Raw genomic sequence first — 51,246 nt, forward strand, 5'->3', positions numbered from 1 at the left:
TGGGAGCCGGCTTGCCGGCGATGGGCTCGGAACATTCACCTACACTGTCCCTGATTGCCTCTGACCCAAGGAGCCAACCATGGACGATTCCAGCCAAGGCAAACCGCCCACCTTCTGGCAGATGCTGCAGAGCATCCTCGCCGCCGCCTTCGGCGTGCAAAGCGGCAAGAACCGCGCCCGCGACTTCACCTACGGCAAGGCCAGCCACTTCATCGTGATGGGCACGCTGTTCACCCTGGTCTTCATCTTCGTGCTGATCGGGCTGGTGCAACTGGCGATGCATCTGACTGCGCGCTAGACACACATGCAATCCCTGTAGGAGCGGCCTTGTGCCGCGAATGGGCTGCGCAGCGGCCCCGGCGATCTTTACTCCATTCACTATCGCCGGGGCTGCTTTGCAGCCCATCGCGACACAAGGCCGCTCCTACAAGAGCACGCAAGCTGTCAGGCCACGATGAAATGGATGCTGAACGCAAACCGCCCGCGGATATCCACTCCGCGGGCGGTTCAGGTTTGTTTCACGGTTTATGGCGGCCCGTTACTGGTGGCTGACCCAATACACGGCGGTGACCACCACCAGCACGATCAGGCACAGGATCGCCCAGGCGTCGACACTGCTGTCAGCTTTGCGGACCTTGGTTGAGTTTCCCATTGCATTGCCTCTTGTAGTGGTTATGGGAATGCACTTCACAAGCAGCAGTTAAGTCCAGCAATGTCCTTCGCTCAAGCAGGGACTTTCAATAGTCGACGGGCGACGTGAGAAACGGGTAGCGGTAGTTGGCCGGCCGCCCTTCGGCGCTGTAGTGATGAAAGTCGACGCCGTGGCCGCCCTGCTCCAGCAACTGCAGCCAACGCCGAGCCTTGGCCGAGTCGATCAGTTGCAAGACCGGCACCTGGTGCTCGCGCAATCCGTCGCGATTCACCGCCAGGCCCATGGCATCGTCGTGCAGCATGACCATGGCCCAGCCGCCCAGGGTGAAATGACCGCCCATCAACACACCCAGGCGCCCGTCGATCAGTGCGCGCAGGGCTTCTGGCGAGCTGTTCACCGCACTGAACACGGCATCGCGCCCCGGCACCTTGCCCGCCTGCTCGAAGGCCCGCATGGCGCCGAAGGCCATTTCATCGTTGGCCGACCACACCAGCCGGGTCTGGGGATAGCGCTCCAGCAGCACCTGCGCCTGTTCGAAGGCGCGCTGGCGGTTCCAGCCGCCATACACCACCTGGCGCAGGCGCACCTGCGGGAAGTCTGCCAGCGCGCGGCGCATACCCTGCTCGCGCAGTTGCGAGGCCGGGGTGGTCTTGACCCCGGCAAAGGCCAGCAGGTCGACCGGCTCGGACGAGGGCGGCAGTTTCGCCACCATCGCCTTGAGCATCTGGTAGCCGGCCGCTTCGTCGTTGTTGGTCAGGGTGCCGAGCACTTCGGGGTACTTGTCGGGCTGGGCCTGGATGCTGCGCGCCTGGCTGTCCGTCAGGCCGTTGTTGACCAGGAACAGCTTGACCCCGGTGCCGCGGGACAGGCGGATGATCTCGGGGGCGACGTACTGTTCGTTGACCAGCACCAGGTAGTCCGGGCGTTCTGGCCCCTGCAGCACGGCGCGGGCCTGGGTCAGGGCGAGGTCGGCCCGGCGTTCGCTGTACTGCACGCGCAGTTGCATGCCCAGGTCCGTGGCGGCGGCCTGCATGAAGCGTGAGTAGTCGACCCAGAACGTCTCGTTGGACAAGCCTGGGTTGAGAAATACCACCGAAGCGGCCTGTGCGCCCGCCGCCAGTGGCAGGCTCAGGCACAGGCCCTGGCACAAGGCCTTGAGCATGCGGTTACATCCCTGGGGAGCAAACGGCGGAGTATACGCGTAGCGCGGCGCAGAGCGGGCAAATGGCAGTCAGTCTCACTTAGTCCAAATGGTTCTTTTCATATGCAAAAACATCACTTTAGCGCATAAACCCACTCTGCTATCGTTCCCCCGCTCCGCTCCGGAGTGCGCGGCCGTGCGCGCGATTAGCTGCATGCAGCCTGAGACAGGACTTTTATGTACGTATACGACGAGTACGATCAGCGGATCATCGAGGACCGCGTCAAGCAGTTCCGTGATCAGACCCGCCGCTACCTGGCCGGTGAGCTGAGCGAAGAAGAATTCCGCCCGCTGCGCCTGCAGAACGGGCTCTATGTCCAACGCTTCGCCCCGATGCTGCGCGTCGCCGTGCCCTATGGCCAGCTGAACGCGACGCAGGCCCGTATGCTGGCGAAGATCGCCCGCGACTACGACAAGGGCTACGCGCATATCAGCACCCGCCAGAACGTGCAGTACAACTGGCCGGCGCTGGAAGACATCCCGGACATCCTGGCTGAGCTGGCCACCGTGCAGATGCACGCGATCCAGACCAGCGGCAACTGCCTGCGCAACGTCACCACCGACCAGTTCGCCGGTGTCGCCGCCGACGAACTGGTGGACCCGCGCCCATGGTGCGAGATCGTCCGCCAGTGGACCACCTTCCACCCGGAATTCGCCTACCTGCCGCGCAAGTTCAAGATTGCCGTCAACGGTTCGAGCGACGACCGCGCCGCCATCGAAGTGCACGACATCGGCCTTGAGCCGGTGCGTAACGCTGCCGGCGAGCTGGGCTTCCGCGTGCTGGTGGGCGGCGGCCTGGGCCGTACCCCGGTGATCGGCGCTTTCATCAACGAGTTCCTGCCGTGGCAGGAGCTGCTCAGCTACCTGGACGCGATCCTGCGCGTGTACAACCGTTACGGCCGCCGTGACAACAAGTACAAGGCGCGGATCAAGATCCTGGTCAAGGCCCTCACCCCGGAAGTGTTCGCCGAGAAGGTCGAGGCCGAAATGGCCCACCTGCGCGGTGGCGACACCACCCTGACCGAGGCCGAAGTGCAGCGCGTGGCGCGCCACTTCATCGACCCTGAGTACCTGGCGCTCGACAACCAGGACTACAGCGCACTGGATGCCGAGCACCCAGGCTTTGCCCGCTGGCGTTCGCGCAACACCCGCGCGCACAAGAAGCCGGGCTACGTCGCCGTCACCCTGTCGCTCAAGCCCACCGGCGTCGCCCCGGGCGACCTGACCGACAAGCAGCTGGACGCCGTCGCCGACTTCGCCGAGCGCTACAGCTTCGGCTACCTGCGCACCTCGCACGAGCAGAACATCATCCTCGCCGACGTCGAGCAGCGCCAGCTGCACGCCCTGTGGCTGGAACTGCGCGAGCAAGGCTTCGCCACGCCGAACATCGGCCTGCTGACCGACATCATCTGCTGCCCGGGCGGTGATTTCTGCTCGCTGGCCAACGCCAAGTCGATCCCGATCGCCGAATCCATCCAGCGTCGCTTCGACGACCTGGACTACCTGTTCGACATCGGCGAGCTCGACCTGAACATCTCCGGCTGCATGAACGCCTGCGGCCACCACCACGTCGGCCACATCGGCATCCTCGGGGTGGACAAGAAAGGCGAGGAGTTCTACCAGGTTTCGCTGGGCGGCAACGCCGCGCGCGACGCCAGCCTGGGCAAGATCCTCGGCCCTTCGTTCGCCCAGGATGACATGGCCGACGTGATCGAGAAGCTGATCAACGTGTATGTCGAGCAACGCACCGAAGACGAGCGCTTCATCGACACCTACCAGCGGATCGGCATCGACCCCTTCAAGGAACGCGTCTATGCAGCGAATCATTAAGAACAACCAGATCGTCGACGAAACCTGGCACCTGCTGCCCAAGGACGTCTCGATCGACGAGCTGACCAACTGCGACGACTACATCGTGCCGCTGCAACTGTGGCGTGACCATCCGAGCATGCTCAAGGCCCGCGACGGCGGCCTGGGCATCTGGCTGGACAGCGACGAGGAAGCGGAAGAGATCGGCGCTGACGTCCAGCACTTCCAGGTCATCGCCCTGAACTTCCCGGCCTTCACCGACGGGCGCAACTATTCCAATGCGCGCCTGCTGCGTGACCGTTACAAGTTCAAGGGTGAGCTGCGCGCCATCGGCGACGTGCTGCGCGACCAGCTGTTCTACATGGCCCGCTGTGGCTTCGATGCGTTCGCCATCCGTGCCGACAAGGACCCGGAAGACGCGCTGCAGAGCCTGAAGGACTTCTCGGTGACCTACCAGGGCGCCACCGACGAGCCGCTGCCGCTGTTCCGCCGCCGCTGATCGTCACCTGCTGCATCGACCGGCCCGCCTCATGGCGGGCTGGTTCGTTTCTAGCCCAGGATCAACCGCCGGTGCCCTGCCCCACCAGCACCCCATCGACCTTCTGCCCGTACAGGTTGACCCCGTCGTTGGCATGGAACTTCAATCGCGTCTTCTCGATCGAGCCCTCCACCAACCGTGGATCCTGCGGCCGCTCGTGGCGGTTGATCCACGCTGCCACATCCCAGGCCTGCTGGTCGCTCAGGCTGCCAGGCTTGCCCAGCGGCATGTTGTACTTGATGAACGACGCCGCGGTGTTGATGCGGTGCATGCCCGCCCCCCAGTTGTACGAGTCCTTGCCCCACAACGGCGGCATCACGTATTCCCCGGCGACCTTCTGCCCTTCACCGTTGTCACCGTGGCAGATCGCGCATTGCTCGCGGTACACCTGCTGGCCACGCTTGAAGTCGTAGCCGCCCGCGGGCTGCGCAACGTCGGGGTAGCCACGGCCGGCGATCTCGACGCCGGTCGGCGCCTGGGTCGAAAGCCAGTAGGCATACACACTCAGCGCAGTCATCTGCGGGCTGTCGGCCGCCGGTGGCTTGCCATTCATGCTGAACTGGAAACAACCCTGGATGCGCTCGGCGAAGGTGTTGACCTTGTCGTTTTTCTTGCGATAGGCCGGGTACATCGGATAAGCGCCCCACAACGGCGCCGAGTGGGCCATGCGGCCCTGGTCAAGGTGGCAATTGCTGCAGTTCAGGCCATTGCCCACGGCGTCGGGCATCAAGCGGCGGGTATCGACGAACAATGCATGGCCTTGGCGGACCATCTTGCCAAAGGCGTTGTCGGGGATGGCGCTTTCGGCGGGCGCCACGAACTGCGGCGCGGCCTGCACGCCCGGCACCTTGAGCTGCGATTGATCTTCCATGGCAATCGGCGCGGCCTGGGCACTGCCCATGGCCAGCAACAGCACAGCGGGGATCATGGTTTTCATGGCTTGACCTCCTGGCTGGGGGACGGGCTTGCTGCGTTGGCGAAATACTCGGCTATCGCCTTGACCTCGGCATCGGTCATGGCCTTGGCCACGTTGACCATCAACTGGTTGGGGTCGTTGCTGCGGCTGCCGTCGCGCCAGGCGTTGAGCTGGGCCACCAGGTAGCCGGCCGGTTGCCCGGTCAGGGGCGGGAAGTGTTCGCCGACCCCGCCGCCACCCGGCCCATGGCACTGCACGCAACCAGGGATCTGCCGGCCCCAGTCGCCATACAGGGCCAGACGGGATACCGCATCGCCGGCAATCTGCTGGCGGCGCAGCTCGGCGGCGCCATCGGCCGGGAGCGCCGCCAGGTAGGTGCTGACGGCGTCGATTTCCGCATCACTCAGCGCCTTGGCCAGCGGCTCCATCACCGGTTGCTTGCGGCTGCCCTGGCGAAAATCCCGCAGTTGCTTGGCAAGGTAGCCGGCAGGCAAACCGGCAAGGCGGGGGAAGCCGGCTGCGGCAATGCCTTTGCCGTCCGGCCCATGGCAGCCCAGGCAGGCCATGGCGGCGGGGTTCTGCCCGCCCTGGTTGAAGACCTGTTGCCCGTCGGCGGCATACGCCGTGGGCCAGGCCAGGATCAGCCAACCGCCGATCACGACACGACTCAGGGATTTCATCACGGAAGACTCCATTTTCCTTGTTATAAGCTTAGGCTCAAACGACATAAGCCCAGAAATACTAGGGCTTATCCCCGGTATGCGACAACGTGTCACCGGGAAGGAAATCGGCAATCTGCCGTTTAATCGATCAATGACTGCGCTGGATCAAGAACCGGAGATGCACTCGGTCGCCGCGGTGCGCACATCCCCCAGGCGCAGGGGGAAATTGCTCAAACGCTCGTGAACCTTGATCGCACTGCCGCTACCACGCTTGTCGATGTCCAGCAGCGCCGCCGGCCCTGCGCTGGCCGACAGTTTTTGCGGCACGATCAGGCGCAGGCCGTCGCCGCGCACTTCTTCGCCCAACGGGTCACGACTGTCCGCCAGCTTGCGCTTGACGCAATCGGCGTATTCACGGGGCGTCTTGCCAGACATTACATCCATGGTTTCGTGGGACTGCTCAAGCTCACTCACGCTTGCGCAGCCCCCCAGCACCAGCGCCACCGCCGCTACCAGCCATTTCATTTACGCTACTCCAATTGCAAAGGTCACCCTCTGACCGCAGCCAGGCGCAATTGCTCCCCGACCTGGCAGAAATCTCCCCGCCCGCCCGAGCCCGGTCGCAAGTGTAGCGCCACATCGTGGTATCTTTCGCCTTTGCAGAAACAACCCTTGCGGAGCACCCCATGAAATTCGTACACCAGCGCGAGCACCTGAACGAGGACGACATCGTCGTCATCGAATGCTCCCAGCGCTGCAACATCCGCCTGATGAACGACGCCAACTTCCGCAGCTTCAAGAATGGCGGGCGACACACTTACCACGGCGGCCACTTCGAGAAGTTCCCGGCAAAAATCACCGTGCCCAGCACCGGTTTCTGGAACATCACCATCGATACCGTCACCACGCGCCCGATCTCGGTAACCCGCAAGCCGAGCCTGACGCACAAGATCAAGATCATTCGCCGCTCCTCGTCGAAACTCGGATAACGCCCGCATGACCCAGACCATCAAGTATGTGATCAAGTACAAGCTCGACGGCGAACGCCGCTGGGATTTCGCCCTGATGCCCGATGCCTCCCTGGAGCAGGCGCAGCAGGCCCTGCGCAAGATCCACGGCGACGACGCCGAGAAGATCAGCGACATTCAGGTCAGCAAGGCCCTGTAAGACCGCCCCGATCCCGCCGCACTCAAGGAGTCGCCCATGAGCACCTGGCCAGACCGCCGCATCCTCGACCTGCTGAACATCGAGGTGCCCATCCTGCAGGCGCCCATGGCCGGCGCCAGCGGCTCGGCGATGGCCATTGCCGTCGGCAACGCCGGCGGCCTGGGCGCCCTGCCCTGCGCCATGCTGACCCACGACCAGCTACGAGGGGAAATCGAGGCCTTCCGCGCCGCGTGCAGCGGCCCGCTCAACCTCAATTTCTTCTGCCACCAGCCGCCAGCACCGGACCCCGAACGCGATGCGCGCTGGAAGCAGGCGCTCAAGCCCTACTACGACGAGACCGGCGCCGACTTCGACGCGCCCACGCCGGTGTCCAACCGTGCGCCGTTCGACGCGCAGAGCTGCCAACTGGTGGAGGCAATGCGCCCGGAGGTGGTCAGCTTCCATTTCGGCCTGCCCGCCGCCGAATTGCTGCAACGGGTCAAGGCAACCGGGGCCAAGGTGCTGTCCAGCGCCACCACGGTCGAGGAAGCCATCTGGCTCGAGCAGCACGGCTGCGACGCGATCATCGCCATGGGCTTCGAAGCAGGCGGCCACCGCGGCATGTTCCTCAGCGACGATATCACCAGCCAGATCGGCACCTTCGCCCTGGTGCCCCAGGTGGCGGATGCGGTGCGCGTACCGGTGATCGCCGCCGGTGGCATTGCCGATCACCGCGGCCTGCTCGCCGCCCTCGCCCTGGGGGCCTCGGCTGTGCAGATCGGCACCGCCTACCTGTTCTGCCCACAGGCCAAGGTCTCGCCGGCGCATCGCCGTGCACTGGACAACGCGCCGGCCAGCGATACCGCATTGACCAACCTGTTCACCGGGCGCCCTGCGCGCGGCATCAACAACCGCATCATGCGCGAGCTGGGGCCCATGAGCGCACTGGCCCCGCACTTCCCCCTGGCAGGCGGTGCATTGATGCCACTGCGGGCGATTACCGACCCACAGGGCAACAGTGATTTCAGCAATCTGTGGTCCGGTCAGGCCCTGCGCCTGGGCAAACACCTCGACGCGGGCGAGCTGACGCTTGAAATTGCCAACGGGGCGATTAGAATCTTGACTCGCTGATCAAGTTTTTACCCGCACGGCCCTTCCCGACGGATGGCTTATCGCTATATAGTCAGCACCATAACGATAACCATCCGCCCCTAGGAGCCTTCTCGATGCGTATTCGCCTGACCCACCTGGCCGCCGCCACCCTGGCCAGCCTGTTCTCACTCAACAGTGCCTGGGCCGATGAAGTCCAGGTTGCCGTGGCAGCCAACTTCACCGCCCCCATCCAGGCCATCGCCAAGGACTTCGAAAAAGACACCGGCCACAAGCTGGTCGCCGCGTACGGCGCCACCGGCCAGTTCTACGCACAGATCAAGAACGGCGCGCCGTTCGAAGTGTTCCTCGCCGCCGACGACAGCACCCCGGCCAAGCTCGAGCAGGAAAAGGAAACCGTTGCAGGCTCGCGCTTCACCTATGCCATCGGCACCCTGGCGCTGTGGTCGGCCAAACCGGGCTATGTTGACGCCAAGGGTGAAGTACTGAAGAAAAACGACTTCAAGCACCTGTCCATCGCCAACCCCAAGACCGCCCCCTACGGCCTGGCCGCCACCCAGGTGCTGGACAAGCTCAAGCTGACCGAGGCCACCAAGGCCAAGCTCGTCGAGGGCCAGAACATCACCCAGGCGTTCCAGTTCGTTTCCACCGGCAATGCCGAGCTGGGCTTCGTCGCCCTGTCGCAGATCTACAAGGACGGCAAGGTCGAGAGCGGCTCGGCGTGGATCGTCCCGGCCTCGATGCACGAGCCGATCCGCCAGGATGCGGTGATCCTGAACAAAGGCAAGGACAACCCGGCAGCCAAGGCGCTGGTCGACTACCTCAAGGGGCCGAAGGCAGCCGCCGTGATCAAGTCCTACGGCTATGAAATCTGATGCCGCTCGACGCCAGTGACCTGGGTGCGATCTGGCTGACCATCAAGCTGGCCAGCCTGACCACCGCCATCCTGCTGGTGGTGGGCACGCCCATCGCCTGGTGGCTGGCACGCACCCGCTCCTGGCTGCGCGGGCCGATCGGCGCGGTGGTGGCGCTGCCCCTGGTGCTGCCACCGACGGTGATCGGCTTCTACCTGCTGCTGACGCTTGGCCCCCATGGCTGGATCGGCCAAGCCACCCAGGCGCTGGGCCTGGGCAGCGTGGTGTTCAGTTTCGCCGGGCTGGTGATCGGCTCGGTGGTGTATTCCATGCCGTTCGTGGTCCAGCCCCTGCAAAACGCCTTCAGCGCCATTGGCCAGCGCCCGCTGGAGGTGGCCGCGACCCTGCGCGCCAGCCCCTGGGATACCTTCGTCCATGTGGTGCTGCCGCTGGCACGCCCCGGTTTCATCACCGCCAGCATTCTCGGCTTCGCCCATACCGTGGGCGAGTTCGGCGTGGTGCTGATGATCGGTGGCAATATCCCCGACAAGACCCGTGTGGTCTCGGTGCAGATCTTCGATCACGTCGAGGCCATGGCCTATGACCAGGCCCACTGGCTGGCCGGGGCCATGCTGCTGTTCTCCTTCCTGGTACTGCTGATGCTTTACGCCGGCCGGCGTGGCAAGGCTGGCTGGAGCTGAAATGAGTGCTTCGATACAGGCGCGCCTCACGCTTGCGCGCGACGATTTCACCCTGGATGTCGACCTGCGCCTGCCCGGGCGTGGCATCAGCGCGCTGTTTGGCCATTCCGGCTCGGGCAAGACCTCGTGCCTGCGTTGCCTGGCGGGCCTGGAACGTGCCGCCAGTGCCTACATCGAGGTCAACGGCGAGGTCTGGGAAGACAGCGCGCGCGGGCATTTCATTGCCCCGCACAAACGCCCTGTGGGTTATGTGTTCCAGGAAGCCAGCTTGTTCGCGCACCTGTCGGTGCGCGGCAACCTGGAGTTCGGCTGGCGCCGCATCGCCCCCAGTGAGCGCAAGATCAAGCTGGAGCAGGCCTGCCAACTGCTGGGCATCGGCCATCTGCTCGAGCGCAAGCCTGCGACCTTGTCGGGCGGCGAGGCCCAACGTGTCGGCATTGCCCGGGCATTGCTCAGCAGCCCGCGGCTGCTGCTGATGGACGAACCGCTGGCGGCCCTGGACAGTGCGCGCAAGCGTGAAATCCTGCCCTATCTGGAACGCCTGCATGACGAGCTGGATATCCCGCTTATCTACGTCAGCCATGCCCAGGACGAAGTCGCGCGCCTGGCCGACCATCTGGTGCTGCTGGAGCAGGGCAAGGCCCTGGCCAGCGGCCCGATCGGCCAGACCCTGGCACGCCTGGACCTGTCGCTGGCCCAGGGCGAGGATGCCGGCGTGGTCCTCGAAGGCGTGGTGGTCGGCCACGACCCGCACTTTGAGCTGTTCGACCTGCGCTTGCCCGGCGGCGAAGGTCCGCTGTTGCGCATCGCCCATCCTGCCTTGCATATGGGCAGCACCCTGCGGCTGAAGGTGCAGGCCCGCGATGTGAGCCTGGCGCTGAGCGCCGACGGCGCATCGAGCATTCTCAACCGCCTGCCGGTACGGGTGCGCGAATGCCGCGCGGCAGACAACCCGGCCCATGTGATGGTGAGCCTGGACGCCAGCGGCAGCCCCCTGCTGGCGCGCATCACCCGCTACTCGGCAGAACAACTCGGCGTGCAGCCGGGCCAGCATCTGTGGGCGCAGATCAAGTCGGTGGCGCTACTCGGTTGAGCAACGCCGCAGTGGCGATTGTCCATTGCTGCATGACCGCTCGATGGACTGCACCGATGCCCGACAGCCCGCTACCCGCCGCCCTGCACTATGTCGACGATAACCAACCCGGGTTGAGCCGGCGCCGGCGAGGCGAGCGATTCCTCTACTTCGATGCCTCGGGCCGGCAGGTGCGCGATGCAGAGACCCTGGCACGCATCGCGGCGCTGGTGATCCCCCCAGCCTATACCGAGGTGTGGATCTGCACCGACCCGCTGGGCCATTTACAGGCCACCGGCCGCGATGCCCGGGGGCGTAAACAGTACCGCTACCATCAGCAATGGCGCGAACAGCGCGACCAGTACAAGTACGGGCGCCTGCTAGCCTTCGCCCAAGCCCTGCCCGCCTTGCGCAAGCGGTTGGACGAACACCTGGCACGCCGCGGGATGGACCGGGAAAAAGTGATGGCGCTGGTAATCAGCCTGCTCGACGCGACGCTCATTCGCATCGGCAACCGGCAGTACCTGCGCGACAATCGCTCCTACGGGCTGACCACGCTGAACTGCCGTCACGTAAAGGTTCGGGGCAGCACCATCCGCTTCCAGTTCCGCGGCAAGCGCGGTGTCGAACACGACGTCACGTTGCATGACCGACGCCTGGCGGCACTGCTCAAGCGCTGCATGGAACTCCCTGGCCAGGCGCTGTTCCAGTACCTGGACGATGACGGGCAACGCCACCGCATCGGTTCGACCGAGGTGAACCAGTTTCTCCAGCAGTTGACCGGCGCCGACTTCACCGCCAAGGACTACCGCACCTGGGCCGGCAGCAGCCTGGCCCTGAGCCTGCTAAGGCCACTGGCCTGGGAGCCCGACAGCGAAGCCCGGCGCCAGGTGGCGGCAACCGTGCGCCAAGTGGCCAACCGCCTGGGCAATACGCCGGCCGTTTGCCGCCGCTGCTATATCCACCCCGCGCTGTTCGAGCATTTCCAGCTCGGGCGCCTGGCACAGCTGCCGCGGGCACGCCAGCGCAAGGGTTTGGAGCCCGAGGAAGCGGCGCTGCTGGTTTTTCTGCAGGCACTGGGCGCAAACGATCATTGAGCTCGGCTATTTCACTTATCAAACAAGGAAATTTCCCATATGACGTCAACCACCCTATCCTTGCCACCGAGCACCTTCGCTGATGGACAGCATCTGTCCACCAGCACCTGCAACTAGAGACAGGCATAAATTGTCTGACGGAGGAATTACTATCCGCCGAAAGCGTCTTTAATGGAAAGGAAGAGGGACAAAGCTCCCACCGTTGTGGTAAATGGCCCGGCGGTTTTTACATCACCAAGGAGAACTACATGCTGATACTCACCCGTAAGGTCGGCGAAAGCATCGTCATCAACGACGACATCAAAGTCACCATTCTGGGAGTCAAGGGGATGCAAGTGAGGATCGGCATCGATGCGCCGAAGGATGTCCAGGTGCACCGTGAAGAGATTTACAAGCGTATCCAGGCAGGCAGCCCTGCCCCGGAGAAAGGCGACGAGAAACACTGATAACCCACGCATCAAGCCGCACGGACGCGTCTGATCGATTGCCCGCCCACGCGGGGCGCCCATCCTGAACCTCAGGTGCCCAGCAGCTCGCGCACCTTGGCGATCATTCTGTCCATGTCGAATGGCTTGTCGAACACCGCGGCGAACAGTTCGGGGCGGATCAGCTTCTTGTCGGCCTGCGCACCACTCATGAGAATGACCGGCAGGTGCGGCAGATCCAGCTCAGTGCGAATAGCCCGCACGAGTTCCACACCACTCATGACCGGCATCATGTAATCGGTGATCACCAATTCCACATGCCTGCCTTCGTGCCGCCCTTTCAAGGCCTCCAGGGCTTTGCGCCCGTTGCTGGCCTTTTCCACCTGATAGCCTTCGTCCTCCAGGGCAAAACCGAGGATATCGGCGATCAGGTACTCGTCATCGACGATCAGGATGGTGTTCATGGCGTCATCCCATCAGCGATCTTCCTGCGGGACCGCTGTGCCGCTGAGCACGCCGCTTGCGCCATCGAAAGCCCGCCCCAGGGTGATCCCCTGCGGCCCCAGGTGCAGCGCCTGCAACGTTGGGTCGTGATCGCTGTCGCGCACTTTGACGATCGACAGCACGCGGTGCAGCCTGGCATCGAGTTCGGCGAAGCGCATCAGCACCAGATTGTCGACGATGCTCGACAGGTCCGGTGCCGGGGCGGTGATCTCGGCGCCGAAAATATCACGCATCTCCCAGGTGAGCAGGACGGTCACCTCACGTGCGCGCAGCTCACCGGTCAGGGCGCGGAAGAACGCGTTCAAGCGCCCAGGCTCCAACGCCAGGCGCCCGAACGCGCCGAGGCTGTCGATCACCACGCGCTTGGCGCCCAGCGCTCGCACCTGCTCAAGCAAACGGGCGCCTACCTCATCCAGCATCCCCTCAGTGGTGGGTTGCCAACTGAGCTGCACGACCCCGTCACGCTCCTGCCTGGCGATGTCGAAGCCCAGTGCTTGAGCTTTGAGACGCAGGCGAGCGGGCGTCTCGTAGAACCCGAAGTGCAGCCCAGGTGCGTGCTCATCGGACGCTGCCAGAAACGCGATGCCCAAGGCGCTTTTGCCGACCCCGGACGGCCCCATCAACAGGCTCACGGAACCTTCAGCCAAACCGCCGCCGAGCATGCGATCCAGGTCGCTCACCCCGGTAGTTGCGCGGCTCAGCGCCTGCGCACCAGGCTGGCTGGGGTGGCTGTACAGTGATTCCAGCCGCGGGAAGACCTGCAACCCAGCCTCGCTGATCAGGCATTCGTGGCGCCCCGACATCGCCCCGCTGCCGCGGGTCTTGCGCAGTTGGACATGACGCACCGCCGTGCTGCCGACCAGGTGCTCGCCCAGCTCGATGACGCCATCGACCATGGTGTGCTCGGGGCTGCCCTCCTCCAGGCGAGCGCTGGTCAGCAGCAGGACAGTGCATCCGGCAAAAGCGGCATGCCCCTGCAATTCGGAAACGAACTTCTTGGTGTCGAGGCTGGTTTCCGCCCGTGAGCGGGCGTTGAGCAGGCCATCGACGACCAGCAGGCTGGCCTGCTGCCGGGCGATCTCCTGGCGCAGCAGCCGCACCACAGCGTCGAGGCCATCCTGCTCAAGGGTGTCGAAGGCGCTGACGAACTGAATGCTGTCGCCCACCAGCGTCTGATCGAAAAACGTCAGGGTCGACAGGTACTGGAACAAACGCTCATGGGACTCACTGAGCAAGGTGGCCACCAGCACCCGCCCACCTTCGCGGACATGGTTGCAAGCAAGTTGGTTGGCCAGGATGGTCTTGCCCGAACCCGGATGCCCCTGGACGATATAGGACGCCCCCACCACCAGCCCGCCCTTGAGCAGGGCATCGAGGCCTTCAATACCGGTGGCCAGTCGCTTGAGCTGTTCAACCATGATGCTTTACTCGCCTGTGTGCGGTTGATCATCGAGGCATGCCGGCAGGTACAGGCTCATGCAGGTCCCCTTGCCGGGCCGGCTGGCAACGCGGATGGCGCCATTGCTCTGCCTGGCGAACCCATAGGCCTGGCTGAGCCCCAGACCGGTGCCTTTGCCGAACGGTTTGGTGGTGAAAAACGGCTCGAAGATACGTGGCAACACCTGCGGATCGATACCCTCGCCATCGTCGCGCACGTCGAAACGCACGTAACGGCCTTGCAAGCCCTCCACTTCGCCGGCCAACTCCACACTGTCGACCACCAGGTCGATCCGCCCCGCCGTGCCGATCGCATCCCGGGCATTGAACATCATGTTCAGCAGTACCATCTGCAACTGCCCGGCATCCACTTCAATCGCAGGCAGCCCTGCCCGGATCTGTTCGACCAGTTCGATATCGGGAGGCAACGCGTGTTCCGCCAGCGCGCGAATGGACCCGGCCACCTCGGCAGGCGAAATCCGTGCGACGCTCAGCTGCCGATAGCGGGCAAAGCTGAGCAGTTGCTGGGTCAACTGGGTGCCCCGCTGCCCGGCATCGAGAATGTGCTCGAGCATACGCCGGGTGCGGCCGGGGTCGTGACTGTTGATGGCCAGGCGGGCGGAGCTGAGGATGATGGTCAGCAGGTTGTTGAAGTCGTGGGCCAGGCCGCCGGTCAGCTGGCCGAGGGCCTCGAGTTTCTGCGCCTGGAACAGTTGGGCGCGCATGGCGTCCAGTTGCAGCGCGGAATCCCGGCGATCGGTGATGTCGCGCGTGACCTTGGCCAGGCCGATGATCTGGCCCTGCTCGTCGCGAATGACGTCCAACGCGGCCAGGGCCCAGAATTGCGTGCCATCCTTGCGTACACGCCAGCCCTCATCCTGCGCCACGCCCTGTTCCAAGGCCTGGCGCAACAGACGCTCGGGGCGGCCCTCGGCACAATCTTCGGCGGTGAAGAACAGGGAGAAATGCTTGCCGATCACCTCGTCGGCGCGATAACCCTTGATCCGTTGGGCACCGGCGTTCCACGACACCACATGGCCATCTGGGTCGAGCATGTAGATGGCATAGTCCACCACCGCCTGAACCAGCTGTTCATAGCGCGCTTCGGGCATCACTGACTGGGCGGGCCGGTCCGTTGCTGGCATGCGAACTCCCCAAGCACCGCGATAAGGACATACTGAGCGTAGTCAAAAGTCCTGCAAGCACCCTACCCCATGCGACGACCGTCAACTTCAGGCTCACGCATCGTCGGCACCAGCCTGCGCGGCATTGCCACTTTGAGCAGCCACAGGCCGACCAGCAGGATCAACGCACCGCCACCCAGGGCCATGAGCCGTTGAGACGCTGAACGCAATTCATCCAGGCCAAGCACCACAAGATAGCTACCCAATCCGATCAAGCCGACGAAGAGGAAGGCCGCCAGCAGGCAAACCAGCAGAAACAACACACGCCAGAACAGCTTCGGGCGCACAACACGCCCTGCTGCGCTGGCCTGGCCTGGGGAAAACGGGGACATCATGGCTTACTCACTTGGATCCAATGGCGCAAAGGTGGCGCAATGACAGCCTCCTGTCAATTGACCTATAGTGGCGCTTCGCTTAGCTGCAAGGACGCACCACATGCCCTCGAATCAACGCCTGCAACGCCTTCAGGACGACCTGCTGCACACGGCTGCCGAACTCGACACTCTTTGCCAGGTACTGGATGGCCACGCCCTGTATCTGCGTCATTCAATCCATAAGACAGATGCGCGAACCATGGACAACCATGTTGAGGATTTGCGCGATTCTGCCTGTGAGCTGCGCGGTATCGCCCACACCATCACACCCTGAACCTGCAGGCTGGTTGACGCTTCTATAACAATGGGTTATAAAGCGCGCTTGATTGCCAGGGCCATCTATTCATGAGGCGCGGCGGTCAACAGTGCGAGTGTGGTGGAATTGGTATACACAGCAGACTTAAAATCTGTCGGCGTGAGCCTTGCGGGTTCGAGTCCCGCCACTCGCACCATCTGTTTTCGATGAAGGCGCCCTTGCGGCGCCTTTTTCATGCCCAGCGGAATTCCGCCTGGCAGCTGCTAGAGTGGAAACTGTCCCCGTCCATCGGAGCGCCGCCATGCGCTATGCACTGCTCGAAGGCCAACGCGACTTCATTCTGCTGCTTGCCCGGATCTTCCTGATGATCCTGTTCGTACTCGCCGGCTGGGGCAAGCTGACCGGCTTCGAGGGCACGGTCGGCTACATGACCTCCCTCGGCGCACCGGCCCCGATGCTGGCTGCCGGGGTGGCGGTGATCATGGAGTTCCTGGTCGCCATCCTGCTGATCCTCGGTTTCTATACCCGGCCACTGGCGCTGCTGTTCGCCCTGTTCGTGCTGGGCACCGCGCTGCTCGGCCACCCGTTCTGGAACATGGTCGACCCCGAACGCAGCGCCAACATGACTCAGTTCCTGAAAAACCTGAGCATCGTTGGCGGGCTGCTGGCACTGGCCGTCAGCGGCCCCGGGCGCTTTTCGCTCGACCGCCACTGACCGCCGGATCAATACGCGATGGCTGCGACGTCAATCGTCGCAGTCATCGTGCCAGGCCGGGTGATCCTCTTCGTCATCGAAATCATCCTGCAGTTCCTCGTCTTCCTCGACTTCATCCAGCGCTCCTTGCGCATCCGCCTCAGGGTCGAAGCTGTCGTGAAATTCGTGGTCAAGCAGATGGTCGTGCTCGGGCTCAGGCAAATCGTCTTCTTCGTACATCACACACTCCACACACTACAGGCCGCCTGTATAGGCGCTTCGGCGCCAGCGGTCAATGCAGCGGATAGTTAACCCTGACTTAACCGATCAGGCGCAACCTCAAGGCTCTCCCTTCAAGCACGTTCCAGCCCGCCAGCCCTGGCGGGCTTTTTTTGCCCGGGCCCAGCCGTGCTGATGGGCTTGGCCGCTTCCGACGACCACAGCAGAACAGGATGACAGTTGAGTCGTGGCCATCGGCGCAGCATTGCATGGCCTCGCCATCGAAGAAAACAGCCGCGCCGACGCAAAAGGCCCGAAGCGCTACGCAGTAGAAAGACGCATGATTGATGAAAAATTCAGTAACGGTTATTGAAACCTGACCTGCCGGGCCTTCACAAAATTCTGACATCTGTAACGGCAGACTGGCCTTGCTTCGATACGTTCTGTTTAACCCGCCTAGATGGCGGGTTTTCTTTTGTTCGCTGTTTCAGCCTGGTCGCTTCAATCCACAGAAGTCCAGACCGCGAGCTCGTAACCATCCGGATCGATGAAGTGGAAGCGCTTACCGCCCGGAAATGCGAACACAGTCCTGCTGATCTCTGCCCCAACAGCCTCAAGCCGATGTTGCGTCTCGGCCAGATCATCCGCATACAGGATCACCAGCGGGCCACCAGGCCTGACGGGCTCACCCGTGGTGAAACCGCCCGTCAATCGCCCATCCGTAAACTCGGTATAGGTCGGGCCATAGTCCACGAACTGCCAGTTGAAAACCGTACCGTAAAACGCCTTGCTGCGCTCAATATCGCTGACATTGAATTCGATATTGTCGATCTGATGATCCTTGCCTCTGGTTGCCATGTTTCACCTCCTTGTTAATGGCGGGAATCTATCACAACCGGGGGCGAACTTCGGGCCAGAGCACCACAGACTTGCCAGGACCTGGCAGCACCTCAGCGCTTGCTGGCGGGCCTGCACATGAAGCTACTGAGAAAGATGATACACGCCGGCCCCACCAGGAAACTCAAGCTGGTTCCCGGGCTGAGCATCGGCACCACAATCACCAGTGCGTACATGCCTATTCCCGCCCACAGCCGCCGACGGGGCGTGAGCCAGGCTCTAAACTTTTCCAATCTTTTGCCCATTGCCACATTCCCTATTTGGTAGGCCAAAGTATTCAGCTCCAAAACAAAACTGAAACGGCGCGACTGCAATTACCGCAAGGCACGATTCCTGGGCCATTTCCAATTTCCAGGCATCCTTCTTGTTGATGAGGGCAATCTACCATTGCAGCGCCACAGCACAAGAATCTCGCGACTCAAGGATAAACGTCAGCCAGCCGCTGCCGATACAGCAAGACCCGCCTCAACACGTGCATGCTCGAAATGCCTCACTCATGACGAACGCCCAAGCCAAGTCCTGCGCCACTCATTTTTACCAGTGTACTTCGCGACTGTAGCGCGCCGCTGCTACGAACTTATCTACGAGCGCAACTTCAAGTAACCCCAAGCCCGGTCAGTTCCCGCGCCGTACTCATTCGCTACTTACCACAACACGGAGCACCTGATGGAAGTCTCAAGGACGTCCCTTCTGATGAAACGCATAGGGGCGTACATCATCGACTACGGAGCAATTGTTCTTCTCGGCCTGTGGCTTGCCAAGCAAGAACGTCTGTTGTTCGCAGGGTTTGAACTGGTCTTTGTCTACCTCTTCCTGTACCCGCTATGGGAATGGCTTCTTAAAGGCAGGACACCGGGGAAGCTTGTATTTGGGCTGACCGTCATCAACGGAGCAGGCGACCCACCTACGCTTGTACAAGCCCTGATTCGAGGACTCACCAGACACATCGAGGCTCCGCTAGGGATCATAACGATCTTCATCTATGCGCAGTCCGCACGATGCCAACGAGTCGGTGACATGCTCTCCAAAACCTATGTCATACCGACCAAGGATCTAGCTCTGCTCCGCGCAACGATGCAAGCATCAACCCTTTGACATGGCATGCAACCCAAGCCCGGCCCAGCGCCGGGCTTTACGTTGGCCACTTGCCGACAATCGCCCCAAGCATCACTTCCATTTGGTCTACCCTTACCCCTTCCAACCACTCACGCGAAGGGTGCCGAGATGCCCGAGAATGAGAAGCGGAGGTTTGCCGAGGCGCTGGAGCACTGGGCAGAGGCTGTTGATGCGATCCGCGCTCGAGAACGTGCCGAGGCCATTGCCTGGGTTGAGGAGCTGAAGAAGGCGCATCTCACGCGGGAATTTCATGCCAGTGACCTGGGCAGGCACCACGCTTGGAAGCATCGCGGCGAGGGGTGAGCGCCTGATGCGAAAAGCCCAGCACGGGACTGAGCGACTGACTTAGGGCACTCGAAAGAAGGAATCAGCGCGCGGGTTTACCGCCGGGTCGACGCCGTCAGCCCCACCAAGTAATGCGCTGATGCGGAAACGATGCCTAATTATGCGGAAATGATCGGCTTTTTCGACCCGCAAAGAAAAACCCCGCAGACGTTAATCTGCGGGGCTTTCGAATATGGAGGCCGAGGTCGGAATCGAACCGGCGTAGACGGATTTGCAATCCGTTATCCACCCCAGTAATTTCGCGACCTACAGCCTGTATGCCCCGTAACTACTGGCGCGCACCATCATTTTCACTCAGGAACATTCATGGCTATTTGGGACATTCGGTGTCCCAGGATTGTCCCCCGGTCAGCGTCCCAGTACAGCAAGCTGAACAACGTCGCCCGATGCCGCCGGCTCGAACGGGCCGGAGGTCAGCAGCAGCGTACCCCGCGAACGCTTGCCGGTAACGGTGACACCGGTCAGCGAAGCGGCCCCGGCCACGGCAGCGAACATCTGGTCGCCGACAAAGCGGGTCATCGGCAGAACAAGCGGAACCTCGGTGTAGGTCTTGGCGAACGTTGCATTCGCGGTGCCGCCCGCCCCCAGGGTGACGGTGATCACCTCCCATTTCATTGGCGCAGCCAGCGCGGCAACGGCCTGGCCGGCAGCAGTGGCCGCAGCCTGGGCATTGGCAGCAGTGGCTGTCGCCGAGTTCGCCGCCGACAATGCGTTGCTCGCATTGGTGCTGGCGGTGGCCAGCCCGGTGTTCAGCGTGCCGACGGCAGATTGCAGAAGGCTGACCGCGCTGTTCGTGTCGGCCAGGTCAACGGCTCTCGCCGCAGTTGGGATAAGGCTGACGTCGAACTGGAGCGGGAACGGCATCCCCATCTCGTCCAGAATCACCAGTTTGGTTACGTCGGTATGCCAGAAAACGCCGCAGTACATGGTGCTACTCCTGTTCAGGTGGTATCCACAGCTCGGTTTGTCGCTTGCCGGCCAGGCGCAGAGCGGCCAGCAGCTTGTCGCGGGTAACGGTGATAACGGTGTTGTCATGAAGCACCCACGGGGTTTCCTGGCCATCCTCAAGCGCCAGGATCGCCCGGGCCATGCGGTTCTGGCTGGCTTCGTTGCCATCGAAGACCTGGCCGTCCAGCTCCACAGTGATCGCCGCCACCGCCTTGCGGCGCTCCTCTTTAAAGTCCTCGCGCTCGATTACCGGCAGTCGTGCGGCCCATGCCGCTTCCAGCTGCTCCCAGGTCGGCTGTGGGCGCTCGTCTTCCCAGCGCAACGCCTCGTACTGCTCACGGGTGTTGTCGGTGAGGCTGCCGCCACGGCATGCGGCCGGCACCAAGTCCTCAAGAGCCAGTGCTACGTCCATCATGCGAGCCTCCAGAACTTGGCCTGTGTGTAGATCTCGGTGGTCCCCAGGTTTGCAGCGGCGCCGAAGCCATTGGTTGCCCTGGTGGTGCCCACGTTGTGCTGGATTTCGAAGACCTTGGTTGCGGCAATCGTGAACTCCCCACCGATAACTGAATCTGTCATAGCGTTCAGTCCGCTGGACACAGAGAAACCGCTACTTCCGGTATCAACGTCGGCAGCGTCCGTGATGTTGCGTAATCGGATCTGATGTGCCCCGACACCAATGGCTGGGGCCCTCGCATCGAACCGATAAGTGCCGGCCGGAAGAGTGATCTGGTTCGATGCAACGGAGGATCCTGGAATGCGGTTCACACGGACGCTATTCAGGTCGCGGGTGGTCCAGGTCGCAGCCGTGGCCGTGCCACCTGCTGTGTTCGTTGCCTTCCGGTCCTCAACGTGCAGGAAGGTGTTGGCGAATGAGCCGGCGCGGGAGTTCTGAAAATCAGCCGTCAGAGTGGCAAGAGCAGAGGCAAGCGCCACAACATCCACCGCTCCAGGGTTGGTGACCGCGCCAAACAGTTTGATGATCCAGCAGCCTACAACGTGCGTAGGGAATGTTTCGCTACCTGTGCGCGCCACTCGCGAAGAGTCAAACCCGACACGGATGTTATCCAGGCTGGACGCTGTTCCAATCCAGTTATTTGTTGCCGCGACCGCTCTCGTGAAGACTCCATTGGTAGTGTCCGGCCTGGCCTGCACACCCCCGATATCTCCGGTGATCAATTGCATCTGATCCTGACGGATGGACCCGGTGGAAAAGCCAACAGCGCCATCCCCTCGCACCATCAGTGGGGCAATCGATCCTGCGGTCTTGCCGTTGTAGTCAGGTACACGAAACGTTGTGGATCCGTCACCTGCTGTGTACTTACCGCGCTCGGCCGGCGTGCTGTTCCACGCTGCATCCGTTGCAGTCGGCATGTTTCCCGCGTTGATTGCGGCCCAGGCATCTGGAAACGCTGTACGACTCAGCGCCTGGCCATCACCTGGAACGTACCCATTCGGGATTGCTGCTCGAGTGCCAGGCCACCACGACACCTGAAACATCGGCACCGCAGCACCAACCACTGACGCCGCGCTGGCAGCTGCCGAACTGGCGGATGTGCTGGCTGACGACGCCGATCCAGCCGCAGCTGACGCAGAGGCGGCGGCAGCCTGGGCGGAAGCCAGCGCCAGTGCTGGCTGCTCTTCCAGCTGCTGTAGGGTGAGGGTCGAGACAATCGGGTCGCCGACAGAGTTGAAGGCAAGAACTCGTAGTGCCCTGGCCGCCTTCAGCGGAATCGGGGGAATCCCTTCCGGCTCGAGCGGGCTGACGGTGAGTGCACGAGAGGTTCCACCACTCAGCTGCTTGACCGCCAGCCATAACCGGTCTAGGTCCCGGTTGACGGTGCTGGCCATGAAGTCGCCGAGCTCCTGGTAGTCGTTCAGGCGCTGGAAAGGAATGTTCTGCTGGAACAGCAGGTCACCTGTCGGCGCTACAGAAAACGTGCAGGTGCTGGTCGGGTTGCCAATCCCGGTCAGGGTGAAGCCGGAAGTCACAAGCACCCCGTCCAGGGTGATCTGTAGGTCTGCGGCGTCGAGCACAAGGAACGGGATGGGATACACGGTGGCCACGCCGCTGGCGACGTAGCGTTTGAAGGTTGGTCCGGCTGGTACAGACATGGCGCGCCCCTTTGACTCGCGGGCTCAGTAGTCCACCTGCACCTCGTGCACGCCCGCATTGGTGCGCCAATCGTCCCGCCGTACCTCTGTCGGTTTCCCGACTATCCGCCCTATGCGTACCGGGGTTTGTGCGATTGCGCCGGCGCCGGAGTCGAGGAAGTCATCGGCCTGATCTTTCACAGCCGGGTTGAAGTCGCGCATCTGGTCCCAGAGCGGGCCGCGCACCACATCGACATGCGCCCACAGGAAGCGGGCCGACAGCGGAGACTCCAGGGCATCCAAGATGCGCTTCTGCTTGTTGGTGCTGCTGTGTTCCTCACCTACCCCACAGCCCGTGCCTTTCAGGGCCTGACGCAGGATGGTGGGGACGAAGCCGCCCGGACCGTTCGTTTCCACCACCACCCTGGGGATCTGGTACTTGATGACCATCTCGCGCACCTGGTGGACCTGGCCTCCGGTGATCTTTCCGGTGCGCTCGTCGAAGGTGGCGATCTCGCCTTCGAGCGCCTTGCAGACCTGCCAGTAGAGCTGGCCACGATCATCGGTCAGGATCAGCGAGAAGGCCGATGCGTCCGACTTCACTTTGCCCAGTGAGCAATCCCAGTAGGCAGCGGCGCCCACAATCTGCACCGGCCCCAGGTACATGGCGCAGGCGCCGTTGGCGTAGCGGATGACCGGCTCCATGTCGTACGGGATCATGCGAGCCGGGTCCAGGCGCACTTCGGTCACCGGCTTGCTATGCAGCTGGTACTGGCTGTCCCATTCGTTGATCGTGCGGGTTTTGCGCCGGCGCTTCTGCAGCTCGGTCATGCTGAACCGCTCAGGCCAAGCACTGCCGGCATAGCAGTCGATCAACGTTCCAGGCGGATCCATGAAGGCAATGCCGGCCTTGGTCAGCTGGTAGTCCTTGCCGGGCTGCAGCACCCGCGCCAACTTCCCGATACCCGAGAACACCACCTCCGGCACAAACGGGATGGCGTAGGCCGCATCCTTTGCCTGCTCGATGCGGAACTCCTGGGCGAACATGCGAATGGTCAGGCAGTCAGCGCCCATGGCCTCCATCTCGTCGTAGAGGCTGTCATGGGTGTGCGGCGTGCCGATGTATAGCTGACTTCCGCCAGGTACCAGGATGTGCGTCTGCTCGCCAAGGCGATATCGCAGCTTCTCCCGCGCCTCGGGCGTCTGGATATTCTTCGGCACCTCCACATCGTCGTTCTGGCACTCGTCGGCACGGGCAGATGTGACGTTCGACAGGATGCCGCGTGCGTACATGGACGAGTTCCGGAAGTCAGCGGCGCCCTCGACCCACCACTGCTCTACTTGGCCCTTGTTGGGCGGCAGCATGTGGCGGGTCAGCGGGTGGTTGCGGATGACGTTCTGGGTGTCGCGACTGGTTTTGTAGGCGGTGCCGTCCGACTCGGACTGGTGCAGGATGCGGAACGTGGGGTCGCGGTAGTACCGCCAGGCGTTGTAGATGGCCAGAATGGTGGACTTGCCGAAGCCACGGAAACAGCGCAGCACCGCCAGCTCACCCTTGGATTCCAGCCACAGAACAGCCCTGATGTGGATATCAGGGACTGCCCACTTCCGGCGATTTGCCCAGATTAGGAAGAAGACCAGAAATCCTACTTTCGCTGCGGGCTTCTCGGGCTCAGTGGACATTACCGTTTCGCTGCATCCGCTCGATGATGGCCTGAGCCTCGCGCTCGGCGGCCGCCAGCTCGCCGTCCAGTTCATCAACGGCAGCACCAGCGTCCGGCGCCGGCTTCTGGCGGTTCAGCAGGCCGGCGATGTTCACCGCCTTGAGCAGCAGCGTCATGGTCGCGGCAGCATTCTTCTTGGCCCAGTACCTGTTGCCTCGCTCCTCCTGGGTCAGCTCGGCAGGCAGCTTGCCGGCCCCCGGCCAGACGTGCGGGTCAAGCTCGGTAATCACCACCTCGCCCAGGCGCTCGGTCAGCGCCTGCAAGCGCACGATCTGGTCATCACGCATATCAGCGACCTCCTACTGCGGTGTTGAGGTTTGGCGCGCGCTCCGGCAGCGATTGGCCTGGCGACCACCAGAAGCCTTGGCCGAAGTCCGTCTTGGCCCGGCGCTTCATGCGTTGCAGGTAGCCGGGGGATAGCAGCTCTTGCATGTCATGGAAGACTGCGTGTTCGAATGCCGCCTTGGTGTACCAGCTGCGGATGAATGGGGTGTTCTGGTATCCGATGCGCAGGGCGTTGGCACCGACGTCCTTCGGCTCGGTGCCCTCCTTGAACACGCTGCCAGCGGTCAGGCCGATATCGGCCGCCGTGCCGTACACAGGCCCCAGAAGGCCGGTCAGGTTGGACTGCCCGCCACGGTTATCGCCGCCCAGGCCGGTGTTCATGATGTCGCCGAAGATGCCGACACCGCCGCCACGCAGCATGGCCTGCACCCAGAACTTGGGGTCATCCATGTTTCGAGGGTCGCGGCCGTTCATGATGTCCATGAGCTGGTTGGTCACTGCGCCAGCCATCAGCAGGCCGGTGAACAGGGATGCCGAGTAGGCCAGGCGCCCGCCCGTGCTCTCGATCTGCATGGCCCGTGCCCAGTGGCGCTCGAACATGGCCACGCCGAACGACTTGAACAGCGTCAGGTGGCGCAGGCTTTCGCCACCGATGGTGCCGGACTGGGTGTTCTGCCGCATGGTTGCGCGGGTCATAAGGCCTGGCAGGATCGAGGTGAACTCGGATTCGTTCTGGATGTAGCCCAGCAGCTTGCCGATAGCGTCGTTCTTCTGCTTGGCGCTGAACCCTTGCAGGCTGGCGATGGATTCAGGCGTCAGCATCTGCTGCCCGCGCCATTCCTCTGGCCTGGCTGCCTGCCACACATCCCAGTCTTCCTTGGTGATGCCGTAGCGCTCCAGGCGCGCTTGCAGCTTGGCGTCTGCGCCCCACGCCCCGCGGGTATCGGCTGCCATGCGCGACATGATCTGCACAGAGAATCCACGGCGCATCGCAGTGGTCCAGCCCTCCAGCAGTGTCATTTTCATGGTGGCGTTGGCCAGCTTGCTGGTCCAGCCGGCGGATAGGTTATCGGTGTGGAATGTCACCAGGTCGTTGGTGATGCTGTCCATGCCCAGCGACATGCGTGCGGCCTCGGCCCGGTAATCTGCCGAAACGCTCTTCACGGCGCTTACCAGGGTCTTGCCCAGGGGCAGCCCGTGGTAGGCGCTGGTGATCGCCAGCGATTGCAGGTCACCAACCACCGAAGCGATCAGCGTGGCCTGCAGCTTAGCGGCAACCATGAAGTTGCGGATACCCTGGTTGAATTCGGCGAACCTGGCATTGACCGGAACGCCAAGGGTTCCGTTCAGCACGTTCCAAACCATGTCCGGCGTAGCGCCGAACTCGGTACCAGAGAACCACCCATCACCGATACCGTCCTTCACCCGGGCGGTGTCCAGCAGCAGGCGGTAGGTCTGCGCCGAGTTGGGCCCGAACTGCTCAATCAGCACAGAGTCCTTGACCTGGGCGTGCACGGAGCCCTGCATAGCCTCGAAAACTGAGGTCGGCCCGAAGTCGCGCATGTACTCGAGGTAGGCGTCACCGTCGCGGAAATGGATATGCCGGTGGGCGTCGTCGAACTTGCCGGCCCGGCTTGCTCCCTGGCCGCTACCCGGCGTCATCTTGTTGAGCCCATCGGTGCGCAGGGTTTCGTGTGCAGCCAGCAGGAAGTCGGTTACCTGGGCGTCGGTCATCTGCGTACCGTCCTCGTTGAGGTAGCGGCGACGGTCCAGGCGATTCAGTACGAAGGATGCCCAAGCATCAGCTGTGGCGTTGCGGACCTTCACAAGGCTGTGCGGCTGCGGCAGCCAGCCATAGTCAAGCCGGCCGATCATGGCGCCTGCGGCGTTCATCCGCTCGCGCAGGGCGTCCATCTGTTCGCGCCAGGCCTTGGCTGCCTTGGCAGCCACCTGGTTGCCGGTGGCCTGCCCGAACACCTCATGAACGAAGTCGCGCTCGGCGACCTTGTTGGTGATCATGCCCAGGAATCGCGGAGCTGCCGCGTCAATCACATCCATGATCGAGCCGAACGCCCGGTTGCGCTCGCCCTTGATGCGGTTGTCGATCTGGCGCAGGCGCTCGAATAACGCCGTGGTGAACGGCTGCTTGCCGCCCAGTACGGCGGCGCGGTCAGCCTGGTTGGCAAGTTCGCGGGTTTGGGCCAGCAGGTTCAGCCCTTTGCGCTGGGCAGCCTTGTCGACGGATGCCATGTGATCAGCCATCGCGGCCTGGGCTGCGGCGAGCTGCCGATCTGCGGCGGTCATCGAGTTGAATCGGGTGGGGTCAGTGCGGGCAAGGTCGCGGACATGAAAGCTGATCTTGTCCTCGATGGCCTGGGCCTCGGCCTTCTTGAGCGGGCGGCCGATGGCCTGCTCGACCTCTTTGATGCACTGGGGGTTCATGGCCATGGGCTTGCTCCTTTGGGGATGGAGGCAAGCCTATGGCTTGGAGATAGACGGTTTCCCGACTATTTAGAACCTCAGCATGCAGGTGATTGCAGCCAGGTAGGACTTGGCCTCACGGGTTCCGGCCTGGTGTTCGGCTTCTATCTCGGCCAGCACTTCATCCGCCCGCGCCGTTGTCGGCTTGCCGTCGGCGTCGTAGCCGGTATTCACCACCGCTTCCGGGTTGCGGGCTACTGCATCGCGCAGAACCTGAAGCTCTGGCGGCTCACCTTCTGGCCTGGCCTCGCCACCTTCGCGGGCCGCGGGGCTGCCCTCCGCCGGCCTGGCCGTGGGAGCGGGGCTTCCTTCCTGGGTAGATCTGGGCGCCGGCGCGGCCTGTGGTTCTTGGCTTCTCGCTGTGGGAGCGGGGCTTCCTTCCTGGGTAGATCTGGGCGCCGGCGCGGCCTGTGGTTCTTGGCTTCTCGCTGTGGGAGCGGGATCGCGGGGAAGGCTCGCTTCATGCTCGCGCACCAGGGTGTCGATTTCCTCGCGTGCAGCGCGTTCGTTCATCTGGCGGGGGGTTAGGCGTTCTCGAGCACGAGCAACGCCAGCAGCCAATGGCGATCGCTCGAAGCCGCGCATGATCTCGTCGGCACGGGCCTCGATACGTTGTTGCAGGCGCCCCGAGGTTTCGCCGCGTGCAATCGCGGCCAGCTCGCCCCGCGCCAATTCGCCGGTGCGGTTGCCTTGCAGGGAGTTCTCAAGCGCAGTAACACGCTCAGTCAGCTGCTGGCGTTCCTGCGCGATCTCCTGGCGGGCGGCGGCCTCGGCCTGCTTGCGGCTCATTCCATCGACCTGAGCCTGCTTGGCGCGCTCACGGAACGTGCCGTCCAGGTCGTCCAGGGATCGCTGAACCCCTGCCAGCTCGGTACGGACGTCGGCAACGTTGGGCAGCAAGCCAACGGTCTCCCCTTCAAGTTCGGCACGAACGGTTGGTTCCAGTTCCTGCCTGGCAGTGGCCAGCGCCTCTTCGCGGCTAGGCGCCTTGGGTGCCGGGGCCTCGCTCCCACGAATGAATTCAGCGCTGTGGATGCTGTCCGGCAGTACCACCGGCTCGCCGCGGTTGATCGATGCGACGGCCGCCGCCAAAGCATCCTGGTGGGCTACTGTTGCACTCGCGTCCACCGCCAGGCCCGGCGCCGTGTCGAAATCGGCGTGCTGGGCATTGCGGTCGGTGAGTGCGGCGTCGATCTGGTCAGGCGTGGGGCGTCGGTACGTGGCCCGGCCAACGCCAAAGAATGCCAGCCCCATCACAAGGTCAGTGGCCAGCGCAGTCTTGTTAAGCATTTCGTACTGGGCGGCCTGGGCCTCGTAACCATTGGCGCGCAGGATCTCGGCCGAAGCGCCACGGTGCGCGATACCCAGGCCGACGTTCGCGCCCACGGCAATAGCCGCATCGCCCAGCACCGGCCCAACGAAGCGAGCGGCAGGGAGAGCAGCACCTACGCCGGTGGTCACACCCTCTGCTGCACCCAGCAGCCTAGCAGTGCCTGGATCGATGCCTTCGGCCATGGCCATCTGCGTCTTGGAATAGCCAGCAGGTGCACCGGCTGCAGCAGCAGCGCCAGGCAAGCCGCCAGTGACCGCACCGGCAATGGTTCGCGGCAGGATCGCGGACAGTTCCCCGATGATCTGGCCAGCCATGCCTACCTCGGTCGGATCAGGGCGCAGGTCCTTGACCGACTCGGCCGTGTCGCGGCCGATCTCTGCGGTCAGCTCCTCGGCGCCATGGGCAGCAGCAGCGGCATGGCGATCAGCATCAAAGCCCGGCGTGTACCCGGCACCCAGGCCTGTAGCCAGCGTGCTGACCACCTCGGTACCTGCCAGCTCGACAAGCCCGGATGCCACCGTGTTAGCCGCCTCGATACCGCCCCGCTTGAGGCCTGGGCCAATTACGTCGAGGCTGCCCTGCCAGAAACCAGGCTGCGGCATCTCGCTGGTGAACTCCAGCGCCTGCTGCCGATTGAGGATGTCGGACTCGTCTACAGCGCCATTGAGCCAGGTCATTGGAGTTTCACCACGATAGGGTTGCCGGTCTGCGGATCAACCTGGGGGCGGCCCGCGTTCATCATGTAGTACGAGCCGTCGCGGCCTGGCACCGGGGAAAGCGGCAGGCGCTCGAGCGATCCCAGCGGGATCTTGGTGCTTTCAGCGAAGCCTTGCAGCTGGCTGTCCACAGCATCGCTGAACCTGCTGTTGCTCCAGCCGTAGGGCTTCACGACCTTGGAGCCGGCGTAACTGGTGATGCCGCCGGTTGCCATGTTGATAGCCTTGCTCGCCAATGTCTCGTCCAGGGCTTCTTCGCTCTTCTGGTGCGCTTTCCCAGCAGGACCAGCTAGGCCAGCGTAGATGGACTTGAACACACCGAACGCTCGCTCTCGCTCCTGAGTGCCGGCGGGGATGGCCTGCCCCACCAGTTCATCAAACGCCCGTCCCATCTGCGCATCGTTCGGCATGATGCTGGACTTGTCGGCTAGCACCTTCGCCCCGCGCAGGATCGTTGGCGCCACCTCCGTGCCGTCAGCGTCCTTGAGCTGCTGCGCCTGGGCCAGGCCGGCCATCATCAGGGGCGGCTTGTCAGCGGCCAACGTCTTGAGCGTGCCCGACAGGTCGTTACCGCTCGGGGCAGCCCCCGCGATGGCGCCGAGGATCTGTAGCTTGGTGCCGTCGTCGAACTGTTCGAGCGCAGCCTTGAGCATGGTGGCCTCTTGAGGCAGGAACGGGTTCCGGCTGACTTCGATGCCCACCTGCCGGCGCATGGCGTTCAGGGTGTCGAAGCGCCCACCCAGCTGACCAACTAGGGTCATCTGCCCCTCGGGTGTGGCGATACCGCTGAAGTCCAACGGCTCAACCTGGCTGCCAGTGCGGGTGGCGTTCCACACCAGTGGTTGGTCCCGCATCTGCTCCATATTCGAAGTGACAGCGCGATCCAGGCGCTCAAGGTTGTTGATCTGGTCGACCGATGCACCACTGGCCGCGACCTGCTGCCGCTTCTGCTGGATATAGGCCTGTTGGTCTGCCAGCGGCAGGCGCAGCACCTGCTGTACCTCGTTCATCTGCTTGACGCGGGTGTTGTACTCGCCAGCGAATGACGTGCCAGACAGGGCAGTCTGCCAGCGCTGCTGCTCGGTTACGCTGGGCGGGATGCCGGTGGCAGCCTGCCTGTCCATCTGGTCGAGAACGCGCATTGCCTTCATCTCGCGCATTTCTGCCTGGCGCTGCTGGTGTTCCTGTACCTGGAAGATCCGCCCGGTAACAGTGTTCAACTGTTGGTTACGCTTCTCAGGGTCGAGCTTCCCGGCGTAGAAGCCCTTCTCGTCGGTGAGATCGTACTGCAGCTTTTTGAGCTCTCCGAGATTGTTCCCGGCAGTGACAACCCGCTGCGTAGCCTGGGTTGCCCAGTTGTCGTCCTTGGCCTGCTGCTTTCGCGCCGCCCACAACTCGCCGTAAGCCAAGCGCCCAGCGGTATCCACGTCATGGCTATCCAGTCGGGCGTTGAGCTTGCCAATGTCAGCGCCAGGCATTGCGGATTCTTTACCAAGTAGATCCAACCGGGTGGCCAGGTCGCCCTTGGCGGCATCGGTACGAGCGCCGATTGCCAGCTTACGAACCCCCTCCTGGCCGGCGAGTTGCAGGCGCTGCTGGGCAAGGCCCATGCCTTCTTGCTCAGCCTCGCTCAAACCGTCCATCTTGAGCGGTTCGAGCTTGGCCACAGCGCCGTTGTAGGCCTCTTCCAGTTTGTCGTGGCCAAGCGTGCCCAGGCGCACCTGTTCGGCCAGGTCGGCATTGATTGCACCGATCTGCGTTTCGCGCTCGAACAGCGCATTGCTGGCCTTCACCCGGGCCAGGGCCTTGTCCTCTTGGCGCTGCTGATCAAGGATGCCGAGCGCAGTCTGCTGCACTGTGCCGGCGATCTGCCGGGCAGCCTGGGCCTCGCCACTGTTGTCGTAGGTGATGACCTGGCCTTGCTGCGCCTTGGGCAGCACGCGCCCTTGGCGTGGGCCGATTGGGATTTGTGCCATTACGCCTTACCTCCCGGCTTGCTGGCCGTTCCATTCGCCGAGGACTTCCAGGCCATGCCCAGCTGGGCACCAGCCGAGAGCACAGAGCCAGCTGCCTGAGAATTCGCTGCCGCCCTGGCCTGCTCACCTCCGCGCTTGATGTTTCGGGAATTCGCGAGGCCTCGGTCGCGATCGCTCTCGGCATTGAGGATGGTCATCACCGCGTCTTCCTCGGCGTTCTTGGTGATCTCCTCGTTGATGTTGAGCGGCGTGCCCTCGTCGACCATCACACCAGATCCGGCCAGGGATGCCCGCGCCTCGCTGACCTGCGTGCGAGCCATCTTGCGGATCTTCGAGGCCTCGACGTTGGCGGCCGATACAGCAGTGTCGGCATCAATCCTGGCCTGCTCTGCCTGCGCGTCGGCGTTCATTTCGGCCTGCTTGCCCTGCTGTATCGAGGAGTAAGCAGAATATGCGGCCGACGCAGCAACGGCCGCAGCGGCAACGTAGGTGGCTGTGGTTGCTCCGGACATGGTTATTCCCCTGTGATCACGATGGCGTCATCGGCCTGATGACGGGACATGAGCAGTTCGGTTTCGTCGGTGAATTCGATCTCGGCCTGCTCGACCGTTTTGGCGCTGGTGGCAAATGTCATGGTCAGGTCGGTGTCCGCATGGGCCAAGAATGCCTGCTTGCGGCCGGACTGGCCTGGGATGACGTGATAGCCATGCAGCTCAACCGACTTTCCACCAATGAACACGGTGGCGTGGCCAGACAGCACCAGCAGCGTCGGGATCTTGATCAGAGCGCCGGTCAGCATGACACCCGCAGGGATGCGGATCGTTCTGGCGTAGACGCCGGCATGGAAGTGGTGCTGCGTCTTGATCTCTACCTGCGGCAACTGCGCCAGGTGGGATTCCAGCGCCCTGACCTTGGCGACTTCATCGCTGCTCATTACTGGGAGCAGGTTCATACCAGGGCCCTCAGGAATACGCGGTTGGTCTCGCGGTACCCGCTGCGCGGAAGGACTTCGGCCAGGCGGCCGCCAGCTGGGGCGCTGACCATCATGGCCGTAGCGCCCAGGTCGGCGGCACAGCGCTCTGCGGCGCGCAGCAGCTTGAGCCCGGTGCCGCCAGCGCGGTGGGCGGGATCAACAAAGAACGACTCCATCGTGCAGATGCGGCGGCCTGCATAGTGCGGCAGGCCGTAGACCAGCATCGAGGCCAGGCCAACAAGCCCGGGCGCGAACACGCCGACCACGTGCAGTGCGCCCGAGGCCTCCATTGCGCGGTAGGCGCCGAAGTTCGCCTCCACCTCACCGAATTCAGGGATGCGCGATTCATCGCCATATGCCGCCAGCAGCTCAGGTAGCGCCCCGGCCTGCTCGATCTCGGCGACAGTGCAGCGACGAATAACGGTTGTGTTGCTCATTGGGGAATCTCCAGGTGCATCAGTGGCCCGTTGAACTTGAAACCCATGCGGCTGTATAGGCGGGCAGTCCGCGACGAGCCAGGGCCAGTGGTCACGCCCATGTAAACCTCCTTGGCCCCCTTGATGCGTGCCCACTCCTGGAAGGCCAGAATCATCCGCATTGCGATAAGGCCTTGGCGCTTCGAGGGCTCAACAAATACGCAGTGCTCGAAGGCGATCAGGTCGCCGTTGAACCACTGCTCGGTGAGGGCTCCGCAGATGGCCCCGACCACCTGGCCGCCGACTTCCGCGGCAAATATCACCCCTGCGCCGGAAATGAGATCGCCCAGGAAGGCATGTACCTTCTCGGGCGAGTACACCTGGTGGCTGTAGCAGGTGGTCGAATGCATGACCGCGCCCAGCTCTACGAGGCGCGGAATGTCTTCATGAGTTGCAGGCCTGATCATGTCGGCGCCTCAATCGTTGATGGTCATCTTCTTGATGACGCACAGCAGGTGGAAGGGAAGCGGCAGTTCCTGGGTAATCTCGATTGAGGCCTCTCCCCGATCCCAGCCAAGACTTTCCAGGCGCTTGATCCCGGTGAACGACGGTGGAGGCTGATCGAGCACCTCGGACCCAAAATTTCGGAACGTGACGACCTGGTTGAGTCCGCCTTGCCCGGTTACACGGCATCCCGTGGTGTTCAGGAAGCGCAGCGTTATCTCCCCAACCCGCATGCTGTTGCCCTGGGCGCTTCCGCCCTGCCCCTGGACCTCTGGCGTGAGCGTCTTCACCCGGGTTGTGTAGTGCAGGCCGGCCTGCAGGGTCTTTGCACTGCGCGGCAAGGTGATCTGCCCAGCAGTAACAGCCATCTGCGGCATGGGCACGCCATCTGCCACCACGTCCACGATCTTGCCTTCCAGGTGGGACAGGCCACCCCAAACCGTCTGGCCTGCTGGGTTGCTGGCAGACACGCCGGCATCTACGTGGCAACCGTCAACGAAACGTTCGATGTAGCGAACCGTCGCGCCATTCACCACACGGCGCACAACGGCGAACACCTGATCTCCATCGGCGGTCGGGATCGAGGCCACGGACTCATAGGAACCGTCGGTGATCTGCCTGGCCCAGCCAACAACGTCCTGGTCGCGGTCCACGGTCATCGTCGCCATCACGCCGTCATTCCGGACCATGAACAGGATCGATTCGGGCTCCTGCTGGTACGTCATCGAGACGATGCCGGACTCGGTTGCATGCTCGGACAGCACGGACATATCGGGAGAGCCGAAGGCATCGGAGTCGTACTTGTAGGCCATGGCCCGCAGCTTGCGGTTCGAGCGCTGCACGAAGTACAGCTCGTTGCCGATCCGCACAGGGCGCACCTTGTTGCAGCCGTAGGCCGACTGGTTCTTGACCTGGACGTTGGTCGGCGTGATGGGCTTCTCGACACCGCCGATCAGCGTGAACTCACCGCCGTAGGTAAGCGCGATCAAAGCGCGGACCTGGCTCATGTGGGAAATCGGGTTGATCTGGTCGCTGGCAATGGTGAACGACATGGCGTCGTCGTCTTTCGTGCCGCTCTCGAAGTTCAGGTATTCGCCGGTTCGGCTCATCCACACGGTTTGCGGGTAGTTCGTCGATCCACCGCATGCAAGGCGCTGCTCGTACAGCGTGCCGGTAGCGGGATAGCCATTGACTGCATCCCACACCGAGGACTCAAGAGACCAGGCGCCGGCAGACGAACCCACCGTCGACGTGAGAGCCACCTTGATGATCGCCCCTACCGCTGTCGCGTTTGTGTAGCTGCTGATCTTTACAAGCCCCTCATTGATTTTGACGAACTTGCCGACGTCGCTAGGCCTCCACCCGGCCACGCTCAGTGAGAGCGTTATCGCAGACCCGACGGGATCCTTTGCTGATGGGGTGCAGACAGTTTGCGGAGAAAGCGTCATGTCCCAGGCGGTTATTGACGTTGAAGCGAATGCAACAAGCACGGTTACCGTTGCCACTGTCGCACTGGTTACCGATGTGATTTCGGCGATACCGCCACCTGCGGTGATCTGCCGCCCGACGTCGGCCGCGAGGAATGCTGATGCTGATGAAGTGAATGTGCGCCCGATGCCAACGGATGCATCGGAAAGCGTCGCCGACGTAGTGAACTTGATTCCAGACTCTGAAAACGGCGTCGTAACGAATGGCGCCGGGGCAAGGGTCCACGCGGTATTGGTCACTCGCCGTAGCCGGTGAATGGGCACCGAGGGATGGAAGATGAACATGGTGTCGGCACCCTGCACGTACTCCAGCTCACGCAGCATGGCTTCCGTGTATGGGCTGACCAACTCCAGCGGCACGCCCGGGGAGGACTCGATCTGGCTGCCGTTGGGGAAGAAGAACCGCACGTACAAGTCGCCGAACTCGACGATGTACGCCTGCTGGGTGTTGAAGACGTAGGGAATGACGATCGACAGCTTGTTGGGGTACTTGGCTGCTGCGCAGTACAGCGTGCCGTACCGCCGCATTGCGCCGCCATGCACAACTGGCCAGGCGTTCTCAACTGCCATGGCGCCATTCTGGTACCGGGCGATATCGACGCGGCCGTACATGCGCGGGGAGATCTCCCCGGCGGTGAAGTTGGTCTGGTTCAGCGTGAGGCGCGCCATCAGCGAGTACTCCAGCCATTGGCGAACCGAGCCCCAAGCAGGTGCTCATTGCCCAGGGTCTGTGGCGGATCTTCCTGGCCATCTACGGCCTTGGCCTGGCGGGTGGCCTGGACCAGTTCAGCACGTCGGCTATCGCGCTCGGAAGTGGACTGGGTGACCGGATACGCGAGCACCGCGGCCATGGCGGTGGTCATCAAGTCGACAAGGTGCGAATCCCAGGTGCTTTCTACCTCGTTGCGGAAGACGTAGCGCAGGTCAACCGCCGGGTCATTCGTTAGGATGCTGCGCTTCTCGACCAGGTAGTCGATCTGGCACCCGCCATAGCCAACCTCCAGAACTCTCAGGCAGTCGGCCGGCAGCTCGAAGGCGTAGGCCCACTCGAACGCAGGTGCGTCAGCAATGGGCGCAAGCTGGACACGGGTGATGCAGCAGTTCCAGGGGTGGGCCCGCAGCACGCTGTCGCGCTGGTAGGGGTAGAGGTTCGCGCAAAGCCTTGCGCGATCAAGGTTGTTCTGGTCTGCAAAGTCGTTGATCGGCTGAGAGCCAAGCATCAGCAGCGCATTGGAGCAAATCGAGACACCGGTAACCATCGCCATGCCGAGGCCCTCCACATAAAGAAACCGGGGCACTAGGCCCCGGCAAAGAAAACGCCATCCATGGCAGCCCGATCAGTTCTGCTGGGCGTACTGCGCAACCAGGGTGATTACCTGCCCGGCTTGCAGTGCGGCACCGGCGACCACAGAGCGAAGTTCGCTGGTGTCGGTGGCATCGCCTGGTTTGGTGACCAGCACGTCGAACAGCGCGCCGTTGGCGTACTGCGCTTCGGCCACTGCGCTACCGGCGGTGGTCACGGCAGTGGCTGCCAGGTAACGCGCCGGGGTCACTGGGTCGCCCAGGTTGAGGGTGGAAGATGCCGCGCCGGCAGCGAAATACAGCTTGGTGGTTGGCATCAGGCGAGCGTTGAAGGGCAGGAAGCCCCACGAGATGTACTCGCCGATGCCGGGGCCGCCGGACGCCGGGACGGTGTAGGTGCTGATGAAGATCTGGACGTCGCCGCCCTGGAGGTTGGGTTTGGTCAGGGTCTGCGGGAATGCCACGCGGGCCGCTGCCAGAGAGCCGTTGCCGTTTGCCATAGTGTTACTCCTGAATGGGGTTGAGGGCGAGAACAGCGAAGCCCCTTACGGGTCGTTCGCGGCGATCTCGACGACCTTCTCTTCTTCCACGCGCACGGCACCCAGACTCTGCTTGGCGTAGATCCGGACGTTGAAGCCTTTGCCCGGATCCTCGCCAACGCGGGTGGTGATCTCCTTGCCCTTGCCCAGCGTCACACCGGACTTGGCCCAGGCGTACACGAAGCGAGTGTTCCCGACCTTCACGAAACGCTCGGACGGGATCCAGCGGAAGCCCAGCCAGGTGCCCTTGAGGCTACCCTCCTGCAGCATCTTGATGGCCATGAAGTCGGCGCTGGTGAGCTGGGTGTCGGCCAGAATGTCGACCAGGGCGTTGGCGTGGTAGCCCATGTAGAGCTCTTCGCCGTTTTCCTCGTCGGCCTCGTTCTGGCGGAAGATCTTCTTGGCCTGAATGATCTTGGCCTTGGTGAGACCAGTACCGCCCACTGCGATCTTCTGCGAAGCCGGCAGAATCACGCTGCCAGTTGCGCTGGAACGGGCCGGCCCACCAAAGGCCGAGATGATCACGTCGTCCTTGGCGCGGTTCATGCCAGCAACCATGGCCTGGACGTAGTCCGAGGTCGGGTCGACCAGCATGCGGATCTTGTCCTGGTCGTCGACCATGTCGCCGTCTTCCCAGTCGTAGAGGTCCACGAACCGGGTCGAGTGCGGCTGGTCGTTGATCGGGGTATCGCCGTGGCGCTGAGTGCGGCGCTGCGCGGTGCGCTGGCCAAGGCGGTTCACGGACTTCGACATGCCCACGATGTTGGGCTCGATGGTCACCGCTCCTTCGAAGCGGGACATTTTCTGTTGCGCGACGTGCTTGAAGTTGTCAGCGAACTGCTGCACGAACGCTTCGGTGATGAACTGGGACATACGATGCACTCCAATGCGGATTCGGGTGTGCCTTCCGGGTATCCGCTGTGCGGGCCGGGGTTCCTGGCGTGCATCGGCATTGCTGCGCCTGGGGCTGGCCGGGTATCTGCGCGCCACCGCAGGCCGGCCCGGTATTGCTACCGGGATGCCTGTGATGGTCGGAGTTGCTGGGTGTCGGTTTCCCGACTATTTGGCGGGAGCGCTTACGCGCCGAGGCGGGAAGGCTGCTTGTTGAATCTGGCGTTGTAGAGCTGATCGAGTTGCTGCTGAATGCCGACTCGCTTCGGATCGTGCGCCGGCAGGTCCTGCAGCTGCTGCCGCAGGTCGGCAGTCTTGACCGCGAAGTCTTGCTCGTTGACCACGCCAGCAGTGATGAGCGTGTCTTCTTGCAGCTCCTTGCCGATGTTGGCGGTGAAGGCGATGAAGTCAGGGTCGTTGCCGTACTTGGCCATCAGCGCCTGGAAGTTGCCCGGCTGGCCCTCTGGGCTGGCAAAGGCCTCGGCAGCGCGGTAGGACGAGCGCACCCCGGCCTGCATCGCCTGATCGTCAGTCCACACGCCCTTGAGCGCTGCGGTGCAGTCCTGCTGGTTGAGCTGCACGCCGCCCTCGACCAGGCCGGGAGCAACCTTCATGTATTCGCCGAGCACGTACTCGACCTGGGCATTGGTCATGCCCTTGGCGTGGGCGCCCTTCAAGAAAGCCTGGCTGCTCTCGTCGGCCTTGAACTCGTCCCAGTTGAAGCCCTCGACACCTTCCAGCTTGACGGCGTACTCGTCGGCGCTCTTGGGCGGCGCATCGCCAGAGCCCATGCGGGTTTCCAGGTGCTTGTAGGCCTCGGCAACCTTCCGCGACGATGCTTCAAGATCAAGGCTGCCGTCCTCTTTGTTGGTGCGGTACTTCTCGGGCATCCAGTCGGTGGTGGCGCCGCCGTTGAGCACAGAGCCAGCTGATTGGGCTGCAGCTTGTTGATTGGCACCGGCGCCAGGGTCGCCACCCTCGCCCGCCTCTTGTTGCAGGAAATGGCCGAGACGGCCGTGGATGAACCAGTTCATTGCGATTCCTCGTCGGGTTGGTCCTGCACGCCATTGGCGCGGTTGATGCGCAGCAGGATGTGGTCCAGCACCTCACGGTTGCCGGCCTGCATGTAGGTCTTGAGTACGGCATCGATGCCGCCCACGGTGACGGCGTTGCGAGCGAAACGGCTGATCAGGGCGTCAAGGACGATCCGGCCCTCGGCGTGTTGCTCGAACACGCGCTTGAACATGTCGTCCATCTGCTCTGAGGTGTACTGGGTCATGCTGCCGTGCCTTGTTGTTTGAGGGCCGCCTGACCGGCCATCTGCTGCATTGCCATGGCCTGCTGCTGCTCGGCGGCCTGCTGTTGTGCCTGGGCTCGCTGTTCGCGCATGGCATCTCGGTCGGTCTCACTGCGGATGACGGAGGACGGGACGCCCAGGGCCTCGCCACGGAAGCGGGCGGCGGCGTCAAGGTCGACGTTGTCCATTGCATCGGGGGCCTGGCCTGCTGCTGCCTGGGCCTGCGCTGCCTGAGCACAGCCGGCGACGTACTGGTCAATGGCCGTGACCTCTTCGAGCTTCTGCGCCCGGGCCAGCGGGCTCAGGTAACGCACGGTGAAGTTGCGGCCACCCAGGGATTCCGGGGCTTCGCCGAGGATGCCGGCGCGGAATGCGATGCCGAAGCAGCGCTCGATCATGGGTTGCAGGTACTCGGTCTGGAGTCGGCCGTACACCGGGCCCAGCAGCTGGCGGATCAGGTTCACCCGGACGTGCACCTCGGTCGCGGTCATGGCCGGGCCGTCCTGCGCCTGGAGCTGGTCTGCCATCAGGGTTTTCCTGACTGCGGCCTGCAACCGCGTGATGCGGCTGTCGGAGTAGTTGAAGTTCGAACCGGTCTGCAACGGCTTCATGCTGTCGACGGAGTTGGCCACGATGATCTTGCGCGGGCCCACCTTGACGGTCTTGGGGTTGAGCACGCCGTCGTCTTCGGCGATCCACATACCCGCGATGGCCAGGTCTCCGGCAGCCAGGTCCATGCGCACCATCTCGTTGAGCGTGCGGGCATCTGGCAGCGCGTCCATCACCGGGCCGGTGGCGTACACGCTGTCGGGGATCATCATCCAGCGCGGGACCACCACGGGCATCTCGTGATAGCCCGACTCGCTAACCAGCTTCTTGGCGGAAACCTCCACCTTGCAGCTGGCGACCGGCATGTTCTTCGCCAGGCGGGCGCCGACCATGTGCGTGCTGCGCGGGTAGATGGCATGCACGAACTCAACCAGCTCCTGCGGCTTATCCTTGGCCAGCTTGCGGGTGTTCTCGCTGACGTTGTCCTCGCCGAACTCGTTGATGGCCTGCTCGGCAGTCAGCTTGTACGAGCGATACACCGTGTCGATCTTGCCGCCCGGCTTGGATGCCGAGCAGTACACGCCCGAAAGCGGCCAGAGGTCGAAGACGAAGCCGCCCCGCTCCCGGTCGCTGTCGATGTGCAGCGCGAACCAGCCGGCGCACACTTCGTCGAGCAGGCCCTCGAACGCCGCGGCGTCGAAGTTCGAGGCATGGATGTTCTCCCAGATGATCTGGGCGCCATCATCGAGCCAGCGGCGCTCGTCTTCGCTCTCCTGGCCCACGTCCAGGCCGAACCACAGGCTGTTGGCCGGGGTCAGCCCGGACTGGATCGATGAAGCCAGGATGCGCGCCGAGTCAGTGGTGGTGCCGTCGAAGATGCGCGCCCTGCGGTTCAGCGCTTCCTGGGCGGTCATCATCTCGCAGTAGAACCCGTTGCCGCGCATCGGGTATGTGTGGTCGAAGCAGTCGCGCCAGACCTGCTCATGCGGGCTACGCAGCGACTTGAGCACGCCCAAGGTCTTGCAGATCTGGTCAGCGTTCATGCCCCGAGAGTCCTTTTGCCTTGCTCGATGACGGTGCCCGCGGCGCCGCCGGCAGACAGCAGGCTGCTTTCGGCCTTGCGCTTCTTGCGGATCGCGGTTTCTTCGTTGGCCTTCTTGGCCGCTTCATCAGCGGCCTTCTGCGCGTTGTCTTCTGGCTGCGTTGGCGGCACATAGACGACCTCAGGCTCTTTTGGTCTTTTCTTGCTTCCCATGGGTCACTCCTTGCGCGCTGGCAGTTCTGGGCAGAGCCAGCCGTGCTCGGTGAGCACCGCTTGCTGGCGGGCTTGCAGCTGCTGCGCGGCGGGCTTGGCTACCTCGGCAACAGCTGATGCTGGTGCTGGTGCGGCAGGTGCTGGATCGGCAGGCTTCACGAATGGCGCGCCACCGGTGTTCAGGCGGTCGGCCTCGGCCTGGGCGGCTTCCTTGGCGCCATCGCCAGCGGCCACGAAGTCGCTGAACCAGTCGCCATGCTCGGCGCCGACCGGCGTGTAGAAGATCCGATAGCGACCACCGCCGTTGTGCTTGCCGACGTACTCGGGCTCGGCCTTGGTGTCGGTGGTGATCTGCTGCGCGGCTGGTTCGATGGTCGGCTGCCCAGGGGTCTGCACCTGGAGGTTGTCGGGGGCTGGCATGTGCTGGGCCTCGGTCGATTGGGTATCGGGAGGCCCCAGCATCATGTGGGGAAGGCGTCGGAATCCCGACTATTTCGGCGCGGCGCAGGCGGTGCGGACGTAGTCTTGGAGCGCGCTCAAGGCGCGGATGGCGTCGTCACCGTCGTTGGCGACTCGGACAATTCGTTCAGCAGCCGCTGGGTCAAGTTCGGCTCGCGCTTCTGCATGGTCCAGGCTGGCGGTGGTGCTGGCGGCTCGCACGACGGGGCACTTGGCTGGGACTGACAACCGGCGCTGGCCAGCAGCGACAGCAGCACGAATGTCGGCATTGGTCTGGTTCGCACGCTCTCTCTCCTGGGTGTGCTGGGTGTCGAGCTGGCCCAGCAGTTTGATAGTGGTTTTCCTGCTTCGCTCGGAAGACTCCAATTCTTCGATTCTGAGCGTTTTCGACCGAAGCGCATCCTTGGTATGGTCGAGCGCCCAAAACGCTCCCAGCGCGACGACAGCAAGCGCAGCGATGGCCGCCAAGAGGTACTTGGTCACAACCCGACCTCGCACAGCTCCCTTTCGGCCTGACGACGCTTGACCAGGCCGCCGAGCTTCTGGCCGCCGGCATACACCCAGCGGTCGAGCTGGGCACAGGCCCCACGAGCATCGCCAGCGTTCAGCTTGCGCAGCAGCGTGCTGGTGGCGAATGCCGTGGGGCCGACGTTGTACACGAACGAGCACAGCGCGGCGCGGCGGGCGGGCGGCATGGCTGCAAGAGCCAGCTTATCGACCGAGGTGCAGGCCTGGCCCAGCTCACCGGCCAGCAGTCTGCTGCACTCGTCCGGGGTCTTGGTCTGGCCCAGCTTCACGCCGGCCGTACTGCCGTAGCAGATGGTTGGGATGCCCACCGGGTCGATGTAGGCCACCAGGGAGCGCCCCTCGAAGTGAGAGACAAGGGCTGTGGCCATGGCCAGGCTGCCGGCCGCCGCGTAGCCCAGGACGCGCTGCTTGATCGGGCTCATCGTTGGCACTGGTCCTTGAGCGCCTGGATGCGCGCTTCACTCTCCCTCGACTCGCGCCGATCCTTGCGGATCTGGAACCAGGTGTTGACCAGGAAGCCCAGCAGCGCGAGCACCACGCCGATGATGCCGATCCAGTTGGCCTGCGCCAGGAACCCGAGGAAGCCCGCCCCCGCCCCCGTCCACATGCCCTTGGTGGCCACCGACACGCCCACCGCTTCCACGATCCCTTCTGGACTGCTCGCCATACTTCCGCTCCTCACTGGGGCCTTCATGGGCGCCTCCAGGCTGGTGACAAAGAAAACCCCGCACGGTGGCGGGGCATCGATGGCGCTCAGGGTCGGCGCTCGGGGGTGTCGGGTTCCTGACTATTTCGGCGTCAAGGCTTGAAGTGATAGTCCCAAGCCGCGCACATCGGCAGCTTGTCCCGGCCCTCGCCGGTGATCTTGCACCACAGCAGCACCAGGCGCTCGCCCTCGCTGTACCGAGGCTCGGCGCCCTGCTTCCAGCCGATCAGCGTGGTGCGGGCCACGCCGATCTCATCCGCTGCGCCCTGGATCGAATACTCGCCCGAGCGCAGCACGGTGGTGATAACGCGGAACCAGTCGATGCGCTTTGGCCCTGGGCGGGCTGGCGGTGGCACGACGGGCACGAACGCACGAACCGCCACGGAAACCCGGGGCGGCTCGGCGAACAGGGACAGCTGGTTAGGCACCACGGGCTTCATCGCCTGGGCCAAACGCGCACGCGCGCGATGCAGGGTGTTCTGGCGCGGTCAATCTCCCCATCACATCGCTCATTTCCGCGACGGTTCGCGCCAGCAAGCCGTGGTCGTTGTCGACGTGGATTGGGTGGATGACTCGGCGCATGCCAACCGTGGCGGTGTCGGGCATATCCAGATCGACGGCGACAACGACATGCCCATCGGTGCCGAACTCTTTGCAGAACCACACCGGCTTGCTCACCATGGCAAACCTCCGGTGCGGATCAGGTGGTTGGCTGCCAACAGCACCAGGGTGCCGATGGCTGAAACAGCGAAGAACAGACTGTTTTTCATTGCATGAACTCCCTGGTGTGTCGCTCTTTGCCAGTGCGCCGAATGAAATCGGCACGCTTGGACACTGCCAGCAGGTAGCACTGAGGGCAGGCAGAGTCTTGGGCCGCCTGCTCCACGGCCTTAGTGCGGCGGTGCACGTAGTTGCCACAGGAGCACCGACACACCCAGCGCCCTCCCTTCCCAGCACTTGGACCGACGACGGTAAGCCGGCCGAACTTGGTACCGGTCAGGTCTTCCATGTTGTCTGGCAGCGGCTTGAGCGGCAGTGGTGTGCTGGAGCAGACCTCGCTCTCCAGCTGGCGGTACGCAAATGATTCGCCGCGGGCTATGACTCTGGCCGCAGTCCCATTGATTGGATTTTCAAATCCAGGCTTCATGCGGCCTCCTGGGTCAGCGGGATGATGCGGACGTGCACGCCCGGCACTTCGCCGTAGCGCTTGCGCACGATTGCGTCGACAACTTGGACGTCGTCCTTCCAGACGATGCCGTTGAGGCCGTCGTAGATGGCCTTGATCACGTTGTCCATGTCGGGTTTCTTGGTTGGGAAGATCTCGCCGGCCAGGGCCTGGGCCTTGAACTTCTTGGTCTTGGAGGCCGGGACCGGCAGCACGATGCGCATCTCGACCATGACCGGGCATTCCAGCAGGACGCGGCCGCCCATTGCCTCGGTGCCGACGATGGCGATCAACCCCTCGTAGCTGGCGGTCTTCTTGGGCGTGAACATGCGCGCGTGGCCGCCGACGGTGCTGACGCGTGGCCGGCCCTTGCCGACTGGATCGCCTGGGACGACGAACTGGACTGGCTGCAGGTCAACCATTGCTCACCTCCCCTGCCTTGCCCAGTGCCTGGTCTTCTGCCTGCTGCAGCTCGACGTTCTGGCGCAAGAACACGAAGCCGGCAGCCTTTCGGGCCTTGGCGCACTTCTCGTGCTTGAAATGGGAGCGGGACTTGCCGCAGACGTCGCAGCGGCCACTCTGGTACCGGACTTTGGGATCGACGCCGCGGGGGTAGCGGACCTGTGGCTTGTACTCATGCATGGCTGTCTCTCCGAATGCCGAGCCGGGCCAGCAGCAGCGCACGTGCTGCCTTGCCGTCAGTGGGGATGTTCTGCGCCTCGATCAGGTCGCGGGCTTCCTGGTGGGAGCGAGCGAGCTGGGCCTTCATGCCGCTGTCGTGCTCGATGCCCTTGGCGATCTTCCCGTCGAGCGGCTGGGCGTTCTCGGCGCGGCGCTGGACGATGGCGTAGTTGCGCTCGAAGCGCTGGTACAGGGCCTTGTCCGTGGACTTGGCTTCGCGCAGGTCGAACGTGCCGGTGGCCTCGGCGGCGATGCGCACTGCGTCGTGGCTGTACTTGCCCAGCAGGGCTTCGTGCCAGGCGCGGTCGACTGGGGGTAGTCCTTCGACGTGCAGACACAGCGTGCGGAAGACGTGTGCTGGCGGTGGCCAGTCGAACTCAGCACCACGGGCCACCAGGTTGTTCAGGCCGTTCGCCAGCTGACGCTTGGTCAGCCCTGCAAGCACGGTCGCCCAGGAGTGTTCTGGGTCAGCTGATACGCCGAAACTCGACGTCCAGCGGTGGCCGTAGAGCTCCGTCATCTTCACCCAGAGCTTGTCCAGGTGATCCTGCGGCAGCTTCTCGGGCTTTTCGCTCGGCAATTGCGGCGTGGACCTTGTCGACGGCTGACATTGAACGCTGGCGAGCAGGTCGCGGACCTGCGCTGGTATTTGCTGATCCATGGGTGTACCCCCCGGCCTGGGCCTGGCGTATGTGGTGTTTCAGGGATTGAGCGAGCTGGTGCTCCCACTGGGCCTGCGACTGCTCCTTCTCGGGGCGTGCGATCCAGTACGAGCGGAATTCGTTGAGAGTGTCTGCGGGAACGGCTTTGGGGATGGCGTTGCGCAGCGCAGTGGCGTTCCAGGTCTTGGGCTCTGGGTTCCAGTCATCGTGCATGGCGAAGTAGCCGCGCGCGGTGAGAGTAGTAGGGCTTTTAACGGATAACGGAGGTAGGTTGTTGATCAGCGAATCGACTGTTTCTGATCTGGTTGCTGATCCACCGTCGTTTTCACTGCAAGCCTTGATTTTATTGGCGTGCGCGGAATTCGGCCTTGGTTGCTGATCTGGTTGCTGATCTGGTTGTTCATCGGTTGCTGATCGATTGGACGAACCATCCCAGTCCGCGCTCGGCAGCTGGAAAACCAAGGGTCCAATGGGGGTGATGACACCGATGCTGATCAGGCGATCAACGAGGGAGCGAACCTTCTGCCTGGTAGGGGATCCAGACTCATGCCGCCCGCGAGTTGGAGCAATATACAGCTCTTCGCGGAACATTTGTTCGCTCAGGCGACGCACAGCGCCGGATACGCCTGTCCGGTAGTCCATCCAGCGGCGAATGACGCAATACAGCTTGAACACGTCCGCCGGCTCATCAGCCAGGGCGGCGTATTCCGCGTCGTTGATCTGGAAGGCCGGCACGTCCCTACTCCTCGTCCAGCTGATCGACGTGCTGCACATGCTCCATCCAGCGCTTGGCCTGGTGGAGGATTGCCTCAATGTCGCGCTGGTTGAAGCACCGCATCTCCATCGGGACGATCTTCAGATCGAGCACCGCCAGGATCTCGGCGAACTGTTGGAACTTCTCCGGCTTCATGCGGCTGATGGTCGCCTCGTCGCAACCGACTGCATGCGCAACCGGCCCGTTGCCAACGGACGCAAGCCGCTGCATGAGAACGGCCATGTTCTTGCGGGACCTTACAAGCTGGTCCTGGCTTAATTGCGTCGTCGACATGATCAGGCCGCCACGTCATCGGCCCCGGCGAATCGCTCGGGGTACAGGATGTGGATTTCGGTCAGCTCACCTTCGAAAACCTGAACCAGCTTTTCAGCCAGGCCGGTGGAGGCTCGCTGCGCACCACGCTCAACACGGGATAGGTTTCCCGAGTCGATGCGGTCGCCCAGAGCCGCCAGGCGGGCCGTTACATCGGCCAGCGTCCACTTGCGGGACAGTCGTGCTCGTTTCAACGGGGACATGGGGATGCCTTCTTGGGGTGGTTTCAGATCAATTCTGCGCACAGCGCAGATTTCATGCAACAAAAATCTGCGTACAGCGCTTTGCGCACTGCGCAGCAGGACAAGAAAATCACCCGATGGAAATTGGACAAGTCATCAGAAAGCAGCGAAAGGCCAAGGGCTGGACGCTGGAAGAACTCGCGCACCGGGTCGATACCGACACTGGCAACCTTTCTCGCCTTGAGCGTGGCAAGCAAGGCGCCAGCCATGAACTGCTTGATAGGATCATGAAGGCACTGGACATCAAGCTGGCAGCTCAAGGCCTGGTTGAGGAAGGAACGAACGTCGGTTCAACGCTGCAGCCAACGCGGAAACACAAGGAGTATCCGTTGATCAGCTGGGTACAAGCGGGAGACTTGACGGAGTCGCCAAGCAATCTTGGTGCTGAATATGAATGGTTCCCCTCCCCTGAAAACGCCACCGATATCGGATTCTGGCTTAAGGTTCAGGGAGACTCTATGACCTGCCTGGGCAATCCTAGCTTTCCGGCTGGGTCACTGATCCTGGTCCGCCCTGACTCAGACGTTATCAACGGCAAATATTACGTGGTCGAAATGCTCGACAGCGGCGAGAAGACCTTCAAGCAGTACGTAGAAGACGCCGGGCTCAAGTACCTACGCCCGCTGAATACTGGCTACCGAACCATTGAGATTGACGGTAACTGCCGGTTCATTGGTCGCGTTATCGACACCAAAATGACAGGGCTCTGACATGAGAAAGCACAAGAAACGGATAGCTGTTGCAGTCGCGTGGGCATCCTCTGCCCTGACCGGGGTGGTTCACGCCGCTACAGGTAATGACCTGATTTCCTGGGTTCCAGCTTACGAGAGAGATGTTACGAACTGGGAAAGTGGGATGTTCCTTGGCTTCGTTTCGGGTATATCCAACGTCGCCAACGGCATCGCTTTTTGCGCGCCGACGTCCACCAACGGCCAAAGCGCGGCGATCGTGGCCAAGTTCCTAAAAAATAATCCCGAGCGCTGGGGGGAAGACGCAGCAGCTTTGACGCTGGAAGCCCTACGCAAGGGTTATCCGAAGTGCAAGGACACGCCGACCTAAAGCATCACATGCGAAGAGTCCCGCCATGAGCGGGATTTTTTTTTGCCCGAAAGAAATTTTCTGCGCTTGACGCAGATTAAATTCTGCGCATAATGCAAATCATGTTCTGCGCACAACGCAGATTCATGGCAGCGAGCCGGCCTAACCGGTACAGGGGATGCCTCACCCCGGGTGCGCAGCGTCGAGCACCGCATAAACGAGAGCCGACAGCATGCAGAGCGTGGTCGGCTGTTGGGCTCTCAGGGCCCCCGAACCAAGTAATCGCCCAGCCGGAGGTGGCGTGTAACGCCGGCCGCAAGACCAGATTCGGCGAAAGCCAAAAAGGAAGTGCCGGTTCGATTCCGGCTCGTTGGCAGAGGCTTGGTAGGAAGTGGTGCGGTTCAATTCCGTGATGTGGACTTGGTAGTCCAAAGGCCCGTGGTGGCGCACGTTAAAACGCTCCGATCACCTGCCCCGCAGGCTGCATCGGTGGTCACTCTGAACCCCAGTTGATCGCGGGGAATTGTGAGCGTGGATAGCGTCTCGCCCTTTGGTGAGGCGTCCCGACACCCGGTTTGCCCCGGAGAGTGACCACCGATGCATCCCGCACCACCTTCCCTTCACACCAACCCCGGAGGCCGCCATGGGCGCACTTCGCGCAGCACAGTACCTGTACGACAACGCCGAGCCTGCGCCGGATGACGGCCAGGCCGAGGCACAACGGACCTGGATCGAAAACCGCGTCGAGCAGCTGATTGCAGGCACCGATGCAACCTTCCAGATCGGCGGCATGACCTTCGGCATCACCTACGACGCGTTCGCCGAGGCGGTTGATGAATACGCCATGGGCGAGCTTGGGCGTGATGACTGCAGCCGGTCGGTGCTTGGCCGCTTGATCATTGCCGGCCTTCGCAAATGCAGGTCTGACTCTGCATCAGCTGCCACCGAGATCATGGCGTGCCCGGATCCACGGGCGATGCTTGAGCAGATCGCCGAAGACCTGTTGGCCCCATTCGCGCTTCCAGGTGTCCAGGCCGAGCGCGAGGCCGACCAGCCATGAGCCCGCACAGCGTTGCGATCAGCGCCATCAACGCGGCCATCGAAACGATGCTTCTGCCGGGCGCTGGCCCGGTGGAGGACGCCAAGGCCGAAACCCTGGTGGTGGCCTACTTCTCGATCCTCGTCATCAACTCCGACGAGTTCAAGTACTACTGCGAGCGCATCCGGCGGATAGCTGAGCGCCGGAAGGAGGCAGCATGACAAGCAAGTGCCGGGCGCTGATTGCGCCCAACTTCAAGCTGATCACCGAAGCCCTGGAACGCCAGGGCTTTTTTCTGTTCCGCGATCTGCCACTGGGCACCACGATCCGCTTTCGCGGCGAGATGGTGGTTGTGAGGTTTCCATGAACGACCAGCAGCTGCTTGAGTTGGCCGCCAAGGCTTTGGATGACCCCAAGTTGTTCGCGAACACCACCGGTGCGCCTTGGCAGTACTGGATTGGCTTCTGCGAGGAAATGCAATGCGACGTGACCCGGATCTGGAATCCACTGGAAGACGACGGCGATGCACTTCGCCTGGCTATGAGGCTTGGCATCTGTATCCAGTTCATTCCTCAGTGCGACACCGTTCAGGTGTATCAAGAGCGTGAATTCACTGCTGAGCCGTTCAACGTACATGTTGCAGGTCTAGGCGATATCGAAACCCGCCGCGTCATCACGCAGGCAGCCGCCGAGATCGGCAAGGCCATGGAATGACCGCCTCCCAACGCCGGCGCCGCCACCTGATCTGGCGCGGCGCCCTTCAATCCCTCCTTGGCTGGGCCGGCTGGCTGACGCTGGTTGCCCTGGCTGATCTCGTTACTCGGTGAACGACATGAGCTCAGCTCTCGCATCGGTCGGCCAGCTCGACCGCACCAAGTACCTCGGTGGCAGTGACGTCGCCGGAATCCTTGGCATCAGCCCCTGGCGCACGCCGCTGGATATCTACCTGGACAAGATCGAGCCCCGCAAGGAGGTTGATCCCGCCAAGAAGAAGATCTTCACCCGGGGCCAGCGCATGGAGCCCTATGTAATCGACCTTCTGGCCGAGGAAACCGGACTCGAGATCATTGGCCGGGGCAACCGCTACCGCGACAGACAGCACGATTTCCTCGCCGCCGAGATCGATGCCGAAGCCGCCAGCGGCGAGAACATCGAGATCAAAACGGTCAGCCCGTTCAAGGCCAAGGAATGGGGAGACGTGCAGACCGACGAGATCCCCGTGCACTACACCGCCCAGGCCATGCACGGCCTGATGGTCACAGGCAAGCAGGTCTGTGTGTTCGGCGTGCTGATCGGCGGCGATGATTTCCGCGTGTACCGGGTCGAGCGCGACGACGAGACAATCGCCGCCATCCGCGAGAAGGAAGTCGAATTCTGGGATCGCATCCAGCGCCGCGACCCTCCGCCGCCCAGCGCTGTGTCGGATATCAACCGGCTATTCAGCAGCGATGCCGGCGGCTTCATCGAAGCCAACGGCGATTCGCTGGAGGCCTTCAACGAGCTGCGCGCCCTGCGCACCCAGGCCAAAGCCGCCTTCGATGCTGCTCAGGCCTTGGAAGAGCGCATCAAGCTGTTCATGGGGGGCAATGCCTTCCTGATGTTGGACGGCATGCAGCTGGCCAGCTGGAAAAGTCAGGACTCGCGCCGCTTCGATCAAAAGGCGTTTGCCGCCGCGCACCCCCAGCTGTTCGAGCAGTTCAAGACCGTCACCACCTCCCGCATTTTCCGCATCAAGTAACCCGCCAGGAGACAACCATGTCCACGAACGCCCTCAAGGCTGCGGCGACCGGCCAGGTCGCGCCGCAATCGGCTGCCCCCAAGAGCATTGCCGGCCTGCTGGCCGACCCCAAGATCAAAAACCAGATGGCTTTGGCGCTTCCCAAGCACATGACTGCCGACCGCCTGGCGCGCATCGCCACCACAGAGCTGCGGAAGGTCCCTGCCCTGGCCAAGTGCAACATCGAGTCGTTCATGGGCGCCATCATGCAGTGCGCCCAGCTCGGCCTGGAGCCAGGTAGCGCCCTGGGCCATGCCTACCTGCTGCCGTTCGGTAACGGCAAGGCCAGCGACGGCCTGGCCAACTGCCAACTGATCATCGGATATCGCGGGATGATCGACCTAGCCCGCCGGTCCGGACAGATCGTCAGCATCGCCGCCCGGGCCGTTCACGAGCGCGACCAGTTCAGCTACCAGTACGGCCTGCACGAAGACCTGCAACACAAGCCCTGCGAGGACGGTGAGCCCGGCAAGCTGACCCACGTCTACGCCGTGGCCCGCCTCAAGGACGGCGGCGTTCAGTTTGAGGTGATGAGCAAGCTCGAAGTGGACAAGGTCAAGGCTCAAAGCAAGGCCGGCAACAACGGCCCATGGGTAAGCCACTACGAGGAAATGGCCAAGAAGACGGTCATTCGGCGCCTGTTCAAGTACCTGCCGGTGAGCATTGAGCTGCAACAAGCCGTCACCCTGGACGAGCGTGCAGACGCTGGCATCGATCAGCAGAACGCGGCGGCCCTCACCGGTGAATGGCAGGTGATCGACGACCAGATACCAGATGCACCTGATGGCGTGGACACCGAAACCGGTGAGATCGCCCAGCAGGATCAAGCTTCCGCCGACTACGGCGCCCAGCGCGAGTAACCCGCCATGACCAGCCAGACCGTTGAAGAGCTGTACAGCTGCGTCGAGGAGTTCAAGGCCCTGCTGGCCGCAGCCGAGCTGCACGCCAACGGCGGCTGGGAAGACGAGTTCGTCAGCGACATGCGGACCAAGTTCAAGCGCTACGGCCCGCACACCATGCTCAGCCCACACCAGCAGAAGAAGCTGGAACAAATCGGAAAACACTGAGGAAGACCGCATGAAAGTAGAACACCGCGAAGCCATCGAGCGCGCCAAGCTGCACGGCATGACGGGCATGACCTTCGCCCATCAGCTGATGGTGCACGACCTGGTCGAAGCCGCCCTGTTCGAGCTGCGCAACATCAAGGTGCCGTTCGGCCGCCTGGGCGAAGACGACCAGCAGGAGGTGATCGACCGCATCACCAAGCAGGCCGAGGAAGTGGTGTGGACTGCCGTGGGCATCATCAGCTCGCGCAGCGTCGACACCATCCCGATCAAGATCGCCGACTCCAAGTTCAAGGAGAAGAACATCACCGTCACCGGCGTGGTCGATGCCCAGGACCCGAACCGGCATGGCCTGATCGACCTGTCCGGCAAGCTGGCCCTGTTGGTGCTGGCCCCGAACGACTACGCCGAAGGCCTGGACGGCATCCGCGCCGAGCGCGATCAGCATGAACTGCCGCTGAGTGCGTCCGAGATTGTCGCGGGCATGGGCATAGATCGCTGGCACGAGCAGCAGATGGAGCTGGCCGAACAGCCAGACCATGATAGCGACGATGCAGGTGATGCCGATGATCCGCTATACGAGTCGGCGGTCGAGTTTGTCCGGGACACAAACAGTGTGGCGATATCACTGGTCCAGCGTCAGTTCAGCATCGGTTACAACCGAGCCGCACGACTCCTGGATCGGATGGAAGCCGACGGCTATATCACCTCCCCAAACAGCAATGGAAATCGGGAGCTCGTAGCGACAACCCAGGAACCCACCCCGCTCAGCAAAGAATTCGGCGACTTCGACTACGACGACGCCAAGCAGCTCATCGTGCT

68 protein-coding genes and 1 tRNA gene (1 of these 69 only partly in view) are annotated in these 51,246 nt (G+C 63.0%); 27 read left to right on the forward strand and 42 right to left on the reverse strand.

Annotated elements, in window-relative coordinates; genetic code table 11:
- Positions 1 to 79: 79 nt before the first annotated feature.
- Entirely contained in the window at positions 80 to 298 is a 219-nt protein-coding gene (locus DM373_RS20765) for a DUF2970 domain-containing protein (protein ID WP_110995355.1), read from the forward strand.
- Positions 299 to 737: 439 nt separating this feature from the next.
- Here DM373_RS20765 and DM373_RS20770 read toward each other — a convergent pair whose 3' ends face one another.
- On the reverse strand, positions 738 to 1,814 hold the full coding sequence (locus tag DM373_RS20770) for an ABC transporter substrate-binding protein (RefSeq protein WP_110995356.1): 1,077 nt from the start codon (positions 1,812 to 1,814) through the stop codon (positions 738 to 740).
- Positions 1,815 to 2,030: 216 nt separating this feature from the next.
- Here DM373_RS20770 and DM373_RS20775 point away from each other — a divergent pair, with 216 nt between their 5' ends.
- Both DM373_RS20775 and DM373_RS20780 read left to right on the forward strand, forming a co-directional pair.
- On the forward strand, positions 2,031 to 3,683 hold the full coding sequence (locus tag DM373_RS20775; protein WP_110995357.1) for a nitrite/sulfite reductase: 1,653 nt from the start codon (positions 2,031 to 2,033) through the stop codon (positions 3,681 to 3,683).
- Complete coding sequence (locus DM373_RS20780; protein WP_110995358.1) at positions 3,667 to 4,161, forward strand: DUF934 domain-containing protein; 495 nt, start codon at positions 3,667 to 3,669, stop codon at positions 4,159 to 4,161. The genes DM373_RS20775 and DM373_RS20780 overlap by 17 nt, the downstream gene beginning before the upstream one ends.
- Before the next feature lie 61 nt (positions 4,162 to 4,222).
- Here the strand turns inward: DM373_RS20780 and DM373_RS20785 are convergent, their stop codons facing one another.
- The 3 genes from DM373_RS20785 to DM373_RS20795 all read right to left on the reverse strand — a co-directional run bounded on the left by DM373_RS20785 (position 4,223) and on the right by DM373_RS20795 (position 6,303).
- Complete coding sequence (locus DM373_RS20785; RefSeq protein WP_371923709.1) at positions 4,223 to 5,071, reverse strand: c-type cytochrome; 849 nt, start codon at positions 5,069 to 5,071, stop codon at positions 4,223 to 4,225.
- Between the two features lie 62 nt (positions 5,072 to 5,133).
- Positions 5,134 to 5,796 (reverse strand): c-type cytochrome, encoded by a 663-nt coding sequence (locus DM373_RS20790; RefSeq protein ID WP_110995360.1) that lies wholly within the window; start codon positions 5,794 to 5,796, stop codon positions 5,134 to 5,136.
- A 147-nt stretch (positions 5,797 to 5,943) separates the two neighbouring features.
- Positions 5,944 to 6,303 (reverse strand): hypothetical protein, encoded by a 360-nt coding sequence (locus tag DM373_RS20795; RefSeq protein ID WP_110995361.1) that lies wholly within the window; start codon positions 6,301 to 6,303, stop codon positions 5,944 to 5,946.
- A 161-nt stretch (positions 6,304 to 6,464) separates the two neighbouring features.
- Between DM373_RS20795 and DM373_RS20800 the strand changes: the two genes are divergently transcribed.
- The 8 genes from DM373_RS20800 to csrA all read left to right on the forward strand — a co-directional run bounded on the left by DM373_RS20800 (position 6,465) and on the right by csrA (position 12,204).
- Complete coding sequence (locus tag DM373_RS20800; RefSeq protein WP_023631136.1) at positions 6,465 to 6,767, forward strand: DUF1883 domain-containing protein; 303 nt, start codon at positions 6,465 to 6,467, stop codon at positions 6,765 to 6,767.
- Positions 6,768 to 6,774: 7 nt separating this feature from the next.
- The gene (locus DM373_RS28970; protein WP_167409850.1) at positions 6,775 to 6,945 is read left to right on the forward strand and encodes a hypothetical protein; all 171 of its coding nucleotides are present in this window, start codon (positions 6,775 to 6,777) and stop codon (positions 6,943 to 6,945) included.
- A 36-nt stretch (positions 6,946 to 6,981) separates the two neighbouring features.
- On the forward strand, positions 6,982 to 8,055 hold the full coding sequence (locus DM373_RS20805) for an NAD(P)H-dependent flavin oxidoreductase (RefSeq protein ID WP_110995362.1): 1,074 nt from the start codon (positions 6,982 to 6,984) through the stop codon (positions 8,053 to 8,055).
- Positions 8,056 to 8,150: 95 nt separating this feature from the next.
- Positions 8,151 to 8,909: a molybdate ABC transporter substrate-binding protein gene (modA, locus tag DM373_RS20810; RefSeq protein WP_110995363.1), complete on the forward strand. Its 759-nt coding sequence runs from the start codon at positions 8,151 to 8,153 to the stop codon at positions 8,907 to 8,909.
- Positions 8,909 to 9,589, forward strand: a complete 681-nt coding sequence (gene modB, locus DM373_RS20815; RefSeq protein WP_110995364.1) for a molybdate ABC transporter permease subunit — start codon at positions 8,909 to 8,911, stop codon at positions 9,587 to 9,589. The genes modA and modB overlap by 1 nt, the downstream gene beginning before the upstream one ends.
- 1 nt (position 9,590) lies before the next feature.
- Positions 9,591 to 10,682 (forward strand): molybdenum ABC transporter ATP-binding protein, encoded by a 1,092-nt coding sequence (gene modC, locus DM373_RS20820; RefSeq protein WP_110995365.1) that lies wholly within the window; start codon positions 9,591 to 9,593, stop codon positions 10,680 to 10,682.
- Positions 10,683 to 10,738: 56 nt separating this feature from the next.
- Entirely contained in the window at positions 10,739 to 11,758 is a 1,020-nt protein-coding gene (locus DM373_RS20825; protein ID WP_110995366.1) for a DNA topoisomerase IB, read from the forward strand.
- A gap of 248 nt (positions 11,759 to 12,006) precedes the next feature.
- Complete coding sequence (gene csrA, locus DM373_RS20830) at positions 12,007 to 12,204, forward strand: carbon storage regulator CsrA (RefSeq protein WP_110995367.1); 198 nt, start codon at positions 12,007 to 12,009, stop codon at positions 12,202 to 12,204.
- Between the two features lie 71 nt (positions 12,205 to 12,275).
- On the opposite strand, the gene DM373_RS20835 is transcribed toward csrA, so the two are convergent.
- The 4 genes from DM373_RS20835 to DM373_RS20850 all read right to left on the reverse strand — a co-directional run bounded on the left by DM373_RS20835 (position 12,276) and on the right by DM373_RS20850 (position 15,640).
- Positions 12,276 to 12,647, reverse strand: a complete 372-nt coding sequence (locus DM373_RS20835; protein ID WP_110995368.1) for a response regulator — start codon at positions 12,645 to 12,647, stop codon at positions 12,276 to 12,278.
- Positions 12,648 to 12,659: 12 nt separating this feature from the next.
- Positions 12,660 to 14,105, reverse strand: coding sequence for an ATPase domain-containing protein (locus tag DM373_RS20840; protein ID WP_110995369.1), 1,446 nt, complete (start codon positions 14,103 to 14,105; stop codon positions 12,660 to 12,662).
- Between the two features lie 6 nt (positions 14,106 to 14,111).
- Positions 14,112 to 15,269, reverse strand: a complete 1,158-nt coding sequence (locus tag DM373_RS20845; protein WP_244215105.1) for a two-component system sensor histidine kinase NtrB — start codon at positions 15,267 to 15,269, stop codon at positions 14,112 to 14,114.
- 62 nt (positions 15,270 to 15,331) lie between these two features.
- Entirely contained in the window at positions 15,332 to 15,640 is a 309-nt protein-coding gene (locus tag DM373_RS20850; RefSeq protein WP_208642816.1) for a hypothetical protein, read from the reverse strand.
- 103 nt (positions 15,641 to 15,743) lie between these two features.
- Here DM373_RS20850 and DM373_RS28810 point away from each other — a divergent pair, with 103 nt between their 5' ends.
- The 3 genes from DM373_RS28810 to DM373_RS20860 all read left to right on the forward strand — a co-directional run bounded on the left by DM373_RS28810 (position 15,744) and on the right by DM373_RS20860 (position 16,653).
- Complete coding sequence (locus DM373_RS28810) at positions 15,744 to 15,956, forward strand: hypothetical protein (RefSeq protein WP_157966865.1); 213 nt, start codon at positions 15,744 to 15,746, stop codon at positions 15,954 to 15,956.
- A 93-nt stretch (positions 15,957 to 16,049) separates the two neighbouring features.
- Positions 16,050 to 16,134 (forward strand) — tRNA-Leu (locus DM373_RS20855).
- Between the two features lie 105 nt (positions 16,135 to 16,239).
- Positions 16,240 to 16,653, forward strand: a complete 414-nt coding sequence (locus DM373_RS20860; protein WP_110995371.1) for a DoxX family protein — start codon at positions 16,240 to 16,242, stop codon at positions 16,651 to 16,653.
- A gap of 30 nt (positions 16,654 to 16,683) precedes the next feature.
- On the opposite strand, the gene DM373_RS20865 is transcribed toward DM373_RS20860, so the two are convergent.
- Entirely contained in the window at positions 16,684 to 16,872 is a 189-nt protein-coding gene (locus DM373_RS20865) for a hypothetical protein (RefSeq protein ID WP_110995372.1), read from the reverse strand.
- A 226-nt stretch (positions 16,873 to 17,098) separates the two neighbouring features.
- Here DM373_RS20865 and DM373_RS29450 point away from each other — a divergent pair, with 226 nt between their 5' ends.
- Entirely contained in the window at positions 17,099 to 17,224 is a 126-nt protein-coding gene (locus tag DM373_RS29450; RefSeq protein WP_279630485.1) for a hypothetical protein, read from the forward strand.
- 128 nt (positions 17,225 to 17,352) lie between these two features.
- Here the strand turns inward: DM373_RS29450 and DM373_RS20870 are convergent, their stop codons facing one another.
- A complete protein-coding gene (locus DM373_RS20870) occupies positions 17,353 to 17,709 on the reverse strand; it encodes a VOC family protein (protein ID WP_110995373.1) in 357 nt (118 codons plus the stop codon).
- Positions 17,710 to 18,441: 732 nt separating this feature from the next.
- Here DM373_RS20870 and DM373_RS20880 point away from each other — a divergent pair.
- Positions 18,442 to 18,843: an RDD family protein gene (locus DM373_RS20880; RefSeq protein ID WP_244215106.1), complete on the forward strand. Its 402-nt coding sequence runs from the start codon at positions 18,442 to 18,444 to the stop codon at positions 18,841 to 18,843.
- Between the two features lie 129 nt (positions 18,844 to 18,972).
- Positions 18,973 to 19,167, forward strand: a complete 195-nt coding sequence (locus DM373_RS20885; RefSeq protein ID WP_110995376.1) for a hypothetical protein — start codon at positions 18,973 to 18,975, stop codon at positions 19,165 to 19,167.
- A 390-nt stretch (positions 19,168 to 19,557) separates the two neighbouring features.
- Here DM373_RS20885 and DM373_RS20895 read toward each other — a convergent pair whose 3' ends face one another.
- The 32 genes from DM373_RS20895 to DM373_RS21050 all read right to left on the reverse strand — a co-directional run bounded on the left by DM373_RS20895 (position 19,558) and on the right by DM373_RS21050 (position 45,467).
- The gene (locus DM373_RS20895; protein ID WP_110995377.1) at positions 19,558 to 20,136 is read right to left on the reverse strand and encodes a hypothetical protein; all 579 of its coding nucleotides are present in this window, start codon (positions 20,134 to 20,136) and stop codon (positions 19,558 to 19,560) included.
- A 4-nt stretch (positions 20,137 to 20,140) separates the two neighbouring features.
- A complete protein-coding gene (locus DM373_RS20900; RefSeq protein ID WP_110995378.1) occupies positions 20,141 to 20,572 on the reverse strand; it encodes a DUF4376 domain-containing protein in 432 nt (143 codons plus the stop codon).
- Positions 20,569 to 22,269 carry a phage tail protein gene (locus tag DM373_RS20905; RefSeq protein WP_110995379.1) on the reverse strand — a complete coding sequence of 567 codons (1,701 nt, stop codon included), beginning with the start codon at positions 22,267 to 22,269 and terminating at the stop codon, positions 20,569 to 20,571. Before DM373_RS20905 ends, DM373_RS20900 begins: the two co-directional genes overlap by 4 nt.
- Before the next feature lie 24 nt (positions 22,270 to 22,293).
- On the reverse strand, positions 22,294 to 23,931 hold the full coding sequence (gene terL / locus DM373_RS20910) for a phage terminase large subunit (protein ID WP_110995380.1): 1,638 nt from the start codon (positions 23,929 to 23,931) through the stop codon (positions 22,294 to 22,296).
- Entirely contained in the window at positions 23,921 to 24,259 is a 339-nt protein-coding gene (locus tag DM373_RS20915; RefSeq protein ID WP_110995381.1) for a hypothetical protein, read from the reverse strand. The genes terL and DM373_RS20915 overlap by 11 nt, the downstream gene beginning before the upstream one ends.
- 1 nt (position 24,260) lies before the next feature.
- The gene (locus DM373_RS20920; RefSeq protein WP_110995382.1) at positions 24,261 to 26,705 is read right to left on the reverse strand and encodes a hypothetical protein; all 2,445 of its coding nucleotides are present in this window, start codon (positions 26,703 to 26,705) and stop codon (positions 24,261 to 24,263) included.
- A gap of 63 nt (positions 26,706 to 26,768) precedes the next feature.
- Positions 26,769 to 28,748: a hypothetical protein gene (locus tag DM373_RS20925; RefSeq protein WP_110995383.1), complete on the reverse strand. Its 1,980-nt coding sequence runs from the start codon at positions 28,746 to 28,748 to the stop codon at positions 26,769 to 26,771.
- Positions 28,745 to 30,763 carry a hypothetical protein gene (locus tag DM373_RS20930; protein ID WP_110995384.1) on the reverse strand — a complete coding sequence of 673 codons (2,019 nt, stop codon included), beginning with the start codon at positions 30,761 to 30,763 and terminating at the stop codon, positions 28,745 to 28,747. Before DM373_RS20930 ends, DM373_RS20925 begins: the two co-directional genes overlap by 4 nt.
- Entirely contained in the window at positions 30,763 to 31,275 is a 513-nt protein-coding gene (locus DM373_RS20935; protein WP_110995385.1) for a hypothetical protein, read from the reverse strand. The genes DM373_RS20930 and DM373_RS20935 overlap by 1 nt, the downstream gene beginning before the upstream one ends.
- Positions 31,276 to 31,277: 2 nt before the next feature.
- Positions 31,278 to 31,715 carry a hypothetical protein gene (locus tag DM373_RS20940; RefSeq protein ID WP_208642814.1) on the reverse strand — a complete coding sequence of 146 codons (438 nt, stop codon included), beginning with the start codon at positions 31,713 to 31,715 and terminating at the stop codon, positions 31,278 to 31,280.
- A complete protein-coding gene (locus DM373_RS20945) occupies positions 31,712 to 32,173 on the reverse strand; it encodes a GNAT family N-acetyltransferase (protein WP_110995386.1) in 462 nt (153 codons plus the stop codon). The genes DM373_RS20940 and DM373_RS20945 overlap by 4 nt, the downstream gene beginning before the upstream one ends.
- Entirely contained in the window at positions 32,170 to 32,619 is a 450-nt protein-coding gene (locus DM373_RS20950) for a GNAT family N-acetyltransferase (protein ID WP_110995387.1), read from the reverse strand. Before DM373_RS20950 ends, DM373_RS20945 begins: the two co-directional genes overlap by 4 nt.
- A gap of 9 nt (positions 32,620 to 32,628) precedes the next feature.
- Complete coding sequence (locus DM373_RS20955) at positions 32,629 to 34,812, reverse strand: phage tail protein (RefSeq protein ID WP_110995388.1); 2,184 nt, start codon at positions 34,810 to 34,812, stop codon at positions 32,629 to 32,631.
- Positions 34,812 to 35,408 (reverse strand): phage connector family protein, encoded by a 597-nt coding sequence (locus DM373_RS20960; RefSeq protein ID WP_244215107.1) that lies wholly within the window; start codon positions 35,406 to 35,408, stop codon positions 34,812 to 34,814. The genes DM373_RS20955 and DM373_RS20960 overlap by 1 nt, the downstream gene beginning before the upstream one ends.
- A gap of 72 nt (positions 35,409 to 35,480) precedes the next feature.
- Positions 35,481 to 35,945 carry a hypothetical protein gene (locus DM373_RS20965; RefSeq protein ID WP_110995389.1) on the reverse strand — a complete coding sequence of 155 codons (465 nt, stop codon included), beginning with the start codon at positions 35,943 to 35,945 and terminating at the stop codon, positions 35,481 to 35,483.
- A 45-nt stretch (positions 35,946 to 35,990) separates the two neighbouring features.
- Complete coding sequence (locus DM373_RS20970) at positions 35,991 to 36,857, reverse strand: phage capsid protein (protein WP_167409851.1); 867 nt, start codon at positions 36,855 to 36,857, stop codon at positions 35,991 to 35,993.
- A 203-nt stretch (positions 36,858 to 37,060) separates the two neighbouring features.
- A complete protein-coding gene (locus DM373_RS20975) occupies positions 37,061 to 37,909 on the reverse strand; it encodes a hypothetical protein (RefSeq protein WP_110995391.1) in 849 nt (282 codons plus the stop codon).
- On the reverse strand, positions 37,906 to 38,154 hold the full coding sequence (locus DM373_RS20980) for a Bbp19 family protein (RefSeq protein ID WP_110995392.1): 249 nt from the start codon (positions 38,152 to 38,154) through the stop codon (positions 37,906 to 37,908). Before DM373_RS20980 ends, DM373_RS20975 begins: the two co-directional genes overlap by 4 nt.
- Positions 38,151 to 39,764 carry a portal protein gene (locus DM373_RS20985; protein WP_110995393.1) on the reverse strand — a complete coding sequence of 538 codons (1,614 nt, stop codon included), beginning with the start codon at positions 39,762 to 39,764 and terminating at the stop codon, positions 38,151 to 38,153. The genes DM373_RS20980 and DM373_RS20985 overlap by 4 nt, the downstream gene beginning before the upstream one ends.
- Entirely contained in the window at positions 39,761 to 39,976 is a 216-nt protein-coding gene (locus DM373_RS20990; protein WP_110995394.1) for a hypothetical protein, read from the reverse strand. Before DM373_RS20990 ends, DM373_RS20985 begins: the two co-directional genes overlap by 4 nt.
- 3 nt (positions 39,977 to 39,979) lie before the next feature.
- On the reverse strand, positions 39,980 to 40,396 hold the full coding sequence (locus DM373_RS20995) for a hypothetical protein (RefSeq protein WP_157966866.1): 417 nt from the start codon (positions 40,394 to 40,396) through the stop codon (positions 39,980 to 39,982).
- Positions 40,397 to 40,465: 69 nt separating this feature from the next.
- Positions 40,466 to 40,918: a lysis system i-spanin subunit Rz gene (locus DM373_RS21000; protein ID WP_110995396.1), complete on the reverse strand. Its 453-nt coding sequence runs from the start codon at positions 40,916 to 40,918 to the stop codon at positions 40,466 to 40,468.
- On the reverse strand, positions 40,915 to 41,385 hold the full coding sequence (locus DM373_RS21005) for a lysozyme (RefSeq protein ID WP_110995397.1): 471 nt from the start codon (positions 41,383 to 41,385) through the stop codon (positions 40,915 to 40,917). Before DM373_RS21005 ends, DM373_RS21000 begins: the two co-directional genes overlap by 4 nt.
- Positions 41,382 to 41,630: a holin gene (locus DM373_RS21010; RefSeq protein WP_110995398.1), complete on the reverse strand. Its 249-nt coding sequence runs from the start codon at positions 41,628 to 41,630 to the stop codon at positions 41,382 to 41,384. The genes DM373_RS21005 and DM373_RS21010 overlap by 4 nt, the downstream gene beginning before the upstream one ends.
- Positions 41,631 to 41,761: 131 nt before the next feature.
- Entirely contained in the window at positions 41,762 to 42,097 is a 336-nt protein-coding gene (locus DM373_RS21015) for a hypothetical protein (RefSeq protein WP_157966867.1), read from the reverse strand.
- The gene (locus DM373_RS21020) at positions 42,090 to 42,350 is read right to left on the reverse strand and encodes a hypothetical protein (RefSeq protein ID WP_110995400.1); all 261 of its coding nucleotides are present in this window, start codon (positions 42,348 to 42,350) and stop codon (positions 42,090 to 42,092) included. Before DM373_RS21020 ends, DM373_RS21015 begins: the two co-directional genes overlap by 8 nt.
- A gap of 462 nt (positions 42,351 to 42,812) precedes the next feature.
- Positions 42,813 to 43,256: a RusA family crossover junction endodeoxyribonuclease gene (locus tag DM373_RS21030; RefSeq protein WP_110995402.1), complete on the reverse strand. Its 444-nt coding sequence runs from the start codon at positions 43,254 to 43,256 to the stop codon at positions 42,813 to 42,815.
- Positions 43,249 to 43,476: a hypothetical protein gene (locus tag DM373_RS21035; protein ID WP_110995403.1), complete on the reverse strand. Its 228-nt coding sequence runs from the start codon at positions 43,474 to 43,476 to the stop codon at positions 43,249 to 43,251. Before DM373_RS21035 ends, DM373_RS21030 begins: the two co-directional genes overlap by 8 nt.
- Positions 43,469 to 44,035 (reverse strand): hypothetical protein, encoded by a 567-nt coding sequence (locus tag DM373_RS21040; protein WP_110995425.1) that lies wholly within the window; start codon positions 44,033 to 44,035, stop codon positions 43,469 to 43,471. Before DM373_RS21040 ends, DM373_RS21035 begins: the two co-directional genes overlap by 8 nt.
- Positions 43,983 to 44,912, reverse strand: coding sequence for a DnaT-like ssDNA-binding domain-containing protein (locus tag DM373_RS28815; RefSeq protein WP_167409852.1), 930 nt, complete (start codon positions 44,910 to 44,912; stop codon positions 43,983 to 43,985). The genes DM373_RS21040 and DM373_RS28815 overlap by 53 nt, the downstream gene beginning before the upstream one ends.
- Before the next feature lie 4 nt (positions 44,913 to 44,916).
- The gene (locus DM373_RS21045; RefSeq protein ID WP_110995404.1) at positions 44,917 to 45,225 is read right to left on the reverse strand and encodes a CII family transcriptional regulator; all 309 of its coding nucleotides are present in this window, start codon (positions 45,223 to 45,225) and stop codon (positions 44,917 to 44,919) included.
- A 2-nt stretch (positions 45,226 to 45,227) separates the two neighbouring features.
- The gene (locus tag DM373_RS21050) at positions 45,228 to 45,467 is read right to left on the reverse strand and encodes a helix-turn-helix domain-containing protein (RefSeq protein WP_110995405.1); all 240 of its coding nucleotides are present in this window, start codon (positions 45,465 to 45,467) and stop codon (positions 45,228 to 45,230) included.
- A gap of 116 nt (positions 45,468 to 45,583) precedes the next feature.
- On the opposite strand from DM373_RS21050, the gene DM373_RS21055 reads away from it, so the two are divergent.
- The 10 genes from DM373_RS21055 to DM373_RS21095 all read left to right on the forward strand — a co-directional run.
- Complete coding sequence (locus DM373_RS21055; protein ID WP_110995406.1) at positions 45,584 to 46,216, forward strand: LexA family protein; 633 nt, start codon at positions 45,584 to 45,586, stop codon at positions 46,214 to 46,216.
- A 1-nt stretch (position 46,217) separates the two neighbouring features.
- Positions 46,218 to 46,565, forward strand: coding sequence for a Rap1a/Tai family immunity protein (locus DM373_RS21060; RefSeq protein WP_110995407.1), 348 nt, complete (start codon positions 46,218 to 46,220; stop codon positions 46,563 to 46,565).
- Positions 46,566 to 47,187: 622 nt separating this feature from the next.
- Entirely contained in the window at positions 47,188 to 47,604 is a 417-nt protein-coding gene (locus DM373_RS21065; RefSeq protein ID WP_110995408.1) for a hypothetical protein, read from the forward strand.
- Positions 47,601 to 47,804: a hypothetical protein gene (locus tag DM373_RS21070; protein WP_110995409.1), complete on the forward strand. Its 204-nt coding sequence runs from the start codon at positions 47,601 to 47,603 to the stop codon at positions 47,802 to 47,804. The genes DM373_RS21065 and DM373_RS21070 overlap by 4 nt, the downstream gene beginning before the upstream one ends.
- Entirely contained in the window at positions 47,801 to 47,950 is a 150-nt protein-coding gene (locus DM373_RS28975) for a hypothetical protein (protein ID WP_167409853.1), read from the forward strand. Before DM373_RS21070 ends, DM373_RS28975 begins: the two co-directional genes overlap by 4 nt.
- On the forward strand, positions 47,947 to 48,297 hold the full coding sequence (locus tag DM373_RS21075; RefSeq protein WP_110995410.1) for a hypothetical protein: 351 nt from the start codon (positions 47,947 to 47,949) through the stop codon (positions 48,295 to 48,297). Before DM373_RS28975 ends, DM373_RS21075 begins: the two co-directional genes overlap by 4 nt.
- 118 nt (positions 48,298 to 48,415) lie before the next feature.
- A complete protein-coding gene (locus tag DM373_RS21080) occupies positions 48,416 to 49,321 on the forward strand; it encodes a YqaJ viral recombinase family nuclease (protein ID WP_110995411.1) in 906 nt (301 codons plus the stop codon).
- A 17-nt stretch (positions 49,322 to 49,338) separates the two neighbouring features.
- A complete protein-coding gene (gene recT / locus DM373_RS21085; protein WP_110995412.1) occupies positions 49,339 to 50,220 on the forward strand; it encodes a recombination protein RecT in 882 nt (293 codons plus the stop codon).
- A 6-nt stretch (positions 50,221 to 50,226) separates the two neighbouring features.
- On the forward strand, positions 50,227 to 50,427 hold the full coding sequence (locus tag DM373_RS21090; protein ID WP_110995413.1) for a hypothetical protein: 201 nt from the start codon (positions 50,227 to 50,229) through the stop codon (positions 50,425 to 50,427).
- Between the two features lie 10 nt (positions 50,428 to 50,437).
- Positions 50,438 to 51,246, forward strand: partial view of a DNA translocase FtsK gene (locus tag DM373_RS21095; RefSeq protein ID WP_110995414.1) — the 5' portion only. The gene runs 184 nt beyond the window's last position; the window shows 809 of its 993 coding nt (coding positions 1-809); it begins with the start codon at positions 50,438 to 50,440; its stop codon lies off the right edge, out of view.

The organism is Pseudomonas sichuanensis (genome assembly GCF_003231305.1).
Taxonomy (GTDB): Bacteria; Pseudomonadota; Gammaproteobacteria; order Pseudomonadales; family Pseudomonadaceae; genus Aquipseudomonas; species Aquipseudomonas sichuanensis.

What these genes read in the sequence shown, in the direction of transcription:
- DM373_RS20775 (WP_110995357.1), top strand. Translation starts at nt 2,031, where the DNA reads ATGTACGTATACGACGAGTACGATCAGCGGATCATCGAGGACCGCGTC.
- DM373_RS21005 (WP_110995397.1), bottom strand. Translation starts at nt 41,385, where the DNA reads ATGAGCCCGATCAAGCAGCGCGTCCTGGGCTACGCGGCGGCCGGCAGC.
- DM373_RS20800 (WP_023631136.1), top strand. Translation starts at nt 6,465, where the DNA reads ATGAAATTCGTACACCAGCGCGAGCACCTGAACGAGGACGACATCGTC.
- DM373_RS21020 (WP_110995400.1), bottom strand. Translation starts at nt 42,350, where the DNA reads ATGGTGAGCAAGCCGGTGTGGTTCTGCAAAGAGTTCGGCACCGATGGG.
- DM373_RS20865 (WP_110995372.1), bottom strand. Translation starts at nt 16,872, where the DNA reads ATGTACGAAGAAGACGATTTGCCTGAGCCCGAGCACGACCATCTGCTT.
- DM373_RS20835 (WP_110995368.1), bottom strand. Translation starts at nt 12,647, where the DNA reads ATGAACACCATCCTGATCGTCGATGACGAGTACCTGATCGCCGATATC.
- DM373_RS21080 (WP_110995411.1), top strand. Translation starts at nt 48,416, where the DNA reads ATGAGCTCAGCTCTCGCATCGGTCGGCCAGCTCGACCGCACCAAGTAC.
- DM373_RS20795 (WP_110995361.1), bottom strand. Translation starts at nt 6,303, where the DNA reads ATGAAATGGCTGGTAGCGGCGGTGGCGCTGGTGCTGGGGGGCTGCGCA.
- DM373_RS21065 (WP_110995408.1), top strand. Translation starts at nt 47,188, where the DNA reads ATGGGCGCACTTCGCGCAGCACAGTACCTGTACGACAACGCCGAGCCT.
- DM373_RS20900 (WP_110995378.1), bottom strand. Translation starts at nt 20,572, where the DNA reads ATGATGGACGTAGCACTGGCTCTTGAGGACTTGGTGCCGGCCGCATGC.
- csrA (WP_110995367.1), top strand. Translation starts at nt 12,007, where the DNA reads ATGCTGATACTCACCCGTAAGGTCGGCGAAAGCATCGTCATCAACGAC.
- DM373_RS20950 (WP_110995387.1), bottom strand. Translation starts at nt 32,619, where the DNA reads ATGATCAGGCCTGCAACTCATGAAGACATTCCGCGCCTCGTAGAGCTG.
- DM373_RS21030 (WP_110995402.1), bottom strand. Translation starts at nt 43,256, where the DNA reads ATGGTTGACCTGCAGCCAGTCCAGTTCGTCGTCCCAGGCGATCCAGTC.
- DM373_RS20985 (WP_110995393.1), bottom strand. Translation starts at nt 39,764, where the DNA reads ATGAACGCTGACCAGATCTGCAAGACCTTGGGCGTGCTCAAGTCGCTG.
- DM373_RS21060 (WP_110995407.1), top strand. Translation starts at nt 46,218, where the DNA reads ATGAGAAAGCACAAGAAACGGATAGCTGTTGCAGTCGCGTGGGCATCC.
- DM373_RS20790 (WP_110995360.1), bottom strand. Translation starts at nt 5,796, where the DNA reads ATGAAATCCCTGAGTCGTGTCGTGATCGGCGGTTGGCTGATCCTGGCC.
- DM373_RS28970 (WP_167409850.1), top strand. Translation starts at nt 6,775, where the DNA reads ATGACCCAGACCATCAAGTATGTGATCAAGTACAAGCTCGACGGCGAA.
- DM373_RS21090 (WP_110995413.1), top strand. Translation starts at nt 50,227, where the DNA reads ATGACCAGCCAGACCGTTGAAGAGCTGTACAGCTGCGTCGAGGAGTTC.
- DM373_RS20850 (WP_208642816.1), bottom strand. Translation starts at nt 15,640, where the DNA reads ATGTCCCCGTTTTCCCCAGGCCAGGCCAGCGCAGCAGGGCGTGTTGTG.
- DM373_RS20980 (WP_110995392.1), bottom strand. Translation starts at nt 38,154, where the DNA reads ATGACCCAGTACACCTCAGAGCAGATGGACGACATGTTCAAGCGCGTG.
- DM373_RS20785 (WP_371923709.1), bottom strand. Translation starts at nt 5,071, where the DNA reads ATGGAAGATCAATCGCAGCTCAAGGTGCCGGGCGTGCAGGCCGCGCCG.
- DM373_RS20825 (WP_110995366.1), top strand. Translation starts at nt 10,739, where the DNA reads ATGCCCGACAGCCCGCTACCCGCCGCCCTGCACTATGTCGACGATAAC.
- DM373_RS20920 (WP_110995382.1), bottom strand. Translation starts at nt 26,705, where the DNA reads ATGGCCATGAACCCCCAGTGCATCAAAGAGGTCGAGCAGGCCATCGGC.
- DM373_RS20860 (WP_110995371.1), top strand. Translation starts at nt 16,240, where the DNA reads ATGCGCTATGCACTGCTCGAAGGCCAACGCGACTTCATTCTGCTGCTT.
- DM373_RS20975 (WP_110995391.1), bottom strand. Translation starts at nt 37,909, where the DNA reads ATGAACTGGTTCATCCACGGCCGTCTCGGCCATTTCCTGCAACAAGAG.
- DM373_RS21050 (WP_110995405.1), bottom strand. Translation starts at nt 45,467, where the DNA reads ATGTCCCCGTTGAAACGAGCACGACTGTCCCGCAAGTGGACGCTGGCC.
- DM373_RS21055 (WP_110995406.1), top strand. Translation starts at nt 45,584, where the DNA reads ATGGAAATTGGACAAGTCATCAGAAAGCAGCGAAAGGCCAAGGGCTGG.
- DM373_RS20880 (WP_244215106.1), top strand. Translation starts at nt 18,442, where the DNA reads ATGAAACGCATAGGGGCGTACATCATCGACTACGGAGCAATTGTTCTT.
- recT (WP_110995412.1), top strand. Translation starts at nt 49,339, where the DNA reads ATGTCCACGAACGCCCTCAAGGCTGCGGCGACCGGCCAGGTCGCGCCG.
- DM373_RS20805 (WP_110995362.1), top strand. Translation starts at nt 6,982, where the DNA reads ATGAGCACCTGGCCAGACCGCCGCATCCTCGACCTGCTGAACATCGAG.
- DM373_RS20930 (WP_110995384.1), bottom strand. Translation starts at nt 30,763, where the DNA reads ATGGCACAAATCCCAATCGGCCCACGCCAAGGGCGCGTGCTGCCCAAG.
- DM373_RS20965 (WP_110995389.1), bottom strand. Translation starts at nt 35,945, where the DNA reads ATGGCAAACGGCAACGGCTCTCTGGCAGCGGCCCGCGTGGCATTCCCG.
- modA (WP_110995363.1), top strand. Translation starts at nt 8,151, where the DNA reads ATGCGTATTCGCCTGACCCACCTGGCCGCCGCCACCCTGGCCAGCCTG.
- DM373_RS21045 (WP_110995404.1), bottom strand. Translation starts at nt 45,225, where the DNA reads ATGTCGACGACGCAATTAAGCCAGGACCAGCTTGTAAGGTCCCGCAAG.
- DM373_RS20955 (WP_110995388.1), bottom strand. Translation starts at nt 34,812, where the DNA reads ATGGCGCGCCTCACGCTGAACCAGACCAACTTCACCGCCGGGGAGATC.
- DM373_RS28810 (WP_157966865.1), top strand. Translation starts at nt 15,744, where the DNA reads ATGCCCTCGAATCAACGCCTGCAACGCCTTCAGGACGACCTGCTGCAC.
- terL (WP_110995380.1), bottom strand. Translation starts at nt 23,931, where the DNA reads ATGTCCACTGAGCCCGAGAAGCCCGCAGCGAAAGTAGGATTTCTGGTC.
- DM373_RS20935 (WP_110995385.1), bottom strand. Translation starts at nt 31,275, where the DNA reads ATGTCCGGAGCAACCACAGCCACCTACGTTGCCGCTGCGGCCGTTGCT.
- DM373_RS20845 (WP_244215105.1), bottom strand. Translation starts at nt 15,269, where the DNA reads ATGCCAGCAACGGACCGGCCCGCCCAGTCAGTGATGCCCGAAGCGCGC.
- DM373_RS20995 (WP_157966866.1), bottom strand. Translation starts at nt 40,396, where the DNA reads ATGCCAGCCCCCGACAACCTCCAGGTGCAGACCCCTGGGCAGCCGACC.
- DM373_RS20970 (WP_167409851.1), bottom strand. Translation starts at nt 36,857, where the DNA reads ATGTCCCAGTTCATCACCGAAGCGTTCGTGCAGCAGTTCGCTGACAAC.
- DM373_RS20870 (WP_110995373.1), bottom strand. Translation starts at nt 17,709, where the DNA reads ATGGCAACCAGAGGCAAGGATCATCAGATCGACAATATCGAATTCAAT.
- DM373_RS20945 (WP_110995386.1), bottom strand. Translation starts at nt 32,173, where the DNA reads ATGAGCAACACAACCGTTATTCGTCGCTGCACTGTCGCCGAGATCGAG.
- modB (WP_110995364.1), top strand. Translation starts at nt 8,909, where the DNA reads ATGCCGCTCGACGCCAGTGACCTGGGTGCGATCTGGCTGACCATCAAG.
- DM373_RS20895 (WP_110995377.1), bottom strand. Translation starts at nt 20,136, where the DNA reads ATGTACTGCGGCGTTTTCTGGCATACCGACGTAACCAAACTGGTGATT.
- DM373_RS21040 (WP_110995425.1), bottom strand. Translation starts at nt 44,035, where the DNA reads ATGACGGAGCTCTACGGCCACCGCTGGACGTCGAGTTTCGGCGTATCA.
- modC (WP_110995365.1), top strand. Translation starts at nt 9,591, where the DNA reads ATGAGTGCTTCGATACAGGCGCGCCTCACGCTTGCGCGCGACGATTTC.
- DM373_RS21070 (WP_110995409.1), top strand. Translation starts at nt 47,601, where the DNA reads ATGAGCCCGCACAGCGTTGCGATCAGCGCCATCAACGCGGCCATCGAA.
- DM373_RS20915 (WP_110995381.1), bottom strand. Translation starts at nt 24,259, where the DNA reads ATGCGTGATGACCAGATCGTGCGCTTGCAGGCGCTGACCGAGCGCCTG.
- DM373_RS20905 (WP_110995379.1), bottom strand. Translation starts at nt 22,269, where the DNA reads ATGTCTGTACCAGCCGGACCAACCTTCAAACGCTACGTCGCCAGCGGC.
- DM373_RS20840 (WP_110995369.1), bottom strand. Translation starts at nt 14,105, where the DNA reads ATGGTTGAACAGCTCAAGCGACTGGCCACCGGTATTGAAGGCCTCGAT.
- DM373_RS21035 (WP_110995403.1), bottom strand. Translation starts at nt 43,476, where the DNA reads ATGCATGAGTACAAGCCACAGGTCCGCTACCCCCGCGGCGTCGATCCC.
- DM373_RS20990 (WP_110995394.1), bottom strand. Translation starts at nt 39,976, where the DNA reads ATGGGAAGCAAGAAAAGACCAAAAGAGCCTGAGGTCGTCTATGTGCCG.
- DM373_RS20885 (WP_110995376.1), top strand. Translation starts at nt 18,973, where the DNA reads ATGCCCGAGAATGAGAAGCGGAGGTTTGCCGAGGCGCTGGAGCACTGG.
- DM373_RS20765 (WP_110995355.1), top strand. Translation starts at nt 80, where the DNA reads ATGGACGATTCCAGCCAAGGCAAACCGCCCACCTTCTGGCAGATGCTG.
- DM373_RS28975 (WP_167409853.1), top strand. Translation starts at nt 47,801, where the DNA reads ATGACAAGCAAGTGCCGGGCGCTGATTGCGCCCAACTTCAAGCTGATC.
- DM373_RS21010 (WP_110995398.1), bottom strand. Translation starts at nt 41,630, where the DNA reads ATGGCGAGCAGTCCAGAAGGGATCGTGGAAGCGGTGGGCGTGTCGGTG.
- DM373_RS20925 (WP_110995383.1), bottom strand. Translation starts at nt 28,748, where the DNA reads ATGACCTGGCTCAATGGCGCTGTAGACGAGTCCGACATCCTCAATCGG.
- DM373_RS20780 (WP_110995358.1), top strand. Translation starts at nt 3,667, where the DNA reads ATGCAGCGAATCATTAAGAACAACCAGATCGTCGACGAAACCTGGCAC.
- DM373_RS20940 (WP_208642814.1), bottom strand. Translation starts at nt 31,715, where the DNA reads ATGAACCTGCTCCCAGTAATGAGCAGCGATGAAGTCGCCAAGGTCAGG.
- DM373_RS20770 (WP_110995356.1), bottom strand. Translation starts at nt 1,814, where the DNA reads ATGCTCAAGGCCTTGTGCCAGGGCCTGTGCCTGAGCCTGCCACTGGCG.
- DM373_RS21075 (WP_110995410.1), top strand. Translation starts at nt 47,947, where the DNA reads ATGAACGACCAGCAGCTGCTTGAGTTGGCCGCCAAGGCTTTGGATGAC.
- DM373_RS20960 (WP_244215107.1), bottom strand. Translation starts at nt 35,408, where the DNA reads ATGGCGATGGTTACCGGTGTCTCGATTTGCTCCAATGCGCTGCTGATG.